This window comes from Micromonospora sp. CNZ280 (assembly GCF_011759515.1).
Genome location: NZ_JAAOYP010000002.1, coordinates 511,067 through 568,737, shown reverse-complemented (window position 1 = coordinate 568,737; position 57,671 = coordinate 511,067). Strand labels below are relative to the sequence as shown.

The window sequence follows — 57,671 nt, the reverse complement described above, 5'->3', positions numbered from 1 at the left end:
GATCACCGGGCAGACCCTGGTCCTCGACGGCGGGGTCGGCCTCGTCGGCCGGATCGCCGGATGACCGCGCCGGCCGCGTCCCGCGGCCTGGTCGTGGCCGGGGCCGGCGTGGTGGTCACCGGGGGCGGCTCCGGCATCGGCGCCGCCCTGGCCGCCCGGTTCGCCGCCGACGGCGCCCGGGTGGTGGTCAACGACCTCGACGCCGCGGCCGCCGAAGCGGTGGCGGCGCGGATCGGGGGGTACGCCCGCCCCGGCGACGCGGCCGACCCGGCCGGTGTGGCCGACCTGGTCCGCTTCGCCCGCGACCGCCTCGGCGCGGTCGACCTGTTCTGCGCCAACGCCGGGGTGGCCCCGCCCGGCGGCGTCGACGCCCCGGACGAGACGTGGCAGCGGGCGTGGCGGGTGAACGTGATGGCGCACGTGCTCGCCGCGCGCGAGCTGTTGCCGCACTGGCTCGCCGCCGGTCGCGGCCGGCTGCTGGTCACCGCGTCCGCGGCGGGCCTGCTCACCCTGCTCGGCAAGGCGCCCTACTCGGTGACCAAACACGCCGCGCTGGGCTTCGCCGAGTGGCTGCGCGCCAGCTACGCCCACCGCGGCATCACCGTCCAGGCGCTCTGCCCGCGGGGGGTGCGGACGCCGATGCTGGCCGCCGCCGACGACACGAGTGCCGCCCTGCTGGACGCCACCGCGGTCAGCTGCGCGCAGGTGGCCGACTGCGTCAGCGCGGCGCTGGCCGACGACCGCTTCCTGGTGCTGCCGCACCCCGAGGTCGCCGCCTGGTACGCGCGCCGCGCCGCCGACCCGGACCGCTGGCTGCGCGCGATGAACCGCACCCAACGCGAGGTCGAGCGGCGGGGCACCGGCCGGCCCGCCCCCGACCCCCGGCCCGCCCCGCCCGACCTCGACCCGCCGCCGGAGGTGGCCGACCTCGACCCGAGGCCGGAGCCGTCCGGCCTCGACCCGCGGCCGGAACCGCCTGGCCTCGACCCGGCGGCGGCCGACCCCGACCCGCACCGGAGCGCCTGATGGACTTCCGCTACGACGAGACCACCGAGCGGCTGCGCGAGAAACTGCTCGCCTTCATGACCGAGCGGATCTACCCGGCCGAGCCCGTGTTCGACGAGCAGTCGGCGGCGCGGGTCGATCCGTGGGTCGCCCCGCCGGTGGTCGCCGATCTGCAGGCCGAGGCCCGCCGGCGCGGCCTGTGGAACCTCTTCCTGTCGGGCGAGCACGGCGCGGGCCTGACCAACCTGCAGTACGCCCCGCTGGCCGAGATCACCGGCTGGTCGCCCGGGCTCGCTCCGGTCGCGCTGAACTGCGCGGCGCCGGACACCGGCAACATGGAACTGCTGGCCCTGTTCGGCACCCCGGAGCAGCGGGAGCGCTGGCTCGGTCCGCTGCTGGACGGCCGGATCCGCTCGGCGTTCGCGATGACCGAGCCGGCCGTGGCGTCGTCCGACGCCACCAACATCGCCACCCGGATCGAGCGCGACGGCGACGAGTACGTGGTCAACGGCCGCAAGTGGTTCGTCACCGGCGCGCTCGACCCGCGCTGCGCGGTCTTCGTCGTGATGGGACGGACCGACCCCGACGCGCCCCGGCACCGGCAGCAGAGCCAACTCCTGGTGCCGCGCGACACCCCGGGTGTCACCGTCCGCCGGGGGCTGCGCACCTTCGGGTACGACGACAGCGACCACGGCGGACACGCCGAGATCGACTTCGTCGACGTCCGGGTGCCGGTGGGCAACCTGATCGGGGCGGAGGGCGACGGCTTCGCCATCTCGCAGGCGCGGCTCGGGCCGGGCCGGGTGCACCACTGCATGCGGCTGGTCGGCATGGCCGAGCGGGCCGTCGAGCTGATGTGCCGGCGGGTCGCCGACCGGCACGCGTTCGGCGGGCCGCTGGCCGGGCAGGGGGTCATCCGGGACTGGATCGCCGAGGCGCGGGTCCGGTTGGAACAGGCCCGGTTGCTGGTGCTCAAGACCGCCTGGCTGATGGACACGGTCGGCAACCGGGCCGCGCACACCGAGATCCAGGCGATCAAGATCGCGGTGCCGGAGACCGCCCAGTGGGTGATCGACCGGGCCGTGCAGGCGCACGGTGCGGCCGGGGTCAGCCAGGACACGCCGCTGGCCCGGCTCTGGGTGAAGGCCCGCGCGCTGCGGCTGGCCGACGGCCCGGACGAGGTGCACCGGCAGTCGCTGGCCCGGCGGGAGCTGCGCCGGCACCAGCCGTTCCGGCCGGCGGCCCGCGACTAGACTCCCGAGGCGGTGGGGACGCGTGGCAGCGGTGAGAGGGAGAGCACGGATGGGCGGGGCCGACGCGCCGGGCCGGGTCGACGGCCGGACCGCCCGGGCCGAGCGCACCCGGGCGGCGATCGTCGAGGCACACCTCGCGCTCATCTCCGAGGGCGACCTGCGGCCGACCGGCGAGCGCATCGCCGAACGGGCCGGCATCTCGCTGCGCACGCTGTGGACCAACTTCAAGGACATGGAGACCCTCTTCGAGGCCAGCGGCGCGGAGGTGCTCCGCCAGCAGGACGCCGCGTACCGGCCGATCTCGCGGACGCTGCCGCTGGCCAAGCGGGTCGACGCGTACTGCCGGCAGCGGGCCCGGCTGCTCCAGCTGGTCGCCCCGTCGGCGCGGGCCGCCCAGATGCGCGAGCCGGTCTCCGCGCAGCTGCACCGCAACCGGCTCAAGCACATCGACCGGGTCCGCGACGAGGTCGAGCAGCTCTTCGCGGCCGAGCTGGCGCAGGCCGGGCCGGGTCGGGAGCAGCTGGTGCACGCGCTGGTGGCGGCGAGCATGTGGCCGGCCTGGTCGATGCTGCGGGACGGGCTGGGGCTGGGCGTGGACCAGGCCCGGGCGGTGATGGCCCGCACCGTTGGCGCGCTGCTGGCCGACGTGGCCGGCCGCTGACGGGCTGTCGCCTGCTGGCCAGCCAGGCAGCCAGCCAGCTCGCGCGGAATCGACTCTTTCCTTCCGGTTTCCGATAGGTGACACTCGATGCATGGTTACTGCATCGACAGTGCAATTAACCGGGCTGTCGGGCCGCGACGCCGAGTGTGCGGCCATCCGGCGGCTGCTCGACGGGCCGCCGGACGCCGGGGGCGCGCTGCTGCTGTGGGGCGAGCCGGGAGCGGGCCGCAGCGCGCTGGTCGGCTACGCGCACCGGCAGGCCGGCGACCGTACCGTGCTGGCCGGCGCGGGGCTCGCCGAGGAGGCGGCGCTGCCGTACGCGGGGCTGCAACGCCTGCTCGACCCGCTGCTCGACCGGGCCGACGCACTGCCGGAACCGCAGCGCGGGGTGCTGCGGGCGGCGCTGGCCGGCGCCGGCTGTCCGGCCCACCGCCGGCTCGCCCTGTCGATGGCCGTGCTCGGGCTGCTCGCCGCCGCCGGCCGGGACCGCCCGCTGCTGTGCACCATGGACGACGTCGACCGGGGTGATCCGCAGACCGCCGAGGTGCTGGGTTTCGTGGCCCGCCGGCTGCGCGACCTGCCCGTCGCCGTGCTGCTCACCGCGGGCACGGACGCGGTGGCCGGGGGAGTGCCCCGGCACCGGTTGCGGCCGCTCGACGAGCCTGCCGGCGCCGCCCTGCTCGCCGACCGGCTGCCCGGCCTCGCCCCGGCGGTGGCGGCGGCGCTGACCGCAGTCGCCGGCGGCAACCCGCAGGCCCTGGTCGACCTCGCCGAGGTGCTCACTCCCGGGCAGTGCCGGGGCGACGAGCCGCTGCCGGAGATTCCGCCGGTCGACGGCGCGCTGGGCCGCGGCTACCGCGCCCGGCTGGACCGGCTGCCGGCCGACACCCGGCGCGTGCTGCTGCTGGCCGCGCTCGACCCGGACGGCGAACCGGCCACCCTGGTCCGGGCCGCGCGGGCCGCCGGCACCGCGATCGAAGCCCTCGCCCCGGCCGAGGCCGCCGGCCTGGTCCGGGTCGACGCGCGGCGGGTCACCCTGCCGCAACCGCTGGCCCGGGCGGTGGTCGCCCAGAGCGCTCCGCTGGCCGCGCGGCGCGCCGCCCACCTGCTGCTCGCCGGCGTGCTCGACGGCCCCGACCAGCGGCTACGTCGCGCCCTGCACCGGGCCGCCGCGGCCGAGCCACCGGATCCGGCCCTGGCGGCGGAACTCGAGGCGGCGGCCGCCGACGCCACCCCGGAGACCGCCGCGGCGGCGCTGGCCCGGGCCGGCGAGCTCAGCGCCACGCCCCGGCAGGCCGCGGCCCGGCTGGTCGCCGCGGCCCGGCACGCCTGGACCGCCGGCCGGCCGCAGTGGACGCGCCGACTGCTGGCCGACCCCCGGGTGAGCGGCCCGGCCGACCCGGCCACCGCCGCCCGGGCCGAGCTGCTCCGCGGTGAGCTGGAACTGCGCTGCGACGCGCCGTCGCTCGCCTCGGCCACCCTGCTGGCCGCCGCGGCGGCGGTGTCCGGCGTCGACCGCCTCGCCGCCCTCGGCGCGCTGGTCCGCGCCGGCGAGGCGGTCTGCTTCACCGGCGACCAGTACCGGTACGCCGAAGTGGCCCGCCGGGTGGCGGCGCTGCGCCGCCCGGGCGACCCGCCCGCCATCGAGCTGATGACCGCGCTGGCCGCCGGCGTGGCGGCGACGCTGCGCGGCGACCACGAGCGGGGTGGGCCGGCGCTGCGTCGGGCCGTCGTGCTCGGCAACCGGTTGACCGGGCCGGCCCTCACCCCGTCCGCGCTGACCTGCGCGGCGGTCGCCGGCCTGCTGGTCGCGGTGGACGGCGCCGCCCACCGGCTCGCCGAGCGCGCCGTCGAGCTGGCGCGCGCCCGCGGCGAGCTGTCCCTGCTCTCCCGGGCGCTGGAGCTGCGCGCCATCGCCGAGTACTGGCTGGGCCGGCACGACGCGGCGACGGACACGTCCCGGAACGGGCTGCGCGTCGCTCGGGAGTCCGGCCAGGTCAACTGCGCCGGCGTGCACCTGGGCATGCTCGCGGTGCTGGCGGCGATACGGGCGGACCGGGACACCAGCCTGCGCCGGATCCGGGAGATCGGGGAGGTGGCCATGCCGTACAGCCGCCCCCGGGCGCTGGCGCAGTGGGCCCTCGCCGTGCTCGACCTGGTGGACAACCGGCACGACGCCGCCGCCGCTCGGCTGACCGCCCTGGCCCGCCCCGGCATCGGCCGGGGGCAGGTGCTGATCCAGGTGATGGCCACCCCGTACCTGGTGGAGGCCGCCGCCGGCACGGCGCACCGGCCGGCGGCCGCCGCCGCGCTCGCCGTCTTCGACCGCTGGGCCAGCAGCACCGCCAGCCCGTCCCGCCGGGCGCTGTCGGCGCGCTGTCACGCGCTGCTGGCGCCCCGCGGCAGCGCCGCGGCCGAGCAGGGGTTCCGCGCCGCGCTGCGGCTGCACCCGGCGGACGCCGGCGCGTTCGAGCGGGCCCGCACCGAGTTGCTGCTCGGCCGGGAGCTGCGCCGCAACCGCCGCCCCCGGGACGCCCGGGAGCACCTGCACACCGCCCGGGAGGCCTTCGGCCTGCTCGGCCTGGCCGCCTGGGCCGAGCAGGCCACCACCGAGCTGCGCGCGGCCGGCGAGTCGGTCGGCACGCCGGACCTGCCGGCGGCGCGGCTGCTCACCGGCCAGCAGCTGCGGATCGCGCAACTGGTCGCCGAGGGGGCCACCAACAAGGAGATCGCCGCCCGGATGTTCCTCTCCACCCGGACCGTCGACCACCACCTGCGCAACATCTTCCACCGGCTCGGCATCCGCTCGCGTACCGAACTGGCCCGGGTGCTCGCCTGACGACCGCCTTGCCGGCACCGGCGCCGTTTCGAGCGGCGGTCCGGGCGGGCCGGTGGCGAGCGGCGATGGTCAGGGCACCACGACGGTGCGGGCGCCCTCGCCGCGGGCCATCCGGTCGAACGCCGCCGCGGCGCCGTCCAGGCCGGTCCGGTCGGTGATCAGGGGAGCCAGGTCGAGGGCGCCGTCGAGCACGGCCCGGGCGAGTTCCGGCACGTCCCGGTCCGGATCGGACGAACCGTAGACCGAGGAGCGCAGCGTGCGTGCCGAGTGGAAGATGTCCAGCGCGCTGAGCCCGACCATGTCGTCCTTCCCGCCCATCCCCACCACGGTCACCTGCCCGCCGCGCCGGGTGGCTCGCCAGGCGGCGCGGATGGTGGCGCCGCGTCCGACGCACTCCAGCGCGTGGTCGACGCCGCGGCCGCCGGTCCGCTCCCGGATCGCCTTGCCGAGCGAGTCGTCGGCGAGCAGGAAGTCGGTGGCGCCGGCCGCGCCGGCCAGCTCCGCCTTGGCCGGCGACACGTCGACCGCGAGCACCGGGTCTGCGCCGGCCGCCCGGGCGGCGGAGACCACCGACAGGCCCACCCCGCCGAGGCCGATCACCGCCACCGAGTCGCCGGGCGCCACCCGGGCGGTACGGCGCACCGCGCCGACTCCGGTGAGCACGGCGCAGCCGAGCAGCGCCGCGGCGTCGAACGGCAGCTCCGCCGGCACCGGGATGACCGCGTCCTGCGGCACCACCACCTCCTCGGCCAGCGCGCCGAGACCGAGCGTGACGTGCAGCGGGTCGCCGGTCGACGTCCGGCCCCGCGCGGCGGCCGGGGACCCGGACCGCTCGCAGAGCCACGGCTCGCCGCGCCCGCAGTACCAGCACCGCCGGCACGGTGGCGCCCAGTTCAGCACCACGTGCGCGCCGGGTGCGACCCGGTCGACGCCGGCGCCGACCTCGACCACCACGCCGGCGGCCTCGTGCCCGAGCACCAGCGGGTACGGCGGCGCCAGGGTGCCGTTGACCATGGACAGGTCGGAGTGGCAGACCCCGGCGGCCCGGACGGCCACCCGTACCTCGCCGGGCCCCGGGGCGGGCAGCTCCACCTCCTCCACCCGGAGCGGCTCGCCCACCGCCCGGGCGACCAGCGCCCTCACCGCTGGATGGCCTTGGTCTGCAGGAACTCGTCCAGCCCGTAGCGGCCCAGCTCGCGACCGAGGCCGGACTGCTTGTAGCCGCCGAACGGGGCGAGTGGGTTGAACGGCGCGCCGTTGATGTCGACCGCCCCGGTGCGCATCCGTCGGGCGACCCGCAGCGCCCGCTGTTCGTCGCCGGACCAGACGGCGCCGGCCAGCCCGTACCGGGAGTTGTTGGCGACGGCGACGGCCGCGTCCTCGTCGTCGACCGGGATGACCGCGAGCACCGGGCCGAAGACCTCCTCCTGGGCCAGCGCGCTGTCGGGGTCGACGTCGGCGATCACCGTCGGGGCGACGAAGTAGCCGCGTTCCGGCAGCGGGACGTCCGGGCCGCCGGCGACCAGCCGGCCGCCGTCGGCCAGCCCCCGGGCGACGTGCCCGGTGACCCGGTCCCGCTGGGCGGCCGAGACGAGCGGGCCGAGCCGGGTGTCCGGGTCGAACGGGTCGCCGAGCCGGTAGCCCTCGGCGACCTTGGCGGCCAGGGCCAGCGCCTCGTCGTAGCGGTCCCGGTGCACCAGCATCCGGGTCCAGGCGGTGCAGGTCTGGCCGGAGTTGAGGAAGGCGTTGCCCACCCCGACCTTGACCGCGGTGGCCAGGTCGGCGTCGTCGAGGATCACGTTGGCGGACTTGCCGCCGAGCTCCAGGGCCACCCGGGCGATCCGGTCGGCGGCCAGGTGGGAGATCCGCCGCCCGGTGGCGGTCGAGCCGGTGAAGGAGACCATGTCGACGTCCGGGTGGGCGGCGATGGCCTCGCCGACCTCCGGGCCGGTGCCGGGCACCAGGTTGACCACCCCCGGCGGGAACCCGGCCTCGTGGATCGCGTCGAAGAGCAGGTAGGCGGTGAGCGGGGTCAGCTCACTCGGCTTGAGCACCACGGTGCAGCCGGCGGCCAGGGCCGGCGCCAGCTTCGCCACCACCTGGTGCAGCGGGTAGTTCCACGGGGTGATCGCGCCGACCACACCGACCGGCTCGCGGACGACCAGCGAGTTGCCGACCGTCTCCTCCGCCGGTGGTTCGGCGGCCAGGTCGACGTAGCTGCGCAGCACCCTCAGCGGTAGCCCCGCCTGCACCCGGACGGCGATCTTCAGCGGAGTGCCCAGCTCCGTCGCGACGGTGTTGGCGACCGTGTGGGCCCGCGCGGTCAGCGCGGCGTGCAGCCGGTCCAGCGCGGCGGCCCGGTCGGCCGGGTCGGTGCCGGCCCAGCCGGGGAAGGCGGCCCGGGCCGCCGCGACGGCCCGGTCGACGTCGGCCGCCGTGCCCGCCGGGACGGTCGCGACCACCTCCTCGGTCGTCGGATTGCGCACCGCCAGGGTCTGCCCGGAGGACGCGGCGACCCAGGCCCCGTCGAGGTAGAAGTCGGTCCGTGCGAGATCCATGACGCCCCTCACGTACGTCGGTCAAAACTAGCGGTGCAAGTTTTGACTCTAGTACGCCGTGCCGGCGGGCGGGAGGGGCGGAAGTGGCCCGATGTGCTCCTCGTAGGTGCGCGACAGCCCGTCGATGAGCGCGTCGAGGCCGAGCGCGAAGGCGCCCTCGTCCACCCGCTGCTGGTGCTCGGCGAGCCGGTGCGCCTGGGTCAGGTGCGGGTACTGCTCGGCGTAGAGGCTCGGGTCCTCCACGAAGCCGCGGGCGAACGACCCGAGCGCCGAACCCGCGACGAAATAGCGCATCAGCGCGCCGATGTGGGTGGCCCGGGCGGGTGGCCAGCCCGCGTCGACCAGTCCACCGTAGACGGCGTCGGCCATGGCCAGCGCCGCCGGCCGGCGCCCCGGCCCGCGGGCCAGGTACGGCACGATGTTCGGGTGCGCGGCCAGCGCCGCCCGGTAGGAGTGCCCCCACCGGCGCAACGCCTCGCGCCAGTCGACGTGGCCGAAGAACGACACGTCCACCTGGCCGGTGACGCTGTCGGCCACCGCGTCGAGGATCTCGTCCTTGGTGGCGAAGTGGTTGTACAGCGACGGCCCGCGTACCCCGAGTTCGGCGGCGAGTCGGCGGGTGGAGAACCCCTCCAGGCCCTCCGCGTCGATCAGCGCGGCGGCGGCCTCGACGATCCGCTGCCGGCTGAGCAGCGCCTGCCGCGGCCGGGGCATGCGTCCCTCCCTCGCTCGATGGTCCGCCGCAAACTCTGCCACAACAGGGTCTGGACGGAATTAAACTTGCAGCGCTAGTTTATCCGCCATGGACCTTCAGCTCTCCGCCGAGCAGGCTGCGGTCCGCCGGCTCGCCGCGGAGTTCGTCGACCGCGAGCTGACCCCGTACGCGGCGGCCTGGGACCGGCGCGAGTCGGTGGACCCGGCGATCGTCGGCAAGCTCGGCCAGCTCGGTTTCCTCGGGCTGACCATCCCCGAGGACGACGGCGGCTCCGGCGGCGACCACCTCGCGTACTGCCTGGTGCTGGAGGAACTCGGCCGGGGCGACTCGGCCGTGCGGGGCATCGTCTCGGTGTCGCTCGGGCTGGTCGCCAAGTCGATCGCCGCGCACGGGTCCCCGGCGCAGCGGGCGCAGTGGCTGCCCCGGCTCTGCGCCGGCACCGCCCTCGGCTGCTTCGCGCTGACCGAACCGGACAGCGGCTCGGACGCCGCCGCGCTGACCACCCGAGCGGTCCGCGACGGCGGCGACTGGCTGCTCACCGGCACGAAGACGTTCATCACCAACGGAACCACCGCCGACGTCGCGCTGGTCTTCGCCCGCACCGGCGGGCCGGGGCACCGGGGCATCAGCGCGTTCCTCGTGCCCACCGACGCGCCCGGTCTCACCCGGCGCGGGATCCACGGCAAGCTCGGCCTGCGCGGCCAGGCCACCGGCGAACTGCGCTTCGACGGCGTACGGGTGCCGGACTCGGCGCGCCTCGGCGAAGAGGGGGAGGGCTTCCGGCTGGCGCTGGCCACCCTGGCCAAGGGCCGGATGTCGGTCGCCGCCGGCTGCGTCGGCATCGCCCAGGGCTGCCTGGACGCCGCGGTCGGCTACGCCGGGCAGCGCACCCAGTTCGGCAAGCCGATCGCCGGCCACCAGCTGGTGCAGCAACTGCTCGCCGCCATCGCGGTGGACACCAACGCCGCCCGGCTGCTGGTGTGGCAGGTCGCCGACCTGATCGACCGGGGCCAGCCGTTCGCCACCGAGGCGTCGATGGCCAAGCTCTTCGCCAGTGAGGCCGCCGTCCGCGCGGCGAACAACGCCGTCCAGGTCTTCGGCGGCTACGGCTACATCGACGAGTACCCGGTCGGCAAGTACCTGCGCGACGCCCGCGTCGCCACCCTCTACGAGGGCACCAGCCAGATCCAGCAGCTGCTCATCGGGCGCGCGCTCACCGGCGTGAACGCCTTCTGACCCCAGGGAGCAACCGTGACCAGATTCGCCGACCGGGTCGCCGTCGTCACCGGCGCCGCGCAGGGCATCGGCGCCGCGACCGCGCGGCGGCTGGCCGCCGAGGGCGCCGCCGTCGCCGTGGTCGACCTCGACGCGGAACGCAGCCGCGCCGTCGCCGACGAGATCACCGCGACCGGCGGCCGAGCCGTCGGCATCGGCGCCGACGTGACCGACCCCGAGGCGGTCGCCGCGATGACCGACCAGGTGGTGCGCGCCTACGGCGGGTTGCACGTGCTGGTGAACAACGCCGGCATCACCCGCGACGACCTGCTGTTCAAGATGCCGCTGCAACGCTGGGAGGCGGTGCTGACCACCAACCTGACCAGCATGTTCCTCTGCTGTCAGGCGGTCCAGCAGCACATGGTCGCGGCCCGCTACGGGCGGATCGTCAACCTCAGCAGCCGCTCCGCCCTCGGCAACCGGGGCCAGGTCAACTACGCGGCGGCCAAGGCCGGCGTGCAGGGCCTGACCGCCACCCTCGCCATCGAGCTGGGGCCGTTCAACATCACCGTGAACGCGGTCGCCCCGGGCTACGTGGCCACCGCGATGACCGCCGCCACCGCGCAGCGGGTGGGCGCCAGCCCGGAGGAGCACCAGCGGATGGTCGCCGAGCACACGCCGCTGCGCCGGGTCGCCCAGCCGGCCGAGATCGCCTCGGTGATCGCCTTCCTGGCCAGCGACGACGCCTCGTACGTCAGCGGCCAGACCCTGTACGTCAACGGCGGCGCGCGCTGAGGCGCGCGTACCAGCTCAGCACCCGGAGGGGACATGGACTTCGCGCTTTCCGACACCGAGCGGGCCATCCGCGACACCGCCCGCGACTTCATCACCAAGGAGGTCATGCCGCTGGAGCAGGAGCTGCTCCGGCGGGAACGGGCGCACCGGCCCGGGCTGGAACCGGGTGAACTGCGCGAGTTGCAGCTCAAGGCCCGCGCGTTCGGCTTCTGGGGGCTGGCCACCCCGGAGGAGTACGGCGGCATGGACCTCTCCGCCGTCACCCAGTCGTTGATCTGGACCGAGATCGGCCGCTCGTTCGTGCCGTTCCGGTTCGGCGGCGAGGCCGACAACATCCTGTTCCACTGCAACGAGGAGCAGAAGCGGGAGTACCTGATCCCGACCATCGAGGGCGAGCGGCGCAGCTGCTTCGCGATCACCGAGCCGGGCGCCGGATCGGACGCGGCCAACATCAAGCTCAGCGCCCGCCGCGACGGCGACGACTGGATCCTCAACGGCGAGAAGACCTTCATCACCGGCGGCAACGAGGCCGACTTCGCCATCGTGATCGCGGTGACCGACCGGGAGAAGGGGGCGCGCAACGGCGGCGCCACCGCCTTCCTGGTGGACCGGTCGATGGGCTGGCGGTCGGAGTTCATCCAGACCATGGGTGAGGGCGGCCCGGCCTCGCTGGTCTTCGACGACGTCCGGGTGCCCGGCCGCAACATCCTCGGCGAACTGGGGCAGGGCTTCACCCTGGGCATGGAGTGGATCGGCAAGGGCCGCTACACCATCCCCTCGCACGCGGTCGGCATCGCCGAGCGCGCCCTGCGGATGGCGATCGACCAGGCCAACAACCGGCGGACGTTCGGCCGGCCGATCGGCGAGAACCAGGCGATCCAGTGGATGATCGCCGACTCGGAGACCGAGCTGGAGGCGGCCCGCTGGCTCATCCTGCGGGCCGCCTGGACGGTGGACCAGGGGATGGACCCGCGGCACGCCTCGTCGATGGCGAAGCTGTACGGCGCCGGCATGGTCAACCGGGTGGTCGACCGGGTGCTCCAGATCCACGGTGGCATGGGCTACACCCGGGAGCTGCCGATCGAGCGCTGGTACCGGCAGGTCCGGCTCTACCGGATCTTCGAGGGCACCGACGAGATGCAGCGGCTGATCATCTCCCGTGACCTGCTGCGCGGCTACACCAAGCTCGGAGGGCACCTGGCATGAGGACCTTCGCCTCCCTCGACGACCTGGCCGCCGCGGTCGGCGAGACCATCGGCCCCGGCGACTGGCAGCGGGTCGACCAGAGCCGGGTCGACCTCTTCGCCGATGCCACCGACGACCATCAGTGGATCCACGTCGACCCGCAGCGGGCCGCCGCCGGCCCGTTCGGCGGCACCGTCGCGCACGGCTACCTGACGCTGTCCCTGCTGCCGGCGCTGGCCGGCCGCCTCTACCGGGTGCACGGGGTGCGGATGGGCGTCAATTACGGGCTGAACCGGGTGCGGTTCCCGGCCCCGGTCCGGGTCGGCAGCGCGATCCGGGCCAGCGCCACCATTGCCGAGGTGTCCCGGGTGGACGGCGGCGTGCAGCTGGTCGCCGCGGTCACCGTGGAGAGCGACGCGGGCGGCAAGCCGGTCTGCGTCGCCGAGACGGTCAGCCGCCTCTACGCCTGACCCGCGCGCCGGCCGGGCCCACGCGGCCCGGCCGGCTCCGCGCCTAGAAGGCGTACCGGATGCGGCAGTACGGCGTCCGGGCCGTGATCAGCTCGGTCAGCGCGGCCACGTAGCGGCCCTTGTGGCCGGTGCGGTAGCGCACGTTCCAGCCGCCGGTCTGCGAGCGCTTCGGCTGCTGGAGGTCCGGGCGCCAGAGCAGTTCCTCGGCCTTCGGGTGCCAGCCGAGGTTGACCTCGTGCAGCCGGTCGTTGTGGGTGAGGAAGACGACCTCGGCGGCGAGCTGCGCCCTGGCCCGGGGCCCGATCCCGGCGTCGAGCTGGTCCAGCAGCTCCGCCCAGTCGTCGAGCCAGCCGTCGCGGACCACCACCGGGCTGAAGTTGACGTGCACCTCGTATCCGGCGGCGACGAAGTCGTCGATGGCGGCGATCCGCTCGGCGACCGGTGAGGTGCGGATGTCGAGCAGCTTGGCGTCCCGGGCGGGCATCAGCGAGAACCGGATCCGGGTCCGCCCGCGCGGGTCCCAGTCGAGCAGGTCCCGGTTGACGTGCTTGGTGGCGAAGCTGGCCTTCGCGGTGGGCAGGTCGCGGAAGCAGGTGACCAGGTCGCGGACGTTGTCGCTGACCCAGGCGTCCAGCGAGCAGTCGGAGTTCTCGCCGATGTCGTACACCCACGCGTGCGGGTCACACTGGTTCGGGGTGTCCTTGACGCCCTGCCGGGCCACGTGCCGGGACAGGTAGCCGGTGATCCGCTCGATGTTGGCGAAGACAGTGATCGGGTTGCTGTAGCCCTTGCGCCGCGGCACGTAGCAGTAGGCGCACGCCATGGCGCAGCCGTTGGCGGTGGACGGCGCGATGAAGTCGCTGGAGCGGCCGTTGGGCCGGGCGGTGAGCGACTTCTTCACGCCCAGCACGAGGGTCTCGGTCTTGATCCGCACCCAGCGGGCCACGTTCGTCTCGTCGCCGTACAGCTCCGGGATGCGGGCGTGGCTGTCGATCTCGATCCGCTCGGCGTCGGGAAAGCGGGCCAAAACCTGCTGGCCGCGCGGGAGCGCGGCGGCGTCCGGCTCCACGAAGATCCGCCGGATGTCGAGCAGCCGGGACTGCGGGACGACGTCGGTCACGAACCGGTACAACTGCGGACCGACCGCCCGTCTTCCCGCGCGGAGCCGACGTTTCCCGCCGGGCGTGCCGGGTATCCGCCGCCATGCCCGCACCGTCCCGCCGAGGCCGCTGACGTGCCCGAAGGGCACCTGATCCACCGGTACGCCCGCGAGCAGCACGCAGCGCTCGCCGGGCAGGTGCTCGCGGTCTCCAGCCCGCAGGGCCGGTTCGAACCCGGCCCGTACGACGGGCGGCGGCTGCGCGCCGTGGAGGCGTACGGCAAGCACCTGCTCTACCACCTGGACAACAGCCCGACCCTGCACGTGCACCTCGGCATGCGCGGGCTGTTCCTGCGGTACGACGACCCGACCGCCGCCCCGCGCGCCGGGGTGCGGATGCGGCTGGCCGGCGCCGCCGTCGCGTACGACCTGATCGCCCCGATCCGGTGCGAGCCGCTCCCACCCGGCGGTGAACGCGCGCTGCGGGCCTCGCTCGGGCCGGACCCGCTGCGCGCCGACGCCGACCCGGCGGAGGCGGTCCGCCGGCTGGCCGCCGCACGCGGCGCGGTCGGCGCCGCGGTGCTCGACCAGGCGGTCTGGGCGGGCATCGGCAACGCCTGGCGGGCCGAACTGCTCTTCCTCGCCGGTCTGGACCCGGACACCAGGGACGTCGGGCCGGAAACGGCCCGGCGGCTGTGGGACCTCGCGGTGCGGCACCTGGCCCTGGGCCGCGACGCCGGCCAGGTGGTCAGCGACCCGACGGCCCCGGACGAGCGATGGGTCTACAAGCGGCGCGAGTGCCGCCGCTGCGGGGCGCCGGTGCGGGTGTGGGAGCTGGGCGGGCGGTCGGCGTACGCCTGCCCGGTCGACCAGCCCCGCGGCTGACCCGCGCGGCGGGGCGGCTCACCGGACGGGGGCGGCCGCCGCATGCCGGGCGGCACCCGCACCGGTTTCCGCCGGCTCGCCGGGGCGGGCCGGCCGGGACACCTCCGCGACGGCCTCCTCGACGGTGTCGAAGACCGGGAAGAGCCCGTCCACGCGCATCGTGTGCAGCACCGTGCGGATGTAGCGGGACGGCGCCGCGAGGCACAGCACCACCCCGCGCTCGCGGGCGTCCCGATGGGCGCGGACCAGCAGCCCGAGCCCGGTCGGGTCGATCAGGTGGACCCGGGCCAGGTCGACCACCACGTGCCCGCGTACCTCGACCGCCCCGTGCAGGGCCGCGCGGAGCGCGTCGCCCCCGTCCAGGTCGATGTCGCCGGCGACGCTCACCACCGGGACGTCCTCGAGGTAGTCGATGCCGAGCACCTGGCCGGGGTGGCCGCCGCCGCTGGGGTCGGTCGGGTCGGGCGGCAGCGGGGCGCAGCGCGGGCAGCGGTGCGGGCCGGTGGCGAACGGCGAGCCGCTCCAGCCGTGCTCGGACACCAGCGTCCAGACCACCTCGGCGTCCGGCAGCACGCAGGCCGTCGCCCGGACGGTGTCGCCGCAGGCGTCGCAGATCAGCGTCATCAGGTTCTCGTCGGGTACGACGGTCATCTCCTCTTCCTCGCGTTCTGCCCGGGCCCGTCGACCCTCGCGACCGGTCCGGCAACCCGGATCAGGTCGGATCGGATCCCTCCCGTCCGGTGGTGAGCGCGACCAGGGCGACGCCGGCCACGGCCGACCCGACCTGCACGACGAGGTCGAGCGGGCCGAAGCGGCCGCCGGCGTCGGCCAGGCCGACCACCACCGTGCCCAGCACGGCGGTGACCACCCCGACCACCAGCGCCAGCCAGACCGGAACGGCGCGCAGGCCCGGTACGGCGAACCGGCCCACCGCCCCGACGGCGAGGCCGACGGCCACCGCCGTGCCGAGACCGGTCGCGGTCATGCTGTCCTCCTCGGTACTCGGCCCGCGGTCCGTGGCGCGGGCGGTCACGACGGCGAGGCGACCGCCGCCCTGCTGTACGGGCGGCCGTTCGGGCCGCTGGAGCGGGCCGCCCCACCGGCCGGCGAGGGGGTGGTGCCGGCCGGTGGGGAAGCCGTGCCGGCCGGCGGGGGAGCCGGGCCGACCGGTGGGGGTGGCGCGTCGGGAGGCGGTGGTGGCGCGTCCGTGGGCGGGACCCGTTGCCCGGTCTCGGTCACCGACAGCACCTGGTCCAGCCGGGCGGTCTGCAGGATCTTCCGGATCCGCGGGCTCGGGTCACGCAGGCTCAGCACCGCCTGCCGGCGGGCGAGCCGGCGGTGCACGTCCAGCAGCAGCCCGATGCCGGCGGCGTCGACGTGCCGGCAACCGGCCAGGTCCACCACCACGTGCCCCGGGGACAGTGCCAGCACCCGGTCGAAGACCAGGCCCGTCACCGACAGGCCGGCCCGGTCCAGTTCCGTGGTGAGCGCCACCTCGATCAGTGGCACCGACCACCCTGGCTGCTGCTCCGTCACCGGTCGCCCTCCTGCCCGTCGGCTCCGGAACTCACCCTGCCGGCCCCCCTTGGCACTGGACACGCGGTTGCATGACAGTTATGTGACAAATCCGTCCGGCGCCGGACAGGGCTGGGCGCCCGGCAGGGCGCCGGGGATGATGCGGGTATGACGGGCGTACTGGTGATCGAGGACGACGACCGGATCCGCCTGGCCCTGCTGCTCGCCCTGGAGGACGAGGGGTACACGGCACGTGGGGCGGCCACCGCGGAGGAGGGACTGCGGGCGCAGCGTCAGGACCCGGCCGACAACGTGCTCGTCGACCTGATGCTGCCGGGGCTGGACGGCTTCGAGTGCATCCGGCAGCTGCGCCGCGACGACGACGTGCCGATCGTGGTGATCAGCGCCCGCGACGACACCCACGACATCGTCGCGGCGCTGGAGGCGGGCGCGGACGACTACGTGGTCAAGCCGGTCGCGATCAAGGAGCTGTCCGCGCGGCTGCGCGCCCTGCGCCGGCGCGCCCGGGCCGCCGCCCCGGCGGTGTCGGTGCTCACCTTCGGCGAGCTGGAAGTCAGTCCGGAGGCCGGTGAGGTGCGCCGCGGCGGGCAGCCGGTGCCGGTCACCCGCACCGAGTTCCGGCTGCTCTGCGAGCTGGCCGAGCACGCCGGACGGGTGCTGTCCCGGCAGCAGCTGCTGAGCCGGGTGTGGGGCTACGACACCGGCGACGAACGGCTCGTCGACGTGCACGTCGGCCGGCTCCGCCAGAAGATCGAGAGCGACCCGGCCAACCCGCGCCACCTGGTCACGTTGCGTGGGCTCGGCTACAAGTTGCAACGATGAGGCGGCTCGGCCTGCGGGCCCGGGTCACCGCCGGCTTCGCCGTCGGCGCGCTGCTGCTGGCCGCGTCGATGGCGCTGGTGTCGTACGAGCTGACCCGGCGGTCCCTGCTCGACGAGCGGGAGCGCACCGCGCTGCGGGCGGCGTACTTCGACGCGGCCGTGGTACGTACCGGCCTGGACGCCGAGGCGCCCGACGTGGCGGAGGTGCTGCGGTCGCTGGACACCGGCGGCAACCGCCGCCCGCTGCTGTACCGCGGCGACCAGTGGTACCTGCGCAACGCCGACGACGGGCTGACCGCCGCCGTCCCCGCCGAGCTGCAACGCCTGGTGCGCGGCGGGGAACCGGCGATACAGCGGGTCCGGATCGACGGCCAGCCGGCCCTGCTGGTCGGCGTGCCGCTGGCCGAGGCGGTCGGCTACTACGAGGTGACGTCGCTGCGGGAGCTGGAGGAGACTCTCCAGGTCCTCGCCCTGGCGCTCACCGCGGTCGCCATCGTGGTCGCCGGGTCCGGCGCCGCCGTCGGCTGGTACGCCACCCGGCACAGCCTGCGGCCGCTCACCGCGGTCGCCGACGCGGCCGAGAAGATCGCGGCGGGCAGCTTCACCGCCCGGCTGGCGCCGACCACCGACCCGGACCTGACCCGGCTCTCCACCTCGTTCAACCACATGGTCGACCAGCTCGCCCGGCGGATCGAACGGGACCGCCGGTTCGCCGCCGACGTGAGCCACGAGCTGCGTTCACCGTTGCAGACGCTGTCCGCCGCGGCCAGCGTGCTGGCCAACCGCCGGGAGCACCTCGACGAGCGGACCGCGCTCGCCGCCGGCCTGGTGGCCGACGAGGTCGCCCGCTTCCAGCAACTGGTCAACGACCTGATCGAGCTGGCCCGCAGCGACCGGCCGGCCGACCGGGCGCCGGTCGACGTGGCGGCCCTGGCCCGGGAGGCCTGCCGGTCCCGGTCCCTGCCCGATTCGCTGGTGCGGGTCGCACCCGGCACCGCGACCACCTGGTCGGTGGACCGGCGCCGGGTGGAGCAGATCCTGGTCAACCTGCTCGACAACGCCGTGCGGTACGGCGGCGGGCCGGTCGCGGTGCGGCTGGCCCGGCGGGGTGCGACGGGCGTCGTCGAGGTCGACGACGAGGGCCCCGGCGTGCCGGTCGCCGAGCGGGAGGCGGTCTTCGACCGGTTCGTCCGGGCCCGGGCCGCGCACGCCCGGGCCGGCGGCGACGGCAGCGGCCTCGGGCTGGCCCTCGTCGCCCAGCACGCCGCCACCCACGGCGGCCGGGCCGAGGTCGGGGACCGCCCCGGCGGCGGCGCCCGGTTCCGCGTCGAACTGCCGGAGGCCCTCCGATGAGCCGTGACCCCGCCGGAACCGTACCGGGCCCGGCCGCCCGAACCGGGCACATGGCCACCACGACCCGGTGGATCCGGCGCACCGCGGCCCGGGTCCGCCCGGGCCGCCGGGCCGTCCTCGCCGCGTTGGTCCTGCTGCTCACCGGGTGCGGCGTGCCGGTCGAGGACGCCCCCCGCACCGTGCCCGCGCCGCGCGGCCCGTTCCCGTCGGCGGCGACCGGCGAGGCGACCTCCCCGGCGGGCCGGGTCGCCGAGGTGCTCTGCTTCGTCCGCGACGACCGCCTGGTCCCCGTCGAGCGGCGGTTGGACGCCGCCCCGACCGCCGACGCCCAGCTGGCCCACCTGCTCGCCGGCCCGAGCGCCGTCGAACGGGACCGGGGGCTGACCAGCTCGCTGCCCGGCGCTGTCGGCGGCGCCACCGTCCGGATCACCGGTACCCACGCGGAGGTCGAGGTCGACGCGGTCGACGACGAGGCGGGCCGCAGCGACGAGGTGCTCGCCTTCGGGCAGCTGGTCTGCACCCTGACCGCCCGCGCCGACGTGGAGACCGTGTCGTTCCTGCGGCGCGGGCAGCCGCTCGGCGTACCGCGGGCGGACGGGTCGCTGTCCCGGCAGGCGCTCAGCGCGGCCGACTACACCGATCTCATCACGCCGCGCTGACCCGCGCGGCCCCGGTCCGCGCGCGGTCGCGGTGCGGCGCGGTGTCCCCGCGACCGGCTCCGGCGCGTCGGCCGGCCCCGGGAACCGGGTTGCGGCGCCGCTCAGCCGGTCAGCCGGCCGTGCACCACCAGGGCCCAACTGAGCAGGGCGAACGCGGCGGTCGAGGCGACCGCGCGGAGGACGTTCCAGCGCACCCAGGTGGCGGTGAAGCGGTCCCGCACCGCGGCCAGGTCGGCCACCCGGTCCGGATCGCCGGCGGCCGCCAGCTGGTTGTTCAGCGGCACGTTGACAGTCCCGGTGACGACCAGCACCACCAGGTAGAGCAGCAGCGCGGCGAGCAGCCACGGCAGCACGGCCCGGTGCCCCGAGCCGAGGTGCAGCACCGCCGTCAGCGCCGTGCAGGCCAGCGCGCCGAGGAAGCAGACCAGGAACCAGCCGTTGAGGATCGACTCGTTGATCCGCTGCATGGCGACCACCAGGGTCCGGTCGTCCGCCCGAACCAGGCCGGGCATCACCGCGTAGGCGAACGCCGCGAACAGCCCGGCCATCAGGCCGGTGGACACCGCGGCGGCGAGCAGGCTGAGCGTACCCAGCACGGTCATCTCAGGCCGCCCACACGCCGGTGGCCGCGGTGGCCCGCGCGTACCCGGTGACGTCCCGGGGCGGGCGGCCCAGGGCCCGCCGCACCCCGTCGGCCAGACTGGCGTTGCGCCCGTCGAGGACCTGGGTGAACAGGTACGTCAGCAGCGCGACCTCGTCGGCCGGCGCGCCGGCCCGGCCCAGCGCCGCGGTGTACTCGGCGGCGGGCACCGAGGTGAACCGGACCGGCCGGCCGGCCGCGGCGGCGATCTCGGCGACCACCTCGGCGAACGTCAGCAGCCGGGGACCGGTCACCTCGTACACCTCGCCGGCGTGCCCGTTCCCGGTCAGCGCGGCGACGGCGACGTCCGCGACGTCGTCCGCGTCGACGAACGGCTCCGCCACGCCGTCGACCGGCAGCGCCACCTCGCCCCGCCGTACGTCGTGGACGAACGGGCCCTCACTGAAGTTCTGCTGGAACCAACTCGCCCGCACCACCGTCCACCGGCCGCCGGCAGCGTCCACCACCTGCCGGACCGCCCGCTCGGCCTGCTCGGCCTCGGGTTCACCCCGGCCGGAGAGCAGCACGACCCGGTCCACCCCGGCGGTGACCGCCAGCCGGGTGAACGACTCCACCGCCGCCACCGCGCCGGGCACCGCCAGGTCCGGTTGGTACGACAGGTACACCGCGCCGACCCCGTCCAGCGCTGCCGGCCAGGTGGCCCGGTCGGTCCAGTCGAACGGTGGCGTGCCGGTCCGCGAACCGCGCCGGACGGGCCGGCCGAGCGCGGTGAGGCGGTCGGCGACGCGGCGGCCGGTCCTGCCGGTGCCGCCGAGCACCAGCACCGGCTGTTCGTTGATCGTCATGTCCTCCATCCAACGCCGTGTGCCCGCCCGCGGCCATGCGCGGGACGCGCGACCACATACGTGCGCGTCTCACCGCCGGCCGCCGGCCGCCGGCCGTCAGCCGTCGGCTACCGGCCCGCCGGACACCGGTCCGTCGGTCAGCGACCGTAGGCCCGGCTGGCCGGCGGGCCGGCGCTGAACGCGGTCAGGAACCGGTCGCGGAAGGCGTCCATCGGCCAGACCGGCGCGTCGGGTTCCGGCCGCAGCCCGTCCTGCCAGCCCCAGCCGGCGACCCGGTCGAGCACCGTCGGGTCGGCGGCGACGATGCTGATCGGCACGTCCCGGCTGGCGTCGTCGCCGGTGACCACCGGGGCCGGTTGGTGGTCGCCGAGGAAGACCAGCACCAGGTCCCGGTCCCCGTACGTCTCCAGATAGGAGATCAACGTGCGCAGCGAGTACTCGACGGCCCTGCGGTAGCCGGCGCGGGGCTGCGACTTCGGGTTGCTGACCGCCGCGTCGTGGTAGACGCTGCCGTCGCCGACGGCGGTCCAGTCGATCACCTTGGGGATCCGGGTCCAGGGGGAATGGCTGGAGATCAGCGGGATCTCGGCCATCAGCGGCGGGCGGTCGGCGACGTCCCGCTCCCGGCGTTGGAAGGTGGCCAGCGTGTACTGGTCGGGCATCGGGGCGTAGCTGAACTTCGGCCCCCGGTAGTCCAGGCCCGCGGCGTCGTAGTACCGGTCGTAGCCGAAGAAGGAGCCCTCCGGCCAGGGCTGGGTGGCGGCGGGCATCACCCCGACGGTGTCCCAACCGGCCCGTCGGAAGGCGCCGCCGAGGGTGAGCCGGTCGCTGGCCAGCAGGCTGCGGTGGCGCTGCTCGTTGTCGATCCACAGCCCGGACAGCAGTGTGTCGTGTGCCAGCCAGCTGCCGCCCCCGGTGGTGGGCGAGGTGAGGAAGCCGCTGCGGGCGTTGAACCCGGCCGCCCGCAGCCGCTCGGTGCCGGCGTCCAGCACCTCGCCGACCCGCGCGAACTCCGGGTCCTCGACCGCGTCCCGGCCGTAGCTCTCCACGAAGGCGACGATCACGTCCTTGCCGCGCAGCGCGGTGAGCAACTCCGCACCTGGGGTGTGCCGGAACGGGTCGGCGCCCACCTGCGCGGCGAACGCCTCCCGGTCGCGCAGCCGCGCCTGCGCCTGCCGGGCGTGGTCGCGCACCAGCGCGGTGGCGGCGGTGTCGGCGACCGGCACGCCGGGAGCGACCCGTACCCCGGTGGCCGCGGCGACCACCCAGAGCACCACCAGCACGGCGACCACCCGCCGCGCCCCGACCCCGTGCCGGGCGGCCAGCCCGGCCAGCCGCAGCGCCGCCCCGGTGAGGGTCAGCACCAGCGCCACGACCAGCACCAGCACGCCGACGACCGCACCGGTGCCACCGGCTGAGCCGAACGAGTCGGTGAGGAAGCCGACCGCGTCGTCGAGCAGCGCCCAGTCCAGCACCACGTCGAACGGCCGGCCCAGCGCCGAGCGGAAACCCAGGTCGGCGAGCTTCAGCACGGCCAGCAGGGCGAGCAGCGTCCCGGTCGCGGCGGCCACCACCCGCCGCGGCCGGCCCGGCAGGGCGAGCAGCAGGGCGGCCACCAGCAGCCCCTCCAGCGGAATGCGCAGGAAGGCGGCGGGGGTGAGGTGCCCGGGCCGGCTCGGCAGGGTGAGCGCCGCCAGCACCAGCAGGCCGGCGAGCACGGTGGTCACCCGTGCCGCCACGGCCCGGCCCCGCCGGCGGCCACTTCCGGCGGGGGTACCCGCCGCGTCCGCTCCCACCGCGTGCTCCGATCCGGTGTCCGGGGTGGAGCCGCGCGGTGGGGCGACGGAAGCCACGGGTCCGGTCGACGATGGCCGGGGTGGGGTCTGGGTCGACATCACGGCTCCCGGGTCAGCGCAGCGACAGCACGGGCGGGGCCACCGGCAGGTCCCGGCCGCCGGCCGGCTCGCCGGTTCCGGCCGGGTGCCGGCGGACCGGCAGCGTCACCCGGCCGGCCGGCAGCGCCGGCGCGGGCACGGTGCGGCCGGCCCCTGGATCGGCCGGGACCGTCCGGTGTCGCCACAGCCAGCCGACGTCGTGGCCGAAGGACTCCACCAGCAGCGCCAGCGCCACCGCCAGCACCAGCACGGTCAGCGGCCGGGGCAGCGCCCCGGACGCGGCGACCAGCAGCAGCACCCCCTGCACGGCGGCGACCACCTTGCGCCAGTAGCGGGCCGGCAGCGGCCCCCGCAGCCAGGGCAGCACCCGGGCCGCCGCGACGAAGGCGTACCGCATCGCGCCGATCGCGAGCACCCAACCGCCGGCCGACGGGGCCACGTACAGGCTGAGCACCAGGATCAGGAACGCGTCGACCTCCATGTCGAAGCGGGCGCCGAACGCGCTGGCCGTGTCGGTGCGCCGGGCCACCCGCCCGTCCACCGCGTCCAGCAGCAGCGCGACAGCGGTCAGCGCGACCAGCACCCCGACCGGGGTGGGCCGGTGCGCGGAGTCCGCCACCAGCGCGGTCACGCCGCCGACCAGCACCGCCCGGGTCAGCGTCACCCGGTCCGCCGGGCCCAGCCCGGCCGCCGCGCAGCGGTGCAGGCCCCGGCTCAGCACGGCGCAGCCGACCGCCGCGTACGCCATCCCGGCGAGCCAACCCGCACCGTCGAGACCGACAGTTCCGGCGAGACCGGCGAGCAGGACAATCTGGAAGATCAGCCCGATCACCGGACCAGTTCGAACCGTGGGCACCGTGCCTCCGTGTCTATGATCGACAACCCCCTGCCGGGGTACACGGAAAATCCGGCCGTTCGGTTCGGTCGGGTGAGGAGATGCCGGTGACCCGCGAGGCCCACGCCTTCTGGCTCCGCGCGCCGGGCCAGGGCGAGATCCGCCCGGTCCGGCTGCCCGCGCCCGGCCCCGACGAGGTCCTGGTCCGCACCCGCTGGACCGGGGTCAGCCGGGGCACCGAGACGCTCGTCTTCGCCGGCCGGGTGCCGGCCAGCCAGTACGCCGCCATGCGCGCCCCGTTCCAGGAGGGCGACCTCCCGGCCCCGGTGAAGTACGGCTACCTCAACGTCGGCGAGGTCGAGCAGGGCCCGGACCACCTGCGCGGGCGGACCGTCTTCTGCCTCTACCCGCACCAGACCGCGTACGTCGTACCGGCCACCGCGGTGGTGCCGGTGCCGGACGCGGTGCCGCCCGCCCGGGCGGTGCTGGCCGGCACCGTGGAGACCGCCGTCAACGCGCTCTGGGACGCCCCGCCGCTGGTCGGCGACCGGGTCAGCGTGGTCGGCGGGGGGATGGTCGGCTGCTGCGTGGCCGCCCTGCTCGCCCGGTTCCCCGGCGTCCGGGTGGAACTGGTCGACGTCGATCCGGCCCGCGCCGCGGTGGCGGCGGCGCTGGGCGTGCAGTTCGCCACCCCGCAGCGGGCGACCGGCGACCGGGACCTCGTGGTGCACGCCAGCGCCACCGGCGCCGGCCTGCAACGCGCGCTGGACCTGCTCGCCCCGGAGGGCACCGTGGTCGAGCTGAGCTGGTACGGCGACCGCCCGGTGCAGGTGGCGCTGGGCGGGAACTTCCACTCCGGCCGGCTGACCGTCCGCGGCAGCCAGGTGGGCGCGGTGGCGCCGGCCCGCCGGGCCAGCCGCGGCTTCGCCGACCGGCTCGCGCTCGCCCTGGAACTGCTCGCCGACCCCGCGTTCGACGCGCTGATCACCGGCGAGTCGCCGTTCGCGGAGCTGCCCGACGTGCTGCCCCGACTGACCACAGGCAGCCTGCCCGCCCTGTGCCACCTCATCAGCTACGACGGGAAGTGACCAGTGTTCAGCGTGACCGTCCGGGACCACATGATGATCGCCCACAGTTTCCGGGGGGAGGTCTTCGGCCCCGCCCAGCGGCTGCACGGGGCGACCTTCGTGGTCGACGCCACCTTCCGCCGCGCCGACCTGGACGCCGACGGCATCGTGGTCGACATCGGGCTGGCCACCGAGCAGCTCCGGGCCGTCCTCGCCGAGCTGACCTACCGCAACCTCGACGACGAGCCGGCGTTCGCCGGCGTGAACACCACCACCGAGGTGCTGGCCCGGACGGTCGCCGACCGACTCGCCGACCGGGTGCGCGCCGGCGACCTGGGCCCGGGCGCGCGCGGACTGGCCGGCATCACCGTCACCCTGCACGAGTCGCACATCGCCTGGGCCAGCTACGAACGGTCCCTCTGATGGCTGTGGTGCACGTCGTGCTGCCGAACGACATCGACGACCCGGCCCGGCCGAGCGGCGGCAACCACTACGACCGCCGGCTCTGCCAGGGGCTCGCCGCCGCGGGCTGGTCGGTGCGCGAGCACGCCGTGCCCGGCGGCTGGCCCGACCCGACGCCGGCCGAGCGGCAGGGACTGGCCGGGCGGCTGACCGCGCTGCCCGACGGGGCCCTGGTGCTGGTGGACGGCCTGCTCGCCTCGGCGGTGCCCGAGGTGCTGACGCCGCAGGCCCGCCGGCTGCGCCTGGTGGTGCTGGTGCACCTGCCGTTGGGCGGCGAGGCGGAGGACGCCGCGCTGGCGGCGGCGACCGCGGTGGTCACCACCAGCGAGTGGACCCGCACCCGGCTGCTGGCCGCGTACCCGTTGCCGGCCGACCGGGTGCACGTCGCCCCGCCGGGCGTGGACCCGGCACCGGTGGCGCCCGGTAGCACCGCCGGCACCGCGCTGCTCTGCGTCGCCGCGGTGATCCCGCACAAGGGACACGACGTGCTGGTGGACGCCCTGGCCGCGGTCGCCGACACCCGCTGGACCTGCGACTGTGTCGGGCCGGTGGACCGGGATCCGGACTTCGTCGCCGGGCTGCGGCGGCGGATCGACGCGCACCGCCTCACCGGCCGGGTGCGGCTGGTCGGCCCGCTGGCCGGGGAGCGGCTCGCCGCCGCGTACGCCGGCGCCGACCTGCTGGTGCTGGCCTCGCGCGGCGAGACGTACGGCATGGTGGTCACCGAGGCGCTGGCCCGCGGGATCCCGGTGCTGGGCACGGCGGCCGGCGGGCTGCCGGAGGCGCTCGGCCGGGCGCCGGACGGCACCCCGCCGGGGCTGCTGGTGCCGCCCGACGACCCGGCGGCGCTGGCCGGCGGCCTGCGCCGGTGGCTGGGCGACCCGCCGCTGCGTGACCGGCTGCGCGTGGCGGCCCGCGCCCGGCGGGACACCCTCGACGACTGGACGCTGACCGCGACGCTGACCGGCAAGGTGCTGAAGGAGGCGATGCCGGCATGACGGCTTCCCTGCCACCGGACTTCGCGCGCTGGCTCGCGCTGCGCGAGCCCGCCGACGCCGCGGCCCGGGCAGCGGACCTGGTGGACCGGGCCCGTGGCCGGCTGGCCGGCGCCGGCCCGCTGGTGGTCCACGACCTCGGCGCGGGCACCGGTTCGCTGGGCCGGTGGCTGGCCCCGCGCCTGCCCGGCCCGCAGCACTGGGTGCTGCACGACGGCGACGCGAACCTGCTGCGCCGGGCCGACGCCGGGATGGCCGGCCTGGCCGCCGCCGACGGCGCGCCGGTCACGGTCGCCACCCGGCAGGGCGACCTGACCCGGCTCACCGCCGCCGACCTCGCCGGCACCTCGCTGGTGGTCGCCTCCGCGCTGCTCGACATGCTCACCGCCGACGAGGTCGACCGGCTGGTCGGGGTGTGCGCCGGCGTGGGCTGTCCGGTGCTGTTCATGATCTCGGTGACCGGGTGGGTGGAGCTGACCCCGGCCGACCCGCTGGACGGCGAGGTCGCGGCGGCGTTCAACGACCACCAGCGCCGCACGGTGGCCGGCCGCGCGCTGCTCGGCCCGGACGCGGTGGAGGCGACCGTCGCCGCGTTCGCCCGGCGCGGGGTCGGCGTCGACGTGCGGCCCAGCCCGTGGCGGCTCGGCCCGGACCAGGCCGAGTTGGCGGCCGAGTGGTTCGCCGGCTGGCTGGACGCGGCCTGCGAGCAGCGACCGGAGCTGGCCGGCCCGGCCGAGGCGTACCGCCGGCGGCGGTTGGCCGACGCGGCGGCCGGCCGGCTCGGCGTCGTGGTCCGGCACAGCGACCTGCTGGCCGGCGGTGATTGAACCGCCCGGCCCGCCGGCACGTGCCTACCGGCAGGGAGATCAGGCGGGGAGGGCTCGGGTGGGGGCAGAGGCGGACGGCGCCGCGGCGACGCGGCCGGCGCGACGGCCGGGTTGGGCGTGGGTGCGTACGCTCGCCGGAATGGGCGTGCTCGCCGGCCTGCTCGGTTGGTTCGGGGTCGGTCCGTTCCTGGCCGGGCTGCGGCTGATCGACGCCACCGCGCTCGTGGCGGCGCTCGGCATCGGCGTGCTCACCACGGTCTGCTGCGCCTGGCGATGGAGCCTGGTCGCCGGTGGGCTCGGGGTGCGGTTGCCGCTGCGCACCGCCGTGGCGCACGTCTACCGCGCGGTGTTCCTGAACGCGACGCTGCCCGGCGGGGTGCTCGGCGACGTGCACCGGGCGGTGCGGCACGGGCGGGACGTGGGCGACGTCGGCCGGGGCATCCGCGCGGTGGTCTGGGAACGCGTCGCCGGCCAGGCCGTGCTCGCCGGGGTCGCGCTGGTGGTGCTGCTGGCCTTCCCGTCCCCGGTGCGGCCGTACCTGCCGGTGGTCACCGCGTCGGCGGTGCTGGCCGGGCTGGCTGTGGCGCTGCTGGCCAGGTCGCTGCCCCGCTCCGGGCCGTCGCGGTGGGCGCGGGCGGTGCGCACCGCGGCGGCGGACGTCCGCGCCGGGCTGCTCGCCCGGCGGACCTGGCTGGGCGTGCTGACCGCTTCCGCCGTCGCGGTGGCCGGGCACCTGGCGACGTTCCTGCTCGCGGCCCGCACCGCCGGTTCCACCGCGCCGCTGACCCTGCTGGCGCCGCTGACCCTGCTCGCCCTGCTGGCGATGGGGGTGCCCGCCAACGTCGCCGGCTTCGGACCGCGTGAGGGCGTGGCCGCGTGGGCGTTCGGCGCCGCCGGCCTGACCGCCGCCGAGGGGGTCGCCACCGCGACGGTGTACGGGGCGCTCGTGCTGGTCGCGAGCCTGCCCGGCGCCGCCGTGCTGGTGGCCCGCCGTGTCCGCGTGCCCGCCGGCACCGTCTGATGAGGAGTTCCATGTCCGAACCACTGCCACCCGCCACCGTCCGGACCCAGGTCACCGTCCCGCTGCGCTTCCCCGACGGGTACGCCACGGACGCCCGGGTGTTCACCTTCGACGGTCTGGCCGACGGCCGGGAGCACCTGGCGTTCGGGCTGGGGGACTGGCCGGGGGCCCGCGACCGGGGTGCCGCCGGCGGCGCCGCGCCACTGGTCCGCCCGCACAGCGAGTGCCTGACCGGCGACGTCTTCGGCAGCCGGCGCTGCGACTGCGGACCGCAGCTGCGGGAGGCGGCCGAGCGGATCAGCGACCGGGGTGGCTTCCTGCTCTACCTGCGCCAGGAGGGGCGGGGCATCGGCCTGTACGCCAAGCTCGACGCGTACGCGCTGCAGGACGCCGGGTTGGACACCTACGAGGCGAACGAGGCGCTCGGCCACCGGCCGGACGAGCGGGACTACACGGTGGCCGCGCAGATGCTCGCCGCCCTGGGCGTGCCCCGGATCGCGCTGCTGAGCAACAACCCGGACAAAGCCGCGCAGTTGCGCCGGCACGGCGTGACGGTGGCCGGGCGGGTCGGCACCGGGGTGTACCTCTCCCCGGTCAACGCCGGCTACCTGGCGACCAAGGCCAGTCGCGGCGCGCACGCCCTCGACCTCCCGCTGGTCCGTGACTGAGCGCCCGTACGTCGTGCTCAGCTGCGCGACGTCGATCGACGGCTACCTCGACGACGCCAGCGAGCAGCGGCTGCTGCTGTCCAACGCGGCCGACCTGGACCGGATCGACGGCGTCCGGGCCGGCTGCGACGCGATCCTGGTCGGCGCCGGCACGGTGCGGCGGGACGACCCGCGGCTGCTGGTGCGCTCGGCGCAGCGCCGGGCCGCCCGCGCCGACCGGGGCCTGCCCGCCTCACCGACCCGGGTCACCCTGACCGCGACCGGTGACCTCGACCCGGCCGGGCGGTTCTTCACCGTCGGCGAGACCGAGCGGATCGTCTACTGTGCCGCCGCCGTGGTGGAGAAGACCCGGGACCGGCTCGGCGCGCTGGCCGAGGTGGTGGACGCGGGCGAGCCGGTCGACCCGGCGTGGGTGCTGGCCGACCTGGCCGCCCGGGGCGTAGGCCGGCTGATGGTGGAGGGCGGCGCGAACGTGCACCGGCAGTTCCTCACCGCCGGGCTCGCCGACGAGCTGCACCTGGTGGTCGCGCCGTTCTTCGTCGGCGACTGCCGCGCGCCGCGGTTCGTCGGCGACGGCCGGTTCCCGTGGCATCCCGGCCGTCGCGCCCGGGTCGCCGAGGTACGCCGGATCGGCGACGTGGTGCTGGTGCGCTACGCCCTGTCGGACCGCTGCGCCGAGGGCTGACCGGTCGGTCGCGGTTGACGACGCCGCCACCCGGCGGCGAAGGTGGCGGGAACCGGCGACGCGGAAGCCCGGCGCGTGCCGCATCCACCACCACGAGGGGGTCCAGTGCGGCTGAGTGTCATCCTGCCCTACGCCGGCGACGTCCGGGCCACCGTCGAGCGGGCGGTCGCCTGGGAGCAGGCCGGCGTCGACGTGCTCTGGGTGCCCGAGGCGTACGGCTTCGACGCGGTCACCGTGCTGGGTTTCCTGGCGGCCCGGACCCGGCGGGTCGGCCTCGGGTCGGCGATCCTGCCGATCTACACCCGCACCCCGACCCTGCTCGCGCAGACCGCCGCCGGGCTGGACGCGCTCTCCGGCGGCCGGGCGCTGCTCGGCATCGGCGCCTCCGGACCGCAGGTGGTGGAGGGCTGGCACGGGGTCGCCTACGACCACCCGGTGGGGCGTACCCGGGAGGTGGTCGAGCTGTGCCGGCGGGCGTGGCGCCGGGAGACGCTGCGCTCCGAAGGCCACTACCGGCTGCCGCTCCCGCCGGAGCGGGGCACCGGGCTGGGCCGGCCGCTGAAGATGCTGACCCGCCCGGTGCGGGAACGGATCCCGATCTACGTGGCGTCGCTCGGCCCGGCCAACGTCCGGATGACCGCGGAGGTCGCCGACGGCTGGCTGCCGGCGCTGTTCCTGCCCGAGAAGGCGGCGCAGGTGTGGGGGGAGGCGTTGGCCGCCGGCGGGGCGAAGCGCTCGGGCGAGCTGGACCCGCTGGAGGTGGTCGGCGGCGGCCCGTTCGCCATCGGGTCGGACCTGGCCGCGGCGCGCGAGCACGCCCGCCGCTGGATCGCCCTCTACGTCGGCGGGATGGGCGCCCGCGGCCGCAACTTCTACCACGACCTGGTGGTCCGGTACGGCTACCCGGCCGAGGCGGACCGGATCCAGGAGCTGTACCTGGCCGGGCGCAAGGCGGAGGCGGCCGCCGCCGTGCCGGCCGAGCTGCTGGAGGCGGTCTGTCTGATCGGCCCGCCCGGCCACGTCCGCGAGCGGGTGGCGGCGTACGCGGCGGCGGGCGTCACCATGCTCCAGCTCGCGCCGGTCGGCCCGGACCCGCTGCGGGAGCTGGCCGCGGTACGCAAGCTGCTGCCGTAGCTGTTCAAGCGTGGAATTTCGCCGGACGACCGGCGGGGCGACCCGGCGTTACGGTGAGGCACCGTTCCGTGTCCACCGTCCGATTCGGAGAGTCCATGACCACGACACAACCGTTGACCGTCGCCGCCGATCCCACCGGTCCCGGCCGGGACTTCAAGGTGGCGGATCTGTCGCTCGCCGAGTTCGGGCGCAAGGAGATCCGGCTCGCCGAGCATGAGATGCCGGGTCTGATGGCGATCCGTCGTGAGTTCGCTGAGGCGCAGCCGTTGGCGGGCGCTCGGATCACGGGTTCGTTGCACATGACCATCCAGACCGCCGTGTTGATCGAGACGTTGGTGGCGTTGGGTGCGCAGGTGCGGTGGGCGTCGTGCAACATTTTCTCCACGCAGGACCACGCGGCTGCGGCGATCGTGGTGGGTCCGGATGGCACCCCGGAGGCGCCGGCGGGTGTGCCGGTGTATGCGTGGAAGGGTGAGTCGCTTCAGGAGTACTGGTGGTGCACCGAGCAGGTGTTGACGTGGCCGGATGGTCAGGGTCCGAACATGATCCTCGACGATGGTGGTGACGCCACCTTGCTGGTGCACAAGGGTGCGGAGTATGAGAAGGCTGGTGTCGTGCCGCCGGTGGAGTCGGCCGACTCGGAGGAGTTCGCGGTCATCCTCGGTCTGTTGCACCGTTCGCTGGCTGAGGATGGTCAGCGGTGGACCCGGATCGCGTCGGGGATCAAGGGGGTGACGGAGGAGACCACCACCGGTGTGCACCGGCTGTATGAGATGCACCGGGCGGGCACGTTGCTGTTCCCGGCGATCAACGTGAACGACTCGGTGACGAAGAGCAAGTTCGACAACAAGTACGGCTGCCGGCATTCGTTGATCGATGGCATCAACCGGGCCACCGATGTGCTGATCGGTGGGAAGATGGCCGTGGTCATGGGCTACGGCGATGTGGGTAAGGGTTGCGCGGAGTCGCTGCGCGGGCAGGGCGCGCGGGTGGTGGTGACCGAGGTCGACCCGATCTGCGCGTTGCAGGCGGCGATGGACGGCTACCAGGTGGCCACCCTGGACGACGTGGTGGAGCAGGCGGACATCTTCGTCACCGCGACCGGTTGCTTCAACGTGATCACCAACGAGCACATGGCGCGGATGAAGCACCAGGCGATCGTGGGCAACATCGGTCACTTCGACAACGAGATCGACATGGCCGGGTTGGCCAAGCGCTCGGACGTGACCCGGGAGAACATCAAGCCGCAGGTCGACCTGTGGCGCTTCGACGACGGGCACGCGATCATCGTGCTGTCCGAGGGTCGGCTGCTGAACCTGGGCAACGCCACCGGTCACCCGAGCTTCGTGATGTCGAACTCGTTCGCCAACCAGACCATCGCGCAGATCGAGCTGTACACCAAGACCGACGAGTACCCGATCGGCGTGTACGTGCTGCCCAAGCACCTGGACGAGAAGGTCGCCCGACTGCACCTGGACGCCCTCGGCGCCAAGCTGACCCAGCTCACCAAGGAGCAGGCCGCCTACCTCGGCGTCTCAGTGGAGGGGCCGTTCAAGCCGGAGCACTACCGCTACTGACCAGTGCGAGAAGGGCGGGGCGGCATCGGCCGCCCCGCCCTTCGGGGTACCCACGGTCAGTCGACCGGGAGCACCCGCTCGTACCGGATCCGCAGCGAGGTGAGCCCACCCAGCGCCCGCGGCGTGCCCGGCGGCAAGGCGGCCAGCTCGGGCGCCACCACCCGGCGCAGGAAGGCCGACAGCGCGAGGTTCGCCTGCAGCCGGCCCAGCGTGGCGCCGAGGCAGTAGTGCGGCCCGGCACCGAAGCTCAGGTGCTGCTCGGCGCGGTCCGGGTCGAGCCGGTCGGGGTCGGCGAACCGCTCCGGATCCCGGTTCGCCTGCGCCAGCACGATCACCATGCTGTCGCCGGCGTGCAGCCGCGCCCCGCTCGGCAGGGTGGTGTCCTGCTTGACGTGCCGCCACAGGCACTGCACCAGCGGGGTCAGCCGCAGCAGCTCGTCCACCAGGCCGGGTATCTTCGCCGGCTGGGCGCGCATCCGGTCGGCCAGCGCCGGCTCGGTGAGCAGGCTGTAGAGCCCGCTGGCGATCAGGCTGCTGGTGGTCTCGTGCCCGGAGACGACCAGCAGCCACAGGCCGTTGACCACCTCGGCCCGGGAGAGCCGCTGGTCGCCGCTGCGGCTGGCCAGCATGGCGCTGACCACGTCGTCCCCCGGCTCGGCGGCCCGGGCGTCGACCAGCCGCTCCAGGTAGCCGCGCAGCTCGCCGGAGACCCGGTCCACCTCGGCCGGGTCCACCGGGTTGGACGGGTCCATCGAGCGGGAGATGAAGTGCGACCAGTCCTGCACCCGCTGCCGGTCGTCCTCGTCGGCGATTCCGAACAGCGCGCACAGCACCCGGATCGGGATCGCGTACGCGTACTCCCGCACCACGTCGCACCCGGTGCCGCCGAGCCGGTCCAGCAGGGCGTCCACCACCTGAGCGGTGGGCTCCGCCGCCCGGGCGGCGTGGGCCGCGAACGCCTGCCCGACCAGCAGCCGGTGCCGGGTGTGCTCGGGCGGATTCAGTTCGATGAACGGAGCGTCGGCGTACCGCTGCTCCTCCTCGGCGCTGACCTCGCCGGCCGCGGCCCGCTGCTGGTACCAGCGGCTGTCTCGCGGGTCGACGCTGACCGCGGGATCGGCCAGCGCGGCCTTGGCGTCGTCGTGGCCCAGGACGATGACCTTCCCGTCCGCGTCCACGACGACCGGGCCCTTGTCCCGCCACTCCCGGTACACCGGGTACGGGTCGGCCTGGTGCTTGACGTACATGTCCTCGATACGGTCGACAATCGCCGGTTGCATGAGCATCCCCTGACCGGTCGGCCTCTGACAGTGGCTGTCGAGGCTATGTCCCGTCGCGGAGCCAGGACAACGCGCTCGGATTGCGCGACCTCGCACCCGGTGCCGCCCGGGCGGCCAGGCCCCTATCCTCGCGTCGTGGCGGTCGGGCGGAGGCGGCGACGATGCGGGTGACCGCCGCGGTGGCACCCGCTCCCGACCACCCGCTGCGCCTGGAGGAACTGCGCCTCGACGGCCCGGGACCGGGCGAGGTACTGGTCCGGATCGTCGCCTCCGGGGTCTGCCGCACCGACGCCGACGCCCGCTCCGGCCGCTCCGCCTTCCCGCTACCCGGCGTGCTCGGGCACGAGGGCGTCGGCCGGGTGCTCGAGGTGGGACCGGGCGTCCGGTCGCCGGCCGTCGGCCAGGCCGTGCTGCTCGGCTGGCCGGCCTGCGGAGGTTGCCGGCACTGCCGGGGCGGCCGGCCACGGTACTGCGCCGACCTGCCCGGGCTGCTCTTCGGCGGGCGCCGCCCGGACGGGGGCGCGGTGTTCCGCCGCGCCGACGGCACCCCGGTGGCCGGGCGCTTCTTCGGCCAGTCCTCGTTCGCCAGCCACGCGGTGCTGCCGGCCCAGGCGCTGGTGCCGGTACGCACCAGCCTGCCGCTGGCCGCGGTCGCCGCGCTGGGCTGCGGGATCAGCGCCGGCGCCGGGGCGGTGCTCTACGCGGCCCGCCCGGAGCCCGGCGCGTCCGTGGCGGTGTTCGGCGTCGGCGCGGTGGGACTGGCCGCCGTGATGGCCGCCCGGTGCACGGCGGCCACCACCATCGTGGCCGTCGACCGCGATCCCGCCCGGCTGGCCCTGGCCCGCCGGTACGGCGCCACGCACACCGTCGACGTGACCGGGGTCCGCAACGTGGCCCGGGCCGTCCGGGAGCGCTGCGACGGGCCGGCCGACGTCACGGTGGAGTGCACCGGAGATCCCCGGGTGGTCCGGCAGGCCGTCGACGCGGTGGGCATGCCGGGGACGTGCTGCCTGGTCGGGGCCGCCCGGCCGGGCGAGACGTTCGCCGTGGACCAGCAGACCATGCTGCGTGGCAAGCGGATCCAGGGCTCGCTCGGCGGCGAGGGGCGCCCCGAGGAGCTGGTGCCGGCGCTGCTGCGCCTGGCCGAGCAGGGCCGGTTCCCCTTCCCCGAACTGGTCGCCTTCCGGCCGTTCGACGACCCGGAGGCGGCGCTCGCCGACCTGCTCGCCGGTGCCGCGGTCAAGCCGGTGCTCGTGCTGGAACCGGCCGCGTTGACGGCGCGGACCGACGGATGTGAGGGTTCCGGACGATCGCGCTGAACGGTGCGTGCCCGTTCGCTCACCCGGGGGGCGCCATGTCTCTGCAGCTCTACTGGTTCATCCCCGCCCACGGCGACGGTCGGGAGGTGGCCAGGCCGCGCGCCGGCGGGCCACCCGGCGTGGCCGCCCCGCGCCGGGATCCGGACATCGACTACCTGGCCCAGGTGGCCGGCGCCGTCGACCGGCTCGGCTTCACCGGGGCGCTGGTGCCGTTCGGCATCTTCTGCGAGGACCCGTGGCTGGTCGCGGCGGCGCTGAGTCAGCGCACCGCGCGGCTGCGCTTCATGGTCGCCTTCCGCCCCGGGCTGCTCTCGCCGACCCTGGCCGCCCAGATGTCGGCCACCTGCCAGCGGATCTCCGGCGGCCGCCTGCTGCTCAACGTGGTGGTCGGCGGCGACCCGGAGGAGCAGCACCGCTACGGCGACTGGCTGGCCCACGACCAGCGGTACGCGCGGGCCGACGAGTTCCTCGCCGTGCTGCGCGGCGCCTGGTCGGGGCCGGTGGACCTGGACGGGGAGCACTACCGGGTGGCCGGTGCGACGGTGATGCGCCGGCCGGATCCGCCGCCGATCTTCCTCGGCGGCTCCTCCGCCGCCGCGCAGCGGGTGGCGGCGCGCCGGGCCGACGTCTTCCTCACCTGGGCGGAACTGCCCGCGCAGACCGGCTCGCTGGTGGGCGGAGTGCGGGCGCTGGCGGCCGAGGCGGGGCGGGAGATCGCCTTCGGCACCCGGTTCCACGTGATCAGCCGGGACACCTCGGAGCAGGCCTGGGCGGTGGCGGACGCCATGACGGCCAACCTGGATCCGGCGCTGGTGGCCCGGACCCAGGAGCGGTTCCGCCGCAGCGACTCCGAGGGACAACGCCGGATGGCGGCGCTGCACGGTGGCCGTACCGACCGGCTGGAGATCTATCCGAACGTGTGGGCCGGCTACGGCCTGGTCCGCCAGGGGCCGGGGATCACCCTGGTCGGGTCGCACGAGGAGGTGGCCGACCGGATCGCCGAGTACCACGCCCACGGGCTGGACCACCTGATCCTGTCCGGGCAGCCGCACCTGGAGGAGGCGTACTGGTTCGGTGAGGGGGTGATGCCGGCGCTGCGCCGCCGGGGCCTGCTGGCCGGGGCGGACGGGCCGGACGGGGCGGACGGGCCGGACGGCGCGGACGGCGACCGGGCGGAGCCGGCGCCGCCACACCGCCGGGCCGGGCAGCGCCCGGAGGTGTCCGTCCGGTGAGCCCGCAGCTGACCCGGGCCGCCGCCGTCACCGGCAGCCTCGCCGACCCGGCCACCTATCTGGACGGTCCGCCGTTCGCCGAGTTCGCCCGCCGCCGCCGGGAGGCGCCGGTCAGCTGGGTGGCCGAGGTGCCGCTGCGGCGGCACTCGGCCCGGGGCACGGTGGTGCAGCGGGTCGGCGGCTACTGGGCGGTCACCGGGCACGCGGCGGTGGTCGCCGCGTCCCGGCGACCGGAGGTCTTCTCCTCCGCCGAGCGCGGCGCGTTCCTCGCCGATCCGACCTCCCGGGCCGATCTGGAGCGCTCCCGGCAGTTGCTGGTCGGGATGGACCCGCCCGCGCACACCCGGTTGCGCCGGGTGGTCACCGCCGCGTTCACCGCCCCGGTGGTACGCGGCATGCGCGCGGCCATCACCGAGCACGCCCGGCAGATCGTACGGCGGGCGACCGCCGCCCAGCCGGTGGACGCGGTCGCCGAGGTCGCCGCCGAGCTCCCGCTGCTGGTCCTCGCCGACCTGCTCGGCATCCCCCGCGAGGACCGCGGGCTCTTCCTGCGCTGGAGCAACAACCTGGTCGGCTTCGACGACCCCGCCTTCGGCGGCGGGGACGTGGAGGTGTTCAAGCAGACCTTCGTCGAGGCGTTCGGGTACGCCCTCACCGCGGCGAAGGCCCGCCGGCGCGACCCCGGCGACGACCTGGTGAGCCGGCTGGTGACCGCCGAGGTGGACGGCCGCCGGCTCACCGAGAGCGAGTACTGCCACCTGTGGCTGCTGCTGGTGGTGGCCGGCAACGAGACCACCCGGCACCTGATCTCCGGCGGCCTCGACCTGCTGGCCGACCGTCCCGACCTGGCCGACCGGCTCGCCCGCCAACCGGACCTGGTACCGACCGCGGTGGACGAGATGCTGCGCTGGACGACGCCGATCATGCAGTTCCGCCGGACCGCCGTGGTCGACACCGAGCTGGCCGGGCAACCGATCCGGGCCGGGGACAAGGTGGTGCTGTACTACATCTCCGCCAACCGGGACGAGTCCGTCTTCGACCGACCGGAAACCTTCCTGTTGGATCGCAGTCCCAACCCGCACCTCGCGTTCGGGGTCGGGCCGCACTTCTGCCTCGGCTCGCACCTGGCCCGGGTGGAGGCCGCGGTGCTCTTCGAGGAGTTGGCGCCGCACCTGCCCCGACTGCGCCGTACCGGCCCCGCGGTCCGGCTGGAGTCGAACTTCATGAACGGCCTGAAGCAACTGCCGGTCACCTTCGCCGCCGGCTGACTGGCGCGTCTCCTCAGTTGCACACCACGCGCACCGGAACCCGGTCGTACCCCCGGAAGCCCAGTCCGGTGCGGCGGTGGGCCGGGCCGGTGGCCTCGAACCGGCGCAGCCGGGTGGCGAGGTGACCGAAGACCGCCGCGCCCTCGACCCGGGCCAGGGTGGCGCCCAGGCAGTGGTGCGGGCCGGAGCTGAACGCCAGGTGCGGGTTGGGGGAGCGGGCCAGGTCGATCCGGTCCGGCTCGGGGAACCGCCGCTCGTCGCGGTTGGCGGAGGCGAGCAGCAGCACCACCACCCGGCTGGCCCGGATCACCCGGTCGCCGACGGTGACCGGCTCGCGGACCACCCGGGACGTGGCGTGGATCGGGCAGTCCCAGCGCAGGAACTCCTCCACCGCGCCGGGCGCGAGGCCCGGGTCCCGGCGCAACCGGTGCAGCAGCTCCGGGCGGTGCAGCAGCAGCGCGCCGCCGGTGGAGAGCAGGTTGGTGGTGGTCTCGAAGCCGGCGAAGAACAGGAAGATGACGTTGTCGACCAGCTCCGCCCGGCTGATCGTGCCGGCCGCCTCGGCGTCGCTGAGCAGGTGCGACAGCATGTCGTCGCCGTCCCGGCCGGCCCGCTCGCGCAGCAGCCCGCCGACGTAGCCGCGCAGCCAGCCGACCGCCCGGACGGCGTCCGCCCGCTCCTGCTCGGTGGGGGCGCCCGAGCCGAACATCCGCCCCAGCGCGACGGCGTGCGGCTGCGCCTCCGCCCGGTCGGCCACCGGGATGCCGAGCAGTTCGGCCGCCACCGTGACCGGCAGCGGGTAGGCCAGGTCGGCGACCAGGTCGGCCGCCGGCGCGTCGGCCATCGCCGCGAACAGCTCCGCCACCAGCTCGACGATCCGTGGCCGCAGTGCCGCCACGGTACGCGGATTGACCGTCCGGGCCATCGCCCGGCGCAGCGTCGAGTGCTGCGGTGGGTCCCGGTTGAGCACGGTGGCCCGGAAGAACTCGGTCAGCTCGTCGGGCTCGCCGGAGAGCCGGTAGACCAGGTCGGGAAACTCGTGGCTGAGCCGCGGGTCGGTCAGCAGGGCGGTGACGTCGGCGTGCCGGGTGACCGCCCAGGCGCCCGGCCCGGCCGGCACCACCCGGCCGGCGGCGCGCAGCTCGGCGTAGTGCGGGTACGGGTCGGCGAGCCCGGCGACCTCGGCCTCGTCGTAGCGGAGCACGGTCACACCCGGGTCAGGCTGAGCGGCTCCATTGGCCGGGCGGCCGCCGCCCGGGCCAGGGCGAGGTAGTCCGCCAGGAACTCCTCCGCCCAGGCCGGCTGGAACCGGTCGGTGGTGTAGAAGAGCATCGCCTGGCAGGCGCCGGTGTGCTGCGGGATCAGCCCCAGCTCCAAGCCGAACCGGCTGCCCAGCGAGTCCGGCGTGTACAGCTCGAACTCCACGCCGCGGGCCTGCACCTTGGTGCCCGGCGGCGGGGTGAGCAGCATCTGGAACACCACGTCGTCGGCCCGGCCGGAGGTGTTCTGCAGGTTCAGCGGCAGCATCTGGTACGGGATGCCCTCGTGCAGGAACCCGTCGATGACGGTGCCCCGGACCCGGCGGACCACCTCGACGAACGGAGCGTCCGGATCGACCTGGTTGCGCAGCACCACCATGTTCGCGAAGAAGCCGACGGTGGTCTGGACGCCCTTGACCGACCGGTTCGCGAACAGCGACGCCACGGAGATGTCGGTCTGCCCGGTGCGCTGGGCCAACAGCAGGTAGTACAGCGAGAGCATCACCGCGAACGGGGTGGTCCGCTCGCCCCGGGCGACCGCCTTGAGCCGGTTGAACACGCCGGCGTCGATGGTGGCGACCTCGATCCCGGTGGGCCGGCCGCCGTCGGTGGCCGGCACCGCCGGCGGCAGCTCGACCAGCTTCATGCCGCGCAGCTGCCGGATCCAGTAGTCCTGGTGCACCTTCAGCGCCCCGCTGGTCAGCTGCTCGTGCTGCCACCGGGCGAAGTCCGGGTACTGCCACTGCACCGGGGGCAGCCCGGGGTCGCCGTCCGGCCCGGCCTCCAGGAACCGGATCAGATCCTGCAGCACGATGCCGCACGACCAGGCGTCCGAGACCAGGTGGTGCATGTTGAGGCAGAGCATGTGCTCGTCCGGTCCGAGCCGCCACAGGGTGACCCGCAGCGGGTGCCGGCCGACGTCGACCGGCGTGTGCAGCTCCCGCTCGACGGCCTCGGCGACCACCGCGTCGAGCCGGTCCGGCTCGGCGGCCAGCGGCACCACCTCGAACGGCGGTGGCAGGTCGTCGTGGATGTGCTGGACGAGTTCCCGGCCGCGGCGTACCAGCGTCGTCCGCAGCGCCTCGTGCCGCCCGGTCAGCCGGCCCAGGGCCACCTGGAGCTCGGTGACGTCGAGCGGGCCGTGCAGCCTGCACACGACGGGGCAGTTCAGCGACGCGGTGTCCGGGCGGTAGTGCTCCAGGAACCACAGTAGACGTTGACCGATGGATGCCGGCGCCTCCCGATGAGCCATGGGCAGCAACATAGTGGGCTGCCGTGTCGCTGGCGAGAAAACTCATCGGCCGAAAATGTAACCCATCGTCATCGTCGGATAACCAACAGACATCGATGTCGAACTCGATGCCGATTGCGCGGGCGGCCTCGCGTTCATAGCTTTGTGTCCGCGCTCCGTGACGAGACGTTGCGGTAGGGGGCTGAGCAGCAATCTGTCCATTTCGGAGCGCACTGTGCCATTTGGCGGATCGAATTGGTCGAACGGACCGGACAAAGCGCAGGCGAAGTTGCATTCAAGACAACTCGGGGGAGTGCCTTGTCGATGCCCGCACACCAGCTCATGCCCAGCACGTCCGCGGCGACGGAGGTCAAGCGACCCATGCAGCCGCCGCGGATCCCGAAGCCGTCTCCATCGCCCGAGAACCACCCCGTCACCATGCTGCCGATCAGCAAGCTGCTGCCGGCGGACTCGCCCCGGCTCTCCGGGGAGGACGTGCAGCACGTCCGGATGCTCGCCGATTCCGACGCCGACCTGCCGCCGATCCTGGTGCACCGGCAGACGCTGCGGGTGATCGACGGTATGCACCGGCTGCGGGCGGCCGTGCTGCGTGGCCAGGAGGAGATCGCCTGCCGGCTCTTCGAGGGCGGCGAGGACGCCGCCTTCGTGATCGCCGTCGAGACCAACATCGCCCACGGGCTGCCGCTCTCGCTGGCCGACCGGGAGGCGGCCGCCGCCCGCATCCTCCGGTCCCACCCACAGTGGTCGGACCGGGCGATCGCCGCCGTGACCGGCCTGTCCGCCAAGACCGTCGGCGTCATCCGGCGGGGTGCAACTGTGGACCAGCCTCAGTTGCCCAGCCGGATCGGCCGGGACGGCCGGGTCCGCCCGGTCAACGGCGCGGACGGTCGCCGCCGCGCCGGGGAGTTGTTCGCGCTGCGTCCCGACGCCTCGCTGCGCGAGGTGGCCCGGCGCGCCGGGATCTCGCCCGGCACCGCTCGGGACGTGCGGGAACGGATCCGCCGCGGCGAGGACCCGATCCCGCCCCGCCAGCGCGGCAACCGGCCCCGGCCGGAGCCGCCGAGCCCGGAGCGGGAGCTGCGCCGGCTGATGAGCGTACGGGGCGGGCCGCTGCGCGATCGGGAGACGATTCTGCGCAACCTGCGGCGCGATCCGTCTGTCCGGTTCACCGACAGCGGACGTAGCCTCCTGCGGTGGCTCGACGCGCGGGCCACCTCACCCGACGGGTGGGAGACGGTCGTGCACTCGATCGCGCCGCACTGCGCGTACGCCATCGCCGACCTGGCCTGCGCGATCGCCGAGGAGTGGCTCGCGGTGGCCGAGCACCTGCGCCAGCGGGCGGAGAACAGCGCCTGACGCGATCCCGTCCCGACCCCGCCCGACCCCTCCACCCCGGGGAGACCGATGGACAGTCACAGCACCCTGCCCGCGACCGGGACGCCGCTGACCGCTGACCGGATGCGTGCCGACATCGCCGAACTGGTGGGCGGGGAGACCGCGCTGGACGAGGCCGGCGGTGACCTGATCGCCGTCGGCCTGGACTCGATGAAGGTGATGCGGCTGGCCGCCCGGTGGCGCGCCGCCGGAGTGGACGTGAAGTTCGCCGACCTGTTCGCCCGCCCCACCTTCGCGCAGTGGCAGGATCTGATCGCACAGCGGCAGAGCGCCCCGGCCGAGCCGGCCGCCAAGGCCGCCCCGGCTTACGTCGAGGTGGACGAGAGCGCGCCCTTCCCGCTGGCCACCATGCAGCACGCGTACTGGGTGGGGCGGGCGGAGAACCTGACCCTCGGCGGGGTGGCCACCCACTTCTACGCCGAACTCGACGGCGCGGCGGTCGACCCGCGGCGGCTGGAGACCGCCGCCCGGGCGCTGCTGCGCCGGCACGACATGCTGCGGGCCCGGGTGCTCGGCGACGGCCGCCAGCAGATCGAACCCGAACCGAGCTGGCCCGGCCTCACCATCCACGACCTGCGGGAACTGCCGCCGGGGCGGGTCGAGGCGGAACTGGCCCGGATCCGGGACGCGCTGTCGCACCGGCGCTTCGACGTGGCCGGCGGCGAGGTCTTCGACGTCGGCGTGTCGCTGCTGCCGGACGGGCGGACCCGGCTGCACCTGAACATCGACATGCTGGTGGCGGACGCGCTCAGCTTCCGGATCATCATCAACGACCTGGCCGCGTTCTACGCCGACCCGGCCGCGGAGCTGCCCGCCATCGGCTACAGCTACCCGCGCTACCTGGCCGACCGCCGGGCCCGGCCGGTGCCCGGCCGGGCGGACGCCGAACGCTACTGGGCCGACCGGTTGCCGCGGCTGCCCCGGGCGCCCCGGCTGCCGCTGGCCGTGGCGCCGGAGAAGCTGACCCGGCACCGGGTCACCCGCCGGCACCACTGGCTCTCCGCCGACCGCTGGGCCCGGCTCGCCGAGCGGGCCCGGGACCAGGGCGTGACCCTGTCCATGGTGTTCGCGGCCGCGTTCAGCGAGGTGCTCGCCGGCTGGAGCGAGGAGCCGGACTTCCTGCTCAACGTGCCGCTGTTCGACCGGGAGCCGATCCACCCCGACGTGGGGCTGCTGGTCGGTGACTTCAGCAACCTGCTGATCCTCGGCGTGCACACCACGCCGGGTGGTTCCTTCCTGGACCTGGTCCGGCGGACCCAGGCCCGGTTCACCGCGGACGCCGCGCACTCCGCGTACTCGGGGCTGGAGGTGCTGCGCGACCTGGCCCGGCGGGACGGCGCCGCGCAGACCCTCGCGCCGGTGGTCTTCACCAGCGCGCTCGGGCTCGGCGAGCTGTTCAGCCGCACCGTGACCGAGCACTTCGGCACCCTCGGCTGGAACATCTCGCAGGCTCCCCAGGTGGTGCTCGACCACCAGGTCACCGAGCACGCCGGGGGGCTGCTGCTCAACTGGGACGCGGTCGCCGAGCTGTTCTGCGACGGCGTGCTGGACGCGATGTTCGACGCGTACCTGCGGCTGCTCGACTGGCTGGCCACCGAGCGGGACTGGTCGGCGCCGACGCCCAGCCTGCTCCCCGCCGACCAGGCGGCGCGCCGGGCGGCGGTGAACCGCACGGCCGGCCCGGAACGGGAGCGCCGGCTGCACGAGCCGTTCTACCGGCACGCCGCCGAGCACCCCGACCGGGTCGCGCTGGTCGCCGGCGACGGCAGCACGGTCGGCTACCGGGCGCTGGCCGAGCGGGCCGACCGGATCGCCGGCCTGCTGGCGGCGCGGGGCTGCCGGCCCGGCGACCCGGTGGCGGTGACCCTGCCGCGCGGGCCGGACCAGGTGGCCGCGGTGCTCGGCGTCCTGCGCGCCGGGGGCGCGTTCGTCCCGGTCGGCGTCGGCCAGCCGGCCGAGCGGCGCGCCGCCATCCACGCCGACGCCGGCGTCCGGCTGGTGCTCACCGACGAGTCCACCCGGGCCGCGCTGGCCTGGCCGTCCGGGACGGCGGCGCTGACCGTCGAGGAGGCGGCCACCGCGGCGCCGTTGTCGCCGGCCGTCGAGGTCGACCCGGAGGACCTGGCGTACGTCATCTACACGTCCGGCTCCACCGGCACCCCCAAGGGTGTCGAGATGAGCCACCGGGCCGCGGCCAACACCATCGAGGACATCGGCGACCGCTGGTGGGTCGGCGCGGACGACCGGGGCTTCGCGGTGACCTCGCTGGAGCACGACTGGTCGGTGTACGAACTCTTCGCCTACCTGTCGGCCGGCGGCGCCCTGGTGCTGCCGCCCGAGGAGGCCCGCCGGGACGCCCAGCGCTGGGCAGAGCAGGTCGACCGGCACGGGGTCACCGTCTGGACCGGGGTGCCCGCCCTGCTCGACATGCTGCTCACCACCGCCCGGCCCGGCCAACTGCGCAGCCTGCGGCTCGCCCTGCTGGGCGGCGACTGGGTGGGCCTGGACCTGCGCGACCGGCTCACCGCCCACGCCCCGGGCTGCCGGCTGGTGGCGCTCGGCGGGGCGACGGAGGTCGGCATCCACTCCACCTGGCACGAGGTGACCGAGGTGCCCGCGCACTGGCGCTCGGTGCCGTACGGCGCGCCGCTGCGCAACCAGCGGGTGCGGGTGGTAGACGCGCGGGGCCGGGACTGCCCGGACTGGGTGCCGGGCGAGCTGTGGCTCGGCGGCGTCGGGGTCGGCCGCGGCTACCGGGGCGACCCGGCCCGTACCGCCGAGCGTTTCGTCGAGCACGACGGCCGGCGCTGGTACCGCACCGGGGACCTGTGCCGCTACCACCCGGACGGCACGCTGGAGCTGCTCGGCCGGACCGACTTCCAGGTGAAGCTGCTCGGCCAGCGGATCGACCTGGGCGAGGTGGAGGCCGCGGCACGGTCGTATCCCGGGGTGGCCCGAACGGTCGCGCTGGTGCTCACCGAGCCGCGCCGGCTCGCCCTGGCGGTGGTGCCGGCGGACGTCGAGCCGGCGGTGGACGACCTGGTGGCGCACCTGCGCCGGCGGTTGCCCGAGCACATGGTGCCCCGGCAGGTCGACCTGCTGACCGCGTTGCCGCTGAACGCCAACGGGAAGGTGGACCGGTCGGCGATCGCCGGCCTGCTGGCCGACCGGCCCGGCCGGCAGGAGACGGAGCCGCCGCGTGGCGAGACCGAGACGCGGGTGGCCGCGATCTGGTCGCAGCTGCTGGAGAACCCGGCCGTCGGCCGCGCCGACAGCTTCTTCAGCCTCGGCGGCAACAGCCTGCTCGCCACCCGGGTGATCGCCGCGCTGCGCCAGGCCGGGTACGCCGACGCCAGCCTGACCCAGCTCTTCGCGACGCCGACGCTGGCGGAGTTCGCCCGGCACCTCAGCCCCGGCCGGCCGGCGCCCGCCACCGCTGTGGCGATCCGGGCGGACGAGGAGCACCGGCACGAGCCGTTCGGCGCCACCGAGGTGCAGCGCGCGTACTGGCTGGGGCGGCGGCCGGAGTTCACCCTCGGCGGGGTCGGCTCGCACTGGTACTGGGAGTTCGAGGGCCGCGACGTCGACCTCGACCAGCTGGAGTCGGCCTGGAACCGGCTGGTGGCCCGGCACGGGATGCTCCGGGCGGTCTTCGACGACGACGGCCGGCAGCGCGTGCTGCCCGAGGTGCCGCCGGTGCGGATCCGGGTGACCGACGCGGGGACGGACCCGGAGCCACTGGTCGCCGCGATGCGCGCGGAGATGTCCCACCACGTCTTCGCCACCGACTCGTGGCCGCTGTTCGACCTGCGGGCGGTCCGCTCGGCCGACGGCGTCACCCGGCTCGGGGTGAGCCTCGACTTCGCGGTGCTGGACGCGCTCAGCATCATGATCCTCTTCGCCGAGCTGTCCCGGCTCTACGCCGACCCGGAGACGGTCCTGCCGCCGATCGGGCTCTCCTTCCGCGACGTGCTGCTCGCCGACCCGGTCGACCCGGCCCGCCGGGCGGCGGCCCGCGACCACTGGCTCAAGCGGATCGACGAGCTGCCCCCGGCGCCGCAACTGCCGCTGGCCCGGGACCCGGCCCAGCTCTCCGGACACCGGTTCAGCCGCCGGGAGTGCCGGCTCGACGCGACCGACTGGCGGCGGCTGACCGACCGGGCCGCGCGGCACGGCGTCACCGGCTCCACCGTGGTCGCCACCGCCTTCGCCGCCGTGCTGCGGGCCTGGAGCGCCGCGGAGGAGTTCACCCTGAACTTCACCCTCTTCGACCGTCCCGAGGTGCACCCGGACATCCACCGGGTGGTCGGCGACTTCACCTCGCTGCTGCTGGTGGCCGACCGGCCGGAACCGGGGGAGAGCTTCGCCGCGGCGGCCCGCCGGTTGCAGCGGCAGGTCTGGTCCGACATGGAGCACAGCGCCTACTCGGGCATCTCCGTGCTGCGCGAGCTGGCCCGCCGCACCGGCGCGCCCGAGGTGCTGATGCCGGTGGTGTTCACCAGCACGCTCGGCGTCCGGGACGCCACCGAGCACCGCTTCGACCTGCGCACCCCGTTCGGCGAGTACCGCACCGGGCTGTCCCAGACCCCGCAGGTGCTGCTCGACCACCAGGTCACCGAGCACGACGGCGGGCTGCTGCTCAACTGGGACGCCGTCGACGAGGCGTTCTGCCCCGGCGTGCTGGACGCGATGTTCGCCGCGTACCGGGACCTGCTGGTCCGGCTGGCCGGGGCGGCCGACTGGGACGCACCGGCCCGGGTGCCGCTGCCGGACGCGCAGGCGGCGGTGCGCCGCCGGGTCAACGACACCGCCGGCCCGCGCTCGGGCCGGCTGCTGCACGAGGGCTTCCTCGCCGCCGCCGCGGCCCGGCCCGACGCGCCCGCGCTGGCCTGGGGCGACGACGGCGTGCTCGGCTACGGCGAGCTGGCCGACCGGGCCGGGCGGGTCGCCGCCGCGCTGCGCGCCGCCGGGGTGCGCCCCGGCGACCGGGTGGCGGTCACCCTGCCCAAGGGCCCCGGGCAGGTGGTCGCGGTGCTCGGCGTGCTGGCCGCGGGCGCGGCGTACGTGCCGGTCGGGATGGACCACCCCGCGCTGCGCCGCGACCGGATCGTCGCCGACAGCGGCGCACGCACCGTGATCGACGCGGCGTTCCTCGACCGGGCCGGCGAACACGCCCCGGCCGAACCGGTGGCCGTACCGCCCCACCAACCGGCCTACGTCATCTACACCTCCGGCTCCACGGGCGATCCGAAGGGCGTGGTGATCTCCCACGCCAGCGCTGTCAACACCGTCGAGGACGTCAACCAGCGGTACGGCGTCGGCCCCACCGACCGGGTGCTGGCCGTCTCCGCGCTCGACTTCGACCTGTCCGTGTACGACCTGTTCGGGCTGCTCGCCGCCGGCGGCACCGTGGTGCTGCCGGCCGAGGAGGAGCGCCGCGACCCGGCCGCCTGGCTCCGGCTGGCCCGCACCCACCGGGTCACCCTGTGGAACAGCGTCCCGGCCCTGCTCGACATGCTGCTCACCGAGGCCGGCGACGACCTGCCGGCGGCGCTGCGGCTGGCCCTGGTCTCCGGCGACTGGGTCGGGCTGGACCTGCCCGGGCGGCTCGCCGCGGCCGGTGCCGGCCGGTGCCGGCTGGTCGCGCTCGGCGGCGCCACCGAGGCGGCGATCTGGTCCAACGCCTTCGAGGTGACCGAGGTGCCGCCGGGCTGGACCTCCATCCCGTACGGCTTTCCACTGCGCAACCAGTGCTACCGGGTGGTCGACGGGCCCGGCGGGGACCGGCCGGACTGGGTGCCCGGCGAGCTGTGGATCGGCGGCGCCGGGGTGGCGCTCGGCTACCACGGCGACCCGGAGCGCACCGCCGCCCGGTTCGTCGAGTACGCCGGCGAACGCTGGTACCGCACCGGCGACCTGGGCCGGTACTGGCCGGACGGGACACTGGAGTTCCTCGGCCGGGTCGACCACCAGGTGAAGGTGCGCGGCCACCGGATCGAGCTCGGCGAGATCGAGACCGCGCTGGAGAGCCACCCCGCGGTGACCGCCGCAATCGCCTGCGCGGTCGGCGAGCGCACCCGCCGGCTCGCCGCCGCGGTGACCACCGTCGGCCAGGTGGACCCGGACGACCTGCGCGCCCACCTGGCCGCGCGGCTGCCCGACTACATGGTGCCCCGGCAGCTGGCGGTGCTGCCCCGACTGCCGTTGAGCCCGAACGGCAAGGTCGACCGGGTCGCCGTCGGCGCGGCGCTGGCCGGCGCGGCCGGCGTGGCGGTCGCGGAGCCGCCGCGCGGGCCGACCGAGGAGGGGGTGGCCGGGCTCTGGCGCGGCCTGCTCGACCTCCCGGTGGTCGACCGGGACGCCAGTTTCTTCGCCGCGGGCGGGGACAGCCTGCTCGCCACCCGGTTGGTCCAGCTGATCCGGCAGCGGTTCGGCGTGCAGATGTCGCTGCGGGAGGTGTTGAGCGCGCCCTCGGTGGCCGGGCAGGCCCGGGTGGTCGCGGCGCGGCTCGACCAAACCGGGGCGACCTTCGAGGAGGGGGTGCTGTGATCGAGCCAGCGGTCACCGTGTCGGAGCTGGTCGACACCCTGGAGGCGCACGGCGTCGAGCTGTGGGAGGAGGACGGCCAGCTGCGCTTCCGGGCGCCCCGCGGGGTGCTCACCGAGGAGCGCCGGGAGACGCTGCGGGCCCGCCGCCCGGAGCTGCTGGCGTACCTCAAGGGGGCGCCGACGGCCGGGCTGGAGCCCGACCCGGCGGCGCGCCACGACCCGTTCCCGCTCACCGACATCCAGATGTCCTACGTGCTGGGTCGGCGCAGCGCGTTCGCCTACAGCGGGGTGGGCTGCCACGCGTACGGCGAGCTGACCTTCCCCGACCTCGACGGCGACCGGGTCGCCGAGGTGTGGCGGATGCTGGTGCGCCGGCACGACATGCTCCGCGCCCGGATCGACCCGGCCGGGTCGCAGCGGATCGTGCCGGACCCGCCGCCGCTGGTCGTCCCGGTGCTCGACCTGCGCGGCCGTGGCCCGGCCGCGGTGGCCGCGGCGATCGACGGGGTCCGCGCCGAACTGGACCACCGGGTCTACCCGCCGGACGGCTGGCCGCTGTTCGAGGTCCGGGTCACCCGCGCCGACGACCGCGCGGTGCTGCACCTGTCGATCGACTTCCTGGTCGCCGACTACGTCAGCATCCAGCTGCTGCTCGAGGAGTTCACCCGCTGCTACCACGACCCCGGGCACCGGCTGCCCCCGCTGGAGCTCTCCTTCCGCGACTACCTGCTCGGCGAGCGGCAGCTGCGCGGCACCCGCCGGTACGCCAAGGACCGCGAGTACTGGTGGCACCGGATCGACACGCTGCCGCCGGCACCGGAGCTGGTGGTGCTCGGCGACCGCCCCGCCGAGCCGGGCGGGGTGCGGTTCCGCCGCTGGCGGCTGCACCTGTCCACGGAGGCGTACGAGGGGCTGAAGCGGCTCGCCGCCGATCGGGGCGTCACCCCGTCGGTGGCGGTGCTCGCCGCGTACGCCGAAGTGATCGGGCGGTGGAGCAAGGGGCGCCGGTTCCTGCTCAACCTGACCATGCTCCGCCGCCTGCCGCTGCACCCCCAGGTCGACCGGCTGGTCGGCGACTTCACCTCGGCGGTGCTGCTGGAGGTCGACGGCGACGCCGGCGCCAGCTTCGGTGAGCGGGCCGGCGCGGTGCAGCAGCAGCTCTGGGCGGACATGGACCACCTGCTGGTCAGCGGCGTCGAGGTGCTGCGCGAGCTGGCCCGCCGCCGGGGCCAGGACGCCGCGCTGATGCCGGTGGTCTTCACCAGCGCGCTCGGGCTGGGCACCGCCGGGGAGTCCGGCCCGCAGCGGGTCGGCTTCGGCTACGGCATCAGCCAGACCCCGCAGGTCTGGATCGACTGCCAGGCGCTGGAGCGCTCCGACGGGCTGGTGGTCAACTGGGACGTCCGCCAGGGCATCTTCCCCGACGGCATGGTCGAGGCGATGTTCGGCGCGTTCCAAACGCTGGTGCGCCAGCTCGCGGCGGGACGGCGGTGGGACGACGCGGACCCGGTGGAGCTGCCGGCCGACCAGCTGGCCCGGCGGGCCGAGGCGAACGACACCACCGCCCCGCTCACCGGCGCGCTGCTGCACGACGGGGTGGTCGCGCAGTGCCGGCGTACCCCGGCCCGGCCGGCGGTGATCGGCCCGGACCGCACGCTGAGCTACGGCGAGCTGCTGGCCCGGGCGGCGGCGGTCGCCGACGCGCTGCGCGCCGCGGGCGGCGCACCGGGCGACCTGGTGGCGGTGCTGCTGCCGCCCGGGCCGGAGCAGGTGGTGGCGGTGCTCGGCGTGCTGCTCGCCGGCGGCGCCTACCTGCCGGTGGACACCCGGGCCCCGGTGGCCCGCAAGGAGTCCCTGGTGGACGCCGCGGGCGCCCGGTACGCGGTGACCACCGCCGACGCCGAGGGCCTGCCCGCCGGAGTACGCCGGATCGTGGCCGACGGGCTTCCGCCCGCCGACCAACCGCCGGCGCCGGTCGGCGTCGCCGACCGGGACACCGCGTACGTCATCTACACCTCCGGCTCCACCGGCCGGCCCAAGGGCGTGGTGATCCCGCACCGGGGCGCGGTGAACACCGTCGAGGACATCAACCGGCGGTTCGCGGTCGGGCCGGAGGACCGGGTGCTCGGCCTGGCCGGGCTCTCCTTCGACCTGTCCGTCTACGACATCTTCGGCCCGCTGGCGGTGGGTGCGGCACTGGTGCTGCCGGCAGCCGACCGGCGCGGCGACCCGTCGCACTGGGCGGAGCTGATCCGTGACCACCGGGTGACCCTGTGGAACTCGGTCCCGGCGCAGTTGCAGATGCTCGCCGACTATCTGGCCGTGGCGGACACCACCGGGCTGGACTCGCTGCGCCTGGCGATGCTCTCCGGCGACTGGATCCCGGTGCGGCTGCCCGACCAGATCCGCGCCCTGCTCCCCGGCCTGGTGCTGCACAGCCTGGGCGGCGCCACCGAGGGGTCGATCTGGTCCATCGGATACCCGATCGACGAGGTGCCGGCGGAGTGGCCGAGCATCCCGTACGGGCGGCCGCTGACCAACCAGACAATGCACGTGCTGGACGAGGCGTTGCGGCCCTGCCCGGACTGGGCGGTCGGCGAGCTGTACATCGGCGGGGTCGGCGTCGCGGACGGCTACCTCGGCGACCCGGAGCTGACCGCGCGGCGGTTCGTCCGCCACCCGGTCACCGGCGAGCGGCTCTACCGCACCGGCGACCTGGGCCGGTACCTGCCCAGCGGGGACATCGAGTTCCTCGGCCGGGAGGACCTCCAGGTGAAGATCCGGGGGCACCGGATCGAACTGGCCGAGATCGAGGCCGCCGCGCAGTCGTACCCGCCGGTCGGCGCCGCGGCGGTGGTGGTCGAGGGCGACGCCCCGCTGGAGCGGCGGCTGGTCGCCTTCGTGGAGCCGGCCCGCCGCGCCGAGGGCCCGGCCGACCCTGTCGACCTGGCCGCCTCCGCGGTGCGGGAACTGGCCGCGATCCGCGCCGAGCAGGACGGTGAGCAGGCCGTCCGGTTCGCCCGGCAGCTGGACCGCACGGCGCTGCTGGCGATGATCCGCGCGCTGCGCGACCAGGGACTGTTCACCTCGGCCGAGGTGGGGCACACGGTGGACGAGGTGATGCGCACCGCCCGGGTGGGCGCCAAGCACCAGCGGCTGATCCGGCGCTGGCTGGCCGCGCTGGAGCGGCACGGGCTGATCCGGCGCGACCCGGCCGGCCGGCTGCGCCCGGCGCCGGAGAGCCTGACCGTCGACGCGGACACCGTGCGCGCCGCGTGGCAGGAGATCGACCGGATGCAGGACGCCGGTGGCCTGCGCACCGAGCTGGTCGGCTACTTCCGCACCGCCAGCGCCCACCTGCCGGAGCTGATGCGCGACGAGGTCGACCCGGTGCAGCTGCTCTTCCCGCAGGGCCGGTTGGACATCCAGGAGTCGGCGTACCAGGGCAACTTCCTCAGCCACAGCCTCAACCGGCTGGTCGTCCGGGCGATGTGCGACCTGGCCGCGGCCTGGCCGGCCGACCGCCCGATGCGGGTGCTGGAGGTCGGCGCCGGCGTCGGGGGCACCAGCATCGACCTGATCCCCGCGCTGGACCGCTACCCGGTGCGGTACGCCTTCACCGACGTCTCCCAGTTCTTCCTGAACAGCGCCCGGGAGCGGTTCGCCGACTACCCGTGGGTGGACTACCACCTCTTCGACCTCAACGTGGACTTCCGCGCGCAGGGCATGACGGCCAACAGCGTGGACGTGATCCTCTGCGCCAACGTGCTGCACTACGCCCGCGACGCCGGCCAGGCGCTGGCCCGGTTCCGGGAGCTGCTGCGCCCCGGCGGCTGGCTGGTGTTCATCGAGACCACCCGGGACAACTACCAGATCCTCACCTCGATGGAGTTCCTCTTCGACGCCACCGCCGGGGACTTCGCCGACGTGCGGGCGGGCCGGGACGAGACCTTCATCTCCGCTCCGCAGTGGCGGGAGCTGCTCGCCGCGGCCGGCGCCGCGCCGGCGGTCCAGCTCTCCGCGACCGACGCCGCCCTGGACGCGATAGGCATGCACGTCTTCGCCGCCCGGTTCAAGCCCGACCGGGTCGACGTCGACCCGGCGGCGCTGCGCCGGCATCTGGCCGAGCGGCTGCCGGAGTACATGCTGCCCAGCCGGCTGGAGGTGCTCGACGCGATCCCGCTGACCGCCAACGACAAGGTGGACCGGGCCGCCCTGCGCGCCCTGTTGCCCCGGGCGGCGGCCGCCCGCGGCGCCGGATCCGCCGAGCCCAGCGGTGAGCTGGAGACCGCCATCGCGGCGATCTGGGCCGACGTGCTCAACGTCGAGCGGGTGGGCCGGGACGACGACCTGTTCAGCCTGGGCGGCGACTCGCTGCTCGCGGCGCAGCTGGTCGGCCGGATCCGGGACGACGTGCCGGCCGCGTCCGGCGCGCTCTTCGACACCATGCTGCGGGACCTGCTGGAGGGCGCGACGGTGCGTACGCTCGCCGCCGGGCTCACCGGCGGGGACACCGCCGAGCCGGTGACCGGGCCGGACGCGGCGCCCGCCCTGCCGTTCCCGGTGCCGCCCGAGGGGCCGGTCCGGCTGGAGCTGCCCGGCGACGCCGCGGTCGAGGACCCGGAGCGGCGGGCGGCCGGCTACCTCCCGGCGCTCCGCGCCGAGCTGCGCGGCCGGCCGGTGGAGCTGACCGGGCGGGACCTCGGCGGCGTACTGGCCGCGGAGCTGGCCCGGCAGCTCGGCGAGGCGGGCGTGACCGTCAGCGGGCTGACCGTGGTCGCCGGGCTGCCGCTGCCCGACGGCGCGCCCAGCGAGCTGGTCGGCGAGTACCTGTTCACCCGCGAGCTCGGGGTGGACCCGGCCGACCTCGGCCTGCCCGGCGAGGCGGAACTCGCCAGCGCCGTGGAGGCCGGCGACGAGAGCGTCTTCGGCGCGCTGGCCGCGGAGCCGGCCGACTGGCGGCTGGCCCGGATCGCCGCCGTGCTCGACGTCGACCCGACCGAGCTGACCGCCCGGCACGCCGCGTTCCGGTCCGCGCTCGACGCGCTGGTCCGGCACGGGCCACCGCTGTACGCCGGCGACCTCACCCTGGTGTTCGACTTCGACCGGTCCCGCTGGCCGCAAGCGGCGGCGCGGGTGGAACGGCGCTGGCGCGAGGCCTGCCTCGGCGAGCTGCGGATGGTCGACGGGGCGCAGCCGTGAGCGCGAGGAGTGCGCCGGGGTTGCGCGCCCCGCAGTCGCGAAACGAAGGGTGGGCACCGGTGAGCGCGAGGAGTGCGCCGGGGTTGCGCGCCCCGCAGTCGCGAACGAAGGGTGGGCACCGGTGAGCGCGCTGATCGGGGTCGTCGGCGGGTCCGGCGCGGTGGGCGGCGCGGTGGCCCGCCGGCTGCACCGACTGCTCGGGCCGGAGTACCGACTGCGGATCGGCGGTCGCCGGCTGGCCGCCGCCGAGGAGTTGGTCCGCCGGGAGCTGGCCGGCCGGGCCGAGGCGATGGCGGTGGACGTCTACGACGACGAGGCGTTGCGCCGCTTTTGCGCCGGCTGCCGGCTGGTGGTCAACGCCAGCGCCGCGTCGTACCTGGTGGTCGACCGGGTGGCCAGGGCGGCTCTGGCCGCCGGCGCCGACTACGTCGACGCTGGCGGTGACCTGCCGCTGCTGGACCGGCTCACCCCGCTCGGGCTCACCAGACAGGGCCGGACCGCGCTGGTCACGGCCGGCCTGATGCCGGGGCTGACCGGGCTGCTGCCCCGCTGGCTCGCCGCCACCGAGTTCCACCGGCCCCGCCGGCTGGTCGTCCACGTCGGGGTGATGGACCGGCTGACCCCGGCCGGCGCGGTGGACTACCTGCTCAGCCTGCGCACCCGGGACGAGGAGTCGCAGGCGGTCTGGCTGGACGGCCGGCGGGTCACCCGGGCGGCGGGCGCGCTGACCGACGTGGAGCTGCCGTTCTTCCCGGGCCGGGTCACCGCCTACCCGTACCTGGGCTACGAGGGGGAGCGGCTCGCCGTGCAGCTCGGGCTCACCGAGCTGCGCTGGCACGCGGTCTTCGACGGCGGGGCGGCGATGATGGCCACGCTGAGCCGGTTGCAGGGCGCCATGAGCGGGGAGGGCGACCTGAGCGCCGCCGCCCGGGACCTGGCCGCCGCGGCGGAGCTGGACATGTTCGGCAAGCGCCCGTACCAGTTGCTGGTCTTCGAGCTGGGCGGCACCGGGCCGGACGGGGACGAGCGCACCCGCACGCTGGTGCTGCGCTCGGCGGACACCTCCGAGATCACCGGTACGGTCTGCGCGCTCGCCGCCGGCCAGGTGCTCGCCGGCCGGGTGCCACCGGGCGCGCACCTGGCCGCCGAGGGGCTTGCCGCCGCCGAGCTGGTCGAGGCGTTGCGGGCCACCCGGGTGGTGCGCGCGTTCGATCTGTTCGACGGGGCCGCCGCCGACGCCGCGACGGTCGAGGAGGGGGTGCTGTGACCCGGCCCCGGGCGGTGGTCTGCGGCACCGGGTTCGGCCGCGTCTACCTCGCCGGGCTGGCCGCGCCCGAGTCACCGGTGGAGCTGGCCGGCATCCTGGCCCGGGGCAGCGACCGGTCGTCCGCCTGTGCCCGCCGGTGGGGCGTGCCGCTCTACCGGCACCCCGACGAGCTGCCCGGGGACGTCACGGTGGCCTGCGTGGTGGTCGGCTCGGCGATCACCGGCGGGCCCGGCGCCCGGCTCGCGCAGGCGCTGATGTCCCGGGGGATCCACGTGCTGCAGGAACACCCGCTGCACGCCGACGAGCTGGCCGGGTGCCTGCGCGCCGCGCGGGCCAACCGGGTCGCGTACCGGCTCAACAGCCACCACGTGCATGTGGCGCCGGTGCGCCGGTTCGTCGCCGCGGCCCGGGCGCTGCTGCGCCGGCAGCCGCCGCTCTTCGTGGACGCGGCGGGCAGCGTCCAGGTGCTCTACCCGCTGCTCGACGTGCTCGGTGCCGCGCTCGGCCGGTTGCGACCGTGGGGATTCGCGCCGCCGGCCCCGCTGCCGGCGGCGGTGCGCGCCCTGACGCCGCTGGACGTGCCGTTCCGCAGCCTCGACGGGGTGTTCGCCGGGGTGCCCACCACGCTGCGGGTGCAGCACCAGATGGACCCGCGGGAGCCGGACAACCACGCCCACCTGTGGCACCGGATCACCATCGGCACCGAGGGCGGGCAGCTGACCCTGGTCTCCAGCACCGGCCCGGTGCTCTGGACCGTCCGGCCGCACCTGCCCCGGGAGGCGGCCGGCGCGGCCGGCTTCGACCGGCTCGGCGTCGACCACCTCGCCCTCGCCGGCACCACCCCGATCGGGCCGCCGGCCGCGCCGAGCTGGGCGCAGACCCTCGACACGCTCTGGCCCGAGGCGGTCCGGGTCGCGGTGCGGCGGCTCACCGACGACGTGGCCCGCGGGGCGGACCCGATGACCGACGGGCAGTACCACCTCGGGTTGTGCCAGCTGACCCGGGAGATCACCCAGCTGCTGGGCCCGGTGGAGCTGGTCCGCCGGGACGAGCCGCGGTTCCTCGCGGCCGGGGACCTGATCGAGGGGGAGCACGAGGTGCTGACGTGAACGCCTATCCGGGCCGGGCGGCGACGCCCTGGCTCCAGTGCTACCGGCCGGTGCCGGTGGCGACCGCGCGGCTGGCCTGCTTCCCGCACGCCGGTGGCAGCGCCAGTTTCTTCCGGCCGTGGGCCGACGAGCTGCCGGCCGACGTCGAGCTGCTGGCCGCGCAGTACCCCGGCCGGGAGGACCGGCTGCGCGAGCCGCCCGCCACCGACCTCGGCGAGCTGGCCGACCGGTACGCCGACGTGCTGCGCGCCACCGACGTGCCGCTGGTGCTGTTCGGACACAGCCTCGGTGCGGCGGTCGGCTACGAGGTGGCCCGCCGGCTGGCGACCGCCGGCGCGCCGCCGGCGCTGCTGGTGGTCTCCGGACGCCAGGCGCCGTTCGACCCGTCGCGGGCGGTGCACCTGATGGACGACGACGCGCTCTGGGCGGACGTCGCCCGGGCCGGCGGCACCAGCCGGGCGGTCTTGGAGAGCCCGGAGCTGCGCGCCCTGGTGCTGCCGGTGCTGCGCGCCGACTACCGGCTCAGCGAGACCTACCGGCCGTCCGCCGGTCCGCCGCTGACCTGTCCCGTCCTCGCGGTCAGCGGCGACGCGGACCCGGACGTGGACCTCGCCGTGCTGCCCGGCTGGGGGACGGTCACCACCGCCGGGTGTGACGTGCGGGTCTTCACCGGCGACCACTTCTACCTCCAGCCGCACCGCCGGGCCCTGGTCGGTGAGATCGTCCGCCGGCTGCGTGTCCGCACCGACGCCTGGGCCACGCCGTGACCGGCCTGGACGCCCCGGCCGACCTGGCCGCCGTCCGCGCCTGGTGCGCCGACGCGCTGGTCTCGCTCGACCGGCGGGACGCCCCGCTGGTCCGCCTCGCGCACGCCGAGCTGCGCCGCCAGCGCGGGACGCTGAACCTGGTCGCCGCGGCCAGCCCCACCCTGCCGGCCGCCCTGGTGGCGCACGCGCTGCTGTTCAGCTCGGTGACCGCCGAGGGCTACGCCGGCGGCCGCTACCACCCGGGCACCGAGGTCGTCGACCAGGTCGAGCAGCTGGCCCGCGGGCGCGCCGAGCGGCTGTTCGGCGCCCCGCACGCCAACGTGCAGCCGCTCTCCGGCTCGGCGGCCAACCTCGCCGTGCTCTACGGCCTGCTCGACCCGGGCGACACCGTGCTGGCCCTGGAACTGGACCACGGCGGGCACCTGACTCACGTCTCCCGGGGCGCCAGCATCGCCAAGCGGGTCACCGCCAGCTACTACGAGGTCGACGAGCGGGGCCTGATCGACTACGCCGCGCTGGCCGTGCTGGTCAAGCAGGTCCGGCCGCGGCTGCTGATCTGCGGCGGCTCGGCGTACCCCCGGCAGCTGGACTTCGCCGCGTTCCGGGCCGCCGCCGACGAGGTGGACGCGCTGCTGATGGCCGACGTCAGCCACGTCAGCGGGCTGGTCGCCGCCGGCGCCCACCCGTCCCCGGTGCCGCACTGCGACGTGATCACCACCTCGACGTACAAGCAGCTCTGCGGGCCGCGCGGCGGCCTGCTGCTGCGCGGGGCGTCGTCCCGGCTCAGCGCCCGGGCGGTGGACCGGGCGGTCTTTCCCGGCTTCCAGGGCACCCCGGATTTCGGCGGCATCGCCGCGAAGGCGGTCGCGCTGGGCTTCGCCGCCCGCCCGGAGTTCGCCGCGGCGATGCGCCGGGTGGTGCGCTACGCGCGGACGTTCGCCGGGGCGCTGGCCGACCACGGGGTACCGGTGGTCTCCGGCGGCACCGACAGCCACCTGGTCCTGGCCGACCTGCGCGCGGTGGCGGTCACCGGCCGGCAGGTCGCCGACGTGCTGCGCCGCCTCGGCGTGCTGGTCAACATGAACCTCGTCCCGCGCGACCCCCGATCGGCGGCGGAGACCAGCGGCATCCGGATCGGCACCAACGACCTGGGCTTCCGGCGGGTCGGCGACGCCGAGGTGGCGGAGCTGGCCCGGGCCACCGCCGCGGTGGTCGCCGAGGTGGCCGGCGGCGGGCGGCCGGACGCCGTGGTGCGCGGCTCCCGGGGACGCGATCTGGCCGGCTGCGTGGCCGGCATCACCGCTCGCGGATACCGCGAGGACTGGCGCCAGGGAGGTGCGGTGGCATGAAACTCGTCGTCACGTGTCAGCCGGCGGTCGGCCACTTCCACGCGGTCGCCCCGCTCGCCCGGGCCGCCGTGGACGCCGGGCACGAGGTGGTGGTGGCCACCGGCCGGGGGATGGGGCACTGGGTGACCCGCGCCGGGTTCGCCGTCCGGGAGGTGGGGCCGGCCTGGCTCGCCGACGGCCCCCGGGCCGGCGCCTTCGACGACCCGCGGCGACGGCTGCGGCTGATGAGCCTGGCCACCGGCTCGATGGTGGCCGGCCTGGTCGACCTGCTCCGCGAGCTGCGCCCGGACGTGGTGCTGCACGAGTCGCTGGAGTGGGCCGCGCCGCTCGCCGCCGACGCGGCCGGGGTGCCGTACGCGGCCCTCGGGCAGCTGCCGCGACTGCCCCGGCCGGTGCTCGCCGAGGTGATGGCCGAACCCTGGAACGCGGCGCGGCGGCGGCTCGGCCTGCCCGCCGACCCGGGGCTGGAACGGCTCTACCCGTACCTCTACCTCGACGCGTACCTGCCGAGCTGGCAGCCGCTGACCGCGAACCCGCTGAGCTGGTTCGACGGCCCGGCCGAGCCGGACGTGGCGCACCTGATCCAGCCGCCGCTCTACCAGGTCGGCGACGAGGTGCCGGCCTGGCTCGCCGCGCTGCCCGACCGGCCGGTCGTCTACGTCACCATGGGCACCGCGTTCAACCAGGTGGGGCCGCTCTTCGCCACCGTCGCCGAGGCGCTGCGCGACGAGGACGTGTCGGTGGTGATGACCGTCGGGTCCGG

The 57,671-nt window shown here is 75.6% G+C and carries 44 protein-coding genes and 2 pseudogenes (2 of these 46 running past the window's edge); 33 read left to right on the top strand and 13 right to left on the bottom strand.

The window, feature by feature from the left end; genetic code table 11:
• The 5 genes from FHX32_RS17630 to FHX32_RS17610 form a co-directional block, all read left to right on the top strand.
• On the top strand, positions 1–64 hold the end of the coding sequence (locus tag FHX32_RS17630; protein WP_167184049.1) for an SDR family oxidoreductase. The gene continues 707 nt to the left of window position 1, outside the view; the window shows 64 of its 771 coding nt (coding positions 708–771); the start codon falls outside the window, past its left edge; the stop codon is at positions 62–64.
• On the top strand, positions 61–1,026 hold the full coding sequence (locus FHX32_RS17625; protein WP_167184046.1) for an SDR family oxidoreductase: 966 nt from the start codon (positions 61–63) through the stop codon (positions 1,024–1,026). Before FHX32_RS17630 ends, FHX32_RS17625 begins: the two co-directional genes overlap by 4 nt.
• Complete coding sequence (locus tag FHX32_RS17620; protein ID WP_167184043.1) at positions 1,026–2,258, top strand: acyl-CoA dehydrogenase family protein; 1,233 nt, start codon at positions 1,026–1,028, stop codon at positions 2,256–2,258. The genes FHX32_RS17625 and FHX32_RS17620 overlap by 1 nt, the downstream gene beginning before the upstream one ends.
• Before the next feature lie 49 nt (positions 2,259–2,307).
• Positions 2,308–2,919, top strand: coding sequence for a TetR/AcrR family transcriptional regulator (locus tag FHX32_RS17615; RefSeq protein ID WP_167184040.1), 612 nt, complete (start codon positions 2,308–2,310; stop codon positions 2,917–2,919).
• Positions 2,920–3,010: 91 nt separating this feature from the next.
• Positions 3,011–5,758 (top strand): LuxR family transcriptional regulator, encoded by a 2,748-nt coding sequence (locus FHX32_RS17610; protein WP_167184037.1) that lies wholly within the window; start codon positions 3,011–3,013, stop codon positions 5,756–5,758.
• Between the two features lie 69 nt (positions 5,759–5,827).
• On the opposite strand, the gene FHX32_RS17605 is transcribed toward FHX32_RS17610, so the two are convergent.
• From FHX32_RS17605 to FHX32_RS17595, 3 genes are read right to left on the bottom strand one after another with little or no spacing between them, the layout of a single operon-like run.
• The gene (locus tag FHX32_RS17605) at positions 5,828–6,901 is read right to left on the bottom strand and encodes an alcohol dehydrogenase catalytic domain-containing protein (protein WP_167184033.1); all 1,074 of its coding nucleotides are present in this window, start codon (positions 6,899–6,901) and stop codon (positions 5,828–5,830) included.
• Positions 6,898–8,316 (bottom strand): aldehyde dehydrogenase family protein, encoded by a 1,419-nt coding sequence (locus tag FHX32_RS17600; RefSeq protein WP_167184030.1) that lies wholly within the window; start codon positions 8,314–8,316, stop codon positions 6,898–6,900. The genes FHX32_RS17605 and FHX32_RS17600 overlap by 4 nt, the downstream gene beginning before the upstream one ends.
• Positions 8,317–8,364: 48 nt before the next feature.
• Positions 8,365–9,030, bottom strand: coding sequence for a TetR/AcrR family transcriptional regulator C-terminal domain-containing protein (locus FHX32_RS17595; RefSeq protein ID WP_167184027.1), 666 nt, complete (start codon positions 9,028–9,030; stop codon positions 8,365–8,367).
• Between the two features lie 88 nt (positions 9,031–9,118).
• Between FHX32_RS17595 and FHX32_RS17590 the strand changes: the two genes are divergently transcribed.
• From FHX32_RS17590 to FHX32_RS17575, 4 genes are read left to right on the top strand one after another with little or no spacing between them, the layout of a single operon-like run.
• The gene (locus tag FHX32_RS17590) at positions 9,119–10,267 is read left to right on the top strand and encodes an acyl-CoA dehydrogenase family protein (protein WP_167184024.1); all 1,149 of its coding nucleotides are present in this window, start codon (positions 9,119–9,121) and stop codon (positions 10,265–10,267) included.
• Between the two features lie 15 nt (positions 10,268–10,282).
• A complete protein-coding gene (gene fabG / locus FHX32_RS17585; protein ID WP_167184021.1) occupies positions 10,283–11,041 on the top strand; it encodes a 3-oxoacyl-ACP reductase FabG in 759 nt (252 codons plus the stop codon).
• Positions 11,042–11,074: 33 nt separating this feature from the next.
• Entirely contained in the window at positions 11,075–12,247 is a 1,173-nt protein-coding gene (locus FHX32_RS17580) for an acyl-CoA dehydrogenase family protein (RefSeq protein WP_167184018.1), read from the top strand.
• Positions 12,244–12,696, top strand: coding sequence for a MaoC family dehydratase (locus FHX32_RS17575; protein ID WP_167184015.1), 453 nt, complete (start codon positions 12,244–12,246; stop codon positions 12,694–12,696). Before FHX32_RS17580 ends, FHX32_RS17575 begins: the two co-directional genes overlap by 4 nt.
• 43 nt (positions 12,697–12,739) lie before the next feature.
• Here the strand turns inward: FHX32_RS17575 and FHX32_RS17570 are convergent, their stop codons facing one another.
• A complete protein-coding gene (locus FHX32_RS17570) occupies positions 12,740–13,816 on the bottom strand; it encodes a spore photoproduct lyase family protein (protein ID WP_167184012.1) in 1,077 nt (358 codons plus the stop codon).
• Between the two features lie 114 nt (positions 13,817–13,930).
• On the opposite strand from FHX32_RS17570, the gene FHX32_RS17565 reads away from it, so the two are divergent.
• A complete protein-coding gene (locus FHX32_RS17565; RefSeq protein WP_167184009.1) occupies positions 13,931–14,680 on the top strand; it encodes a DNA glycosylase in 750 nt (249 codons plus the stop codon).
• 102 nt (positions 14,681–14,782) lie between these two features.
• Here FHX32_RS17565 and FHX32_RS17560 read toward each other — a convergent pair.
• From FHX32_RS17560 to FHX32_RS35165, 3 genes and pseudogenes are all read right to left on the bottom strand, one after another.
• Positions 14,783–15,331: pseudogene (locus tag FHX32_RS17560) on the bottom strand (STAS domain-containing protein); the annotation flags it as partial.
• A 61-nt stretch (positions 15,332–15,392) separates the two neighbouring features.
• The gene (locus FHX32_RS17555) at positions 15,393–15,665 is read right to left on the bottom strand and encodes a GlsB/YeaQ/YmgE family stress response membrane protein (RefSeq protein WP_167184003.1); all 273 of its coding nucleotides are present in this window, start codon (positions 15,663–15,665) and stop codon (positions 15,393–15,395) included.
• A 44-nt stretch (positions 15,666–15,709) separates the two neighbouring features.
• Entirely contained in the window at positions 15,710–16,216 is a 507-nt protein-coding gene (locus FHX32_RS35165; protein ID WP_486481156.1) for an STAS domain-containing protein, read from the bottom strand.
• Between the two features lie 147 nt (positions 16,217–16,363).
• On the opposite strand from FHX32_RS35165, the gene FHX32_RS17545 reads away from it, so the two are divergent.
• From FHX32_RS17545 to FHX32_RS17535, 3 genes are read left to right on the top strand one after another with little or no spacing between them, the layout of a single operon-like run.
• Positions 16,364–17,038, top strand: coding sequence for a response regulator transcription factor (locus tag FHX32_RS17545; RefSeq protein ID WP_167184000.1), 675 nt, complete (start codon positions 16,364–16,366; stop codon positions 17,036–17,038).
• Complete coding sequence (locus FHX32_RS17540) at positions 17,035–18,390, top strand: sensor histidine kinase (protein ID WP_167183997.1); 1,356 nt, start codon at positions 17,035–17,037, stop codon at positions 18,388–18,390. Before FHX32_RS17545 ends, FHX32_RS17540 begins: the two co-directional genes overlap by 4 nt.
• A gap of 50 nt (positions 18,391–18,440) precedes the next feature.
• Complete coding sequence (locus tag FHX32_RS17535) at positions 18,441–19,049, top strand: GerMN domain-containing protein (RefSeq protein WP_167186084.1); 609 nt, start codon at positions 18,441–18,443, stop codon at positions 19,047–19,049.
• A gap of 101 nt (positions 19,050–19,150) precedes the next feature.
• On the opposite strand, the gene FHX32_RS17530 is transcribed toward FHX32_RS17535, so the two are convergent.
• The 3 genes and pseudogenes from FHX32_RS17530 to FHX32_RS35160 all read right to left on the bottom strand — a co-directional run bounded on the left by FHX32_RS17530 (position 19,151) and on the right by FHX32_RS35160 (position 23,246).
• Positions 19,151–19,651, bottom strand: a complete 501-nt coding sequence (locus FHX32_RS17530; RefSeq protein WP_167183994.1) for an anthrone oxygenase family protein — start codon at positions 19,649–19,651, stop codon at positions 19,151–19,153.
• Position 19,652: 1 nt separating this feature from the next.
• A complete protein-coding gene (locus tag FHX32_RS17525; protein ID WP_167183991.1) occupies positions 19,653–20,495 on the bottom strand; it encodes an NmrA family NAD(P)-binding protein in 843 nt (280 codons plus the stop codon).
• 137 nt (positions 20,496–20,632) lie between these two features.
• A pseudogene (locus FHX32_RS35160) lies at positions 20,633–23,246 on the bottom strand (CDP-alcohol phosphatidyltransferase family protein).
• 86 nt (positions 23,247–23,332) lie between these two features.
• On the opposite strand from FHX32_RS35160, the gene FHX32_RS17510 reads away from it, so the two are divergent.
• The 9 genes from FHX32_RS17510 (at position 23,333) to ahcY (ending at position 31,661) form a co-directional block, all read left to right on the top strand.
• Complete coding sequence (locus FHX32_RS17510) at positions 23,333–24,313, top strand: zinc-dependent alcohol dehydrogenase (RefSeq protein ID WP_167183985.1); 981 nt, start codon at positions 23,333–23,335, stop codon at positions 24,311–24,313.
• Between the two features lie 3 nt (positions 24,314–24,316).
• Positions 24,317–24,715: a 6-carboxytetrahydropterin synthase gene (locus FHX32_RS17505; protein WP_167186081.1), complete on the top strand. Its 399-nt coding sequence runs from the start codon at positions 24,317–24,319 to the stop codon at positions 24,713–24,715.
• Positions 24,715–25,752, top strand: a complete 1,038-nt coding sequence (locus FHX32_RS17500) for a glycosyltransferase family 4 protein (protein WP_486481155.1) — start codon at positions 24,715–24,717, stop codon at positions 25,750–25,752. Before FHX32_RS17505 ends, FHX32_RS17500 begins: the two co-directional genes overlap by 1 nt.
• Positions 25,749–26,576, top strand: a complete 828-nt coding sequence (locus tag FHX32_RS17495; protein WP_167183982.1) for a class I SAM-dependent methyltransferase — start codon at positions 25,749–25,751, stop codon at positions 26,574–26,576. The genes FHX32_RS17500 and FHX32_RS17495 overlap by 4 nt, the downstream gene beginning before the upstream one ends.
• Before the next feature lie 139 nt (positions 26,577–26,715).
• Positions 26,716–27,597: a lysylphosphatidylglycerol synthase domain-containing protein gene (locus tag FHX32_RS17490; protein ID WP_208418837.1), complete on the top strand. Its 882-nt coding sequence runs from the start codon at positions 26,716–26,718 to the stop codon at positions 27,595–27,597.
• A gap of 11 nt (positions 27,598–27,608) precedes the next feature.
• The gene (locus FHX32_RS17485; RefSeq protein ID WP_167183976.1) at positions 27,609–28,265 is read left to right on the top strand and encodes a GTP cyclohydrolase II; all 657 of its coding nucleotides are present in this window, start codon (positions 27,609–27,611) and stop codon (positions 28,263–28,265) included.
• Positions 28,258–28,950 carry a dihydrofolate reductase family protein gene (locus FHX32_RS17480; protein WP_167183973.1) on the top strand — a complete coding sequence of 231 codons (693 nt, stop codon included), beginning with the start codon at positions 28,258–28,260 and terminating at the stop codon, positions 28,948–28,950. Before FHX32_RS17485 ends, FHX32_RS17480 begins: the two co-directional genes overlap by 8 nt.
• A gap of 105 nt (positions 28,951–29,055) precedes the next feature.
• Entirely contained in the window at positions 29,056–30,084 is a 1,029-nt protein-coding gene (locus FHX32_RS17475) for an LLM class F420-dependent oxidoreductase (RefSeq protein ID WP_167183970.1), read from the top strand.
• A gap of 95 nt (positions 30,085–30,179) precedes the next feature.
• On the top strand, positions 30,180–31,661 hold the full coding sequence (ahcY, locus tag FHX32_RS17470) for an adenosylhomocysteinase (RefSeq protein WP_167186076.1): 1,482 nt from the start codon (positions 30,180–30,182) through the stop codon (positions 31,659–31,661).
• A 56-nt stretch (positions 31,662–31,717) separates the two neighbouring features.
• Here ahcY and FHX32_RS17465 read toward each other — a convergent pair whose 3' ends face one another.
• Positions 31,718–32,941, bottom strand: coding sequence for a cytochrome P450 (locus FHX32_RS17465; RefSeq protein ID WP_167183967.1), 1,224 nt, complete (start codon positions 32,939–32,941; stop codon positions 31,718–31,720).
• A 161-nt stretch (positions 32,942–33,102) separates the two neighbouring features.
• Here FHX32_RS17465 and FHX32_RS17460 point away from each other — a divergent pair, with 161 nt between their 5' ends.
• The 3 genes from FHX32_RS17460 to FHX32_RS17450 are packed head-to-tail and all read left to right on the top strand — an operon-like array spanning position 33,103 to position 36,760.
• Positions 33,103–34,260 carry an NAD(P)-dependent alcohol dehydrogenase gene (locus FHX32_RS17460; protein ID WP_167183964.1) on the top strand — a complete coding sequence of 386 codons (1,158 nt, stop codon included), beginning with the start codon at positions 33,103–33,105 and terminating at the stop codon, positions 34,258–34,260.
• 35 nt (positions 34,261–34,295) lie between these two features.
• Positions 34,296–35,492 (top strand): LLM class flavin-dependent oxidoreductase, encoded by a 1,197-nt coding sequence (locus tag FHX32_RS17455; RefSeq protein ID WP_167183961.1) that lies wholly within the window; start codon positions 34,296–34,298, stop codon positions 35,490–35,492.
• The gene (locus FHX32_RS17450) at positions 35,489–36,760 is read left to right on the top strand and encodes a cytochrome P450 (protein ID WP_486481154.1); all 1,272 of its coding nucleotides are present in this window, start codon (positions 35,489–35,491) and stop codon (positions 36,758–36,760) included. The genes FHX32_RS17455 and FHX32_RS17450 overlap by 4 nt, the downstream gene beginning before the upstream one ends.
• 13 nt (positions 36,761–36,773) lie before the next feature.
• On the opposite strand, the gene FHX32_RS17445 is transcribed toward FHX32_RS17450, so the two are convergent.
• Both FHX32_RS17445 and FHX32_RS17440 read right to left on the bottom strand, forming a co-directional pair.
• Entirely contained in the window at positions 36,774–37,970 is a 1,197-nt protein-coding gene (locus FHX32_RS17445) for a cytochrome P450 (protein WP_167183958.1), read from the bottom strand.
• Positions 37,967–39,271 carry a condensation domain-containing protein gene (locus FHX32_RS17440; protein ID WP_167183955.1) on the bottom strand — a complete coding sequence of 435 codons (1,305 nt, stop codon included), beginning with the start codon at positions 39,269–39,271 and terminating at the stop codon, positions 37,967–37,969. The genes FHX32_RS17445 and FHX32_RS17440 overlap by 4 nt, the downstream gene beginning before the upstream one ends.
• A gap of 417 nt (positions 39,272–39,688) precedes the next feature.
• Here FHX32_RS17440 and FHX32_RS17435 point away from each other — a divergent pair, with 417 nt between their 5' ends.
• The 8 genes from FHX32_RS17435 to FHX32_RS17400 all read left to right on the top strand — a co-directional run.
• Positions 39,689–40,627, top strand: a complete 939-nt coding sequence (locus FHX32_RS17435) for a ParB/RepB/Spo0J family partition protein (RefSeq protein WP_208418836.1) — start codon at positions 39,689–39,691, stop codon at positions 40,625–40,627.
• Between the two features lie 48 nt (positions 40,628–40,675).
• On the top strand, positions 40,676–47,215 hold the full coding sequence (locus FHX32_RS17430; protein WP_486481153.1) for an amino acid adenylation domain-containing protein: 6,540 nt from the start codon (positions 40,676–40,678) through the stop codon (positions 47,213–47,215).
• Positions 47,212–52,416 carry a non-ribosomal peptide synthetase gene (locus FHX32_RS17425; RefSeq protein WP_167183951.1) on the top strand — a complete coding sequence of 1,735 codons (5,205 nt, stop codon included), beginning with the start codon at positions 47,212–47,214 and terminating at the stop codon, positions 52,414–52,416. The genes FHX32_RS17430 and FHX32_RS17425 overlap by 4 nt, the downstream gene beginning before the upstream one ends.
• A gap of 121 nt (positions 52,417–52,537) precedes the next feature.
• Complete coding sequence (locus FHX32_RS35155; protein ID WP_167183948.1) at positions 52,538–53,683, top strand: saccharopine dehydrogenase NADP-binding domain-containing protein; 1,146 nt, start codon at positions 52,538–52,540, stop codon at positions 53,681–53,683.
• Positions 53,680–54,792 carry a Gfo/Idh/MocA family oxidoreductase gene (locus tag FHX32_RS17415; RefSeq protein WP_167183945.1) on the top strand — a complete coding sequence of 371 codons (1,113 nt, stop codon included), beginning with the start codon at positions 53,680–53,682 and terminating at the stop codon, positions 54,790–54,792. Before FHX32_RS35155 ends, FHX32_RS17415 begins: the two co-directional genes overlap by 4 nt.
• Complete coding sequence (locus FHX32_RS17410; RefSeq protein WP_167183942.1) at positions 54,789–55,559, top strand: alpha/beta fold hydrolase; 771 nt, start codon at positions 54,789–54,791, stop codon at positions 55,557–55,559. Before FHX32_RS17415 ends, FHX32_RS17410 begins: the two co-directional genes overlap by 4 nt.
• Positions 55,556–56,908 (top strand): serine hydroxymethyltransferase, encoded by a 1,353-nt coding sequence (locus tag FHX32_RS17405; protein ID WP_167183939.1) that lies wholly within the window; start codon positions 55,556–55,558, stop codon positions 56,906–56,908. Before FHX32_RS17410 ends, FHX32_RS17405 begins: the two co-directional genes overlap by 4 nt.
• Positions 56,905–57,671, top strand: the 5' portion of a protein-coding gene (locus tag FHX32_RS17400) for a glycosyltransferase (RefSeq protein ID WP_167183936.1). It continues 433 nt past the right edge of the window; only the first 767 of its 1,200 coding nucleotides appear in the window; the start codon lies at positions 56,905–56,907; its stop codon lies off the right edge, out of view. The genes FHX32_RS17405 and FHX32_RS17400 overlap by 4 nt, the downstream gene beginning before the upstream one ends.

What these genes read in the sequence shown, in the direction of transcription:
- FHX32_RS17490 (WP_208418837.1), top strand. Translation starts at nt 26,716, where the DNA reads ATGGGCGTGCTCGCCGGCCTGCTCGGTTGGTTCGGGGTCGGTCCGTTC.
- FHX32_RS17500 (WP_486481155.1), top strand. Translation starts at nt 24,715, where the DNA reads ATGGCTGTGGTGCACGTCGTGCTGCCGAACGACATCGACGACCCGGCC.
- FHX32_RS17495 (WP_167183982.1), top strand. Translation starts at nt 25,749, where the DNA reads ATGACGGCTTCCCTGCCACCGGACTTCGCGCGCTGGCTCGCGCTGCGC.
- FHX32_RS17555 (WP_167184003.1), bottom strand. Translation starts at nt 15,665, where the DNA reads ATGACCGCGACCGGTCTCGGCACGGCGGTGGCCGTCGGCCTCGCCGTC.
- FHX32_RS17525 (WP_167183991.1), bottom strand. Translation starts at nt 20,495, where the DNA reads ATGACGATCAACGAACAGCCGGTGCTGGTGCTCGGCGGCACCGGCAGG.
- FHX32_RS17600 (WP_167184030.1), bottom strand. Translation starts at nt 8,316, where the DNA reads ATGGATCTCGCACGGACCGACTTCTACCTCGACGGGGCCTGGGTCGCC.
- FHX32_RS17625 (WP_167184046.1), top strand. Translation starts at nt 61, where the DNA reads ATGACCGCGCCGGCCGCGTCCCGCGGCCTGGTCGTGGCCGGGGCCGGC.
- FHX32_RS17440 (WP_167183955.1), bottom strand. Translation starts at nt 39,271, where the DNA reads ATGGCTCATCGGGAGGCGCCGGCATCCATCGGTCAACGTCTACTGTGG.
- FHX32_RS17465 (WP_167183967.1), bottom strand. Translation starts at nt 32,941, where the DNA reads ATGCAACCGGCGATTGTCGACCGTATCGAGGACATGTACGTCAAGCAC.
- FHX32_RS17590 (WP_167184024.1), top strand. Translation starts at nt 9,119, where the DNA reads ATGGACCTTCAGCTCTCCGCCGAGCAGGCTGCGGTCCGCCGGCTCGCC.
- FHX32_RS17595 (WP_167184027.1), bottom strand. Translation starts at nt 9,030, where the DNA reads ATGCCCCGGCCGCGGCAGGCGCTGCTCAGCCGGCAGCGGATCGTCGAG.
- FHX32_RS17620 (WP_167184043.1), top strand. Translation starts at nt 1,026, where the DNA reads ATGGACTTCCGCTACGACGAGACCACCGAGCGGCTGCGCGAGAAACTG.
- FHX32_RS17580 (WP_167184018.1), top strand. Translation starts at nt 11,075, where the DNA reads ATGGACTTCGCGCTTTCCGACACCGAGCGGGCCATCCGCGACACCGCC.
- FHX32_RS17540 (WP_167183997.1), top strand. Translation starts at nt 17,035, where the DNA reads ATGAGGCGGCTCGGCCTGCGGGCCCGGGTCACCGCCGGCTTCGCCGTC.
- FHX32_RS17545 (WP_167184000.1), top strand. Translation starts at nt 16,364, where the DNA reads ATGACGGGCGTACTGGTGATCGAGGACGACGACCGGATCCGCCTGGCC.
- FHX32_RS17485 (WP_167183976.1), top strand. Translation starts at nt 27,609, where the DNA reads ATGTCCGAACCACTGCCACCCGCCACCGTCCGGACCCAGGTCACCGTC.
- FHX32_RS17535 (WP_167186084.1), top strand. Translation starts at nt 18,441, where the DNA reads ATGGCCACCACGACCCGGTGGATCCGGCGCACCGCGGCCCGGGTCCGC.
- FHX32_RS17460 (WP_167183964.1), top strand. Translation starts at nt 33,103, where the DNA reads ATGCGGGTGACCGCCGCGGTGGCACCCGCTCCCGACCACCCGCTGCGC.
- FHX32_RS17610 (WP_167184037.1), top strand. Translation starts at nt 3,011, where the DNA reads ATGGTTACTGCATCGACAGTGCAATTAACCGGGCTGTCGGGCCGCGAC.
- FHX32_RS17575 (WP_167184015.1), top strand. Translation starts at nt 12,244, where the DNA reads ATGAGGACCTTCGCCTCCCTCGACGACCTGGCCGCCGCGGTCGGCGAG.
- FHX32_RS17615 (WP_167184040.1), top strand. Translation starts at nt 2,308, where the DNA reads ATGGGCGGGGCCGACGCGCCGGGCCGGGTCGACGGCCGGACCGCCCGG.
- ahcY (WP_167186076.1), top strand. Translation starts at nt 30,180, where the DNA reads ATGACCACGACACAACCGTTGACCGTCGCCGCCGATCCCACCGGTCCC.
- FHX32_RS17430 (WP_486481153.1), top strand. Translation starts at nt 40,676, where the DNA reads ATGGACAGTCACAGCACCCTGCCCGCGACCGGGACGCCGCTGACCGCT.
- FHX32_RS17455 (WP_167183961.1), top strand. Translation starts at nt 34,296, where the DNA reads ATGTCTCTGCAGCTCTACTGGTTCATCCCCGCCCACGGCGACGGTCGG.
- FHX32_RS17530 (WP_167183994.1), bottom strand. Translation starts at nt 19,651, where the DNA reads ATGACCGTGCTGGGTACGCTCAGCCTGCTCGCCGCCGCGGTGTCCACC.
- FHX32_RS17435 (WP_208418836.1), top strand. Translation starts at nt 39,689, where the DNA reads ATGCTGCCGATCAGCAAGCTGCTGCCGGCGGACTCGCCCCGGCTCTCC.